Origin of the sequence: Sphingopyxis sp. (assembly GCF_965279725.1) — a bacterium.
Taxonomy (GTDB): Bacteria; Pseudomonadota; Alphaproteobacteria; order Sphingomonadales; family Sphingomonadaceae; genus Sphingopyxis.
In genome coordinates this window covers 564287-620102 of record NZ_CBDIIL010000002.1, presented here as the reverse complement: position 1 = coordinate 620102, position 55816 = coordinate 564287, and the positions used below count along the sequence as shown (strand labels likewise).

Here is a 55816-nt window from a genome sequence, read left to right as displayed (position 1 = left end):
TACAGCATCACCGGTTTTTCGGCGTCGGCAATCACCTCGCGCATGATGTGAATGCTCTCGGCTTCAAGCCGTTCCAGATGGGTCAATGTGCGCGACATCGGCGTGCAAGCTCCTTTACCTGTTGGCGACTCAACTGCCGCAGTCATGCCGTACTTGAACCTCCCATTTGGGAGGGTATATGGGGATGCATGCGCGTTGACGACGATGGCCTCTTGCAAGCGCTCCATAGCGGGATGTTCGAAACGCCCCTGTGGGGTGATTTTTTGAACCGGCTGCTCGCGAAAACGGGTGCCCGGTTCACGACATTGATCTTCCGCCCGGTCGATGAGGAAGCCGTGGTCGAACTCCACGCCGGAAAGCCGCCGATGGACGACGTGCGCAAGCTTTTCGTCGAAAGCAACCTGCGCGATCCCTTTCCCTATCATTTGATGCGCCCCGACCGCGCCTATTCGCTGGAGGAATTGCTCGATCCATCCGACCCCCGGCAACAAGCCTTTTATGAAAAGGCGATGCTGCCGCTGGGGCTGACCAATATGCGATCGATCCGGGTTACCGAACCCGGCGGTATCGATCTGTGGCTCGGTTGCTCGGGAGACCGGAGTATCGGATCGGCGGCGGGCGCGTTGCTCACCGCGCTGGCCCCGCATTTGCGGATCGCGCTGCGCAGCTATGCCACGCTGGAACGCGAACGCTTTCGTTCGGCAGTGACCGGACAGGCATTCGACCGTCTGAAGATGGGGTGGTTGTCGCTGGACGCGGAGTGCCGGATCATCGATGTGACCGACAATGTCGCACAATTGTTCCAATGGGGCATGCTGTTACGGCGGGGGCGATATGACCGACTTGTACCCGCGTCGCCCGCGATCGATCGCCAACTGACCGCGCTGCTCAAGAATTTTGCCGTCAACCGCGATGCGCGCCCGCAGGCGTTCAACCTCAGCAAGGATCCGTGGGTCGAAATGCTGGTCACGCCGGTGCAAAACCCGGCCTTCGCCGGCAGCAAAACGCCGGTAGCGATTGTCTATATCAGCGGCGATCGGCGGTCGCAGGCTGACCGATGCGATCAGCTGGTCGACCTGTTCGGATTGTTGCCGAGCGAGGCACGGCTGGCGTGGATGCTGGCCCAGGCGACCAGCATCACCGAGGCCGCAGAGGCGCTGGGCCTGACCGTCGAGACCGCCCGCAATTATTCCAAGAAAATCTATGCCAAAACCGGGGCGCGGGGCCATGCCGAATTGGTGCGGATCATCCTGACGAGCGTATTGGCGATCAGTTAACGACGTCGTTCCGCATACCAGCGTCCCCAATTCGTCACCCCAGGCTTGGCAGGTCCAGCCCTTTTTCGCGCGCGCAGTCGATCGCGATGTCGTAACCCGCGTCGGCGTGGCGCATGACGCCGGTGCCGGGGTCGTTCCACAGCACGCGCTCGATCCGCTTCGCCGCTTCGGGGGTGCCGTCGGCGACGATCACCATGCCGCTGTGCTGCGAATAGCCCATGCCGACCCCGCCGCCGTGGTGGAGCGACACCCAGGTCGCGCCGCTGGCGGTGTTGAGCAGAGCGTTGAGCAAAGGCCAGTCCGACACCGCATCCGACCCGTCGCGCATCGCTTCGGTCTCGCGGTTGGGGGAGGCGACCGAGCCTGAATCGAGGTGGTCGCGCCCGATGACGATGGGGGCTTTCAATTCGCCCGATGCGACCATTTCGTTGAACGCGAGGCCCAGCCGGTGGCGGTCGCCGAGCCCGACCCAGCAGATACGTGCGGGCAGCCCCTGAAACTGGATCTTCTCGCGCGCCATATCGAGCCAGTTGTGCAGATGTTTGTTGTCGGGCAGCAACTCCTTCACCTTGGCATCAGTTTTATAAATATCCTCGGGATCGCCGGACAGCGCCACCCAGCGGAAGGGGCCGACGCCGCGGCAGAACAGCGGGCGGACATAGGCGGGAACGAAGCCGGGGAAATCAAAGGCGTTCTCGACGCCTTCGTCCTTCGCCACCTGTCGGATATTGTTGCCATAATCGGTCGTGGCGACGCCCGCCGTCTGCATGTCGAGCATCGCCTGAACATGCACCGCCATTGACGCCTTCGCGGCCTTCGCGACCGCCGCGGGATCGCTCTCGCGCTTCGTAAACCACTCGTCGAGGGTCCAGCCCGCGGGGAGGTAGCCGTTGACGGGATCGTGCGCAGAGGTCTGATCAGTGAGCAGGTCGGGATGGATGCCGCGGCGGACCATCTCGGGCAATATCTCGGCGGCATTGCCGAGCAGGCCGACCGACACCGGCTTGCCCTCGGCGTGGCTCGCTTCGATCATCGCCAGCGCCTCGTCGATGCTTGATGCCTGCTTGTCGAGATAGCCGGTGCGCAGGCGCATTTCGATGCGGCTCGGCTGGCATTCGATCGCGAGGCACGAAGCCCCCGCCATCACCGCCGCGAGCGGCTGCGCGCCGCCCATCCCGCCAAGACCGGCGGTGAGCAGCCAGCGGCCTGCCAGACTGCCGCCATAATGCTGACGGCCCATCTCGACAAAGGTTTCGTAGGTGCCCTGCACGATGCCCTGGCTGCCGATATAGATCCAGCTGCCCGCGGTCATCTGACCGTACATCATCAGCCCTTTGCGATCGAGCTCGGAGAAATGCTCCCAGTTCGCCCATTGCGGCACCAGGTTCGAGTTGGCGAGCAACACGCGCGGGGCATCGGTGTGAGTACGAAAGACACCGACGGGCTTGCCCGACTGAATGAGCAAGGTTTCGTCGTCGTTGAGGCGCTTCAGCGTCTCGACGATCTTGTCATAGCTTTCCCAATCGCGCGCGGCGCGGCCGATGCCGCCATAGACGACCAGTTCGTGAGGTGCCTCGGCGACATCGGGGTGAAGGTTATTCATCAGCATCCGCATCGGCGCTTCGGTCAGCCAGCTTTTGGCGCTGATCTCGCTGCCCGTCGCAGGGCGAATCACGCGGCTGTTGTCGAGGCGGGTGGTCATTGTCTTCCTTTCGCAAAGTCGAGGGCGGCGGCGATGCTCTGGCGCAAAGTCGTCAGGATCGCGGGATCTGGGTCGATGGGGGTCGGCCAATTGGCCTCGGTAAACGTCGCGGGTTCGGTCATGTACCCACGCTGCGCGAGTTCCATCTGAATGGCGTGGACATCGTCGTCGGGGCGGCCATAGTGGCGGGTGGTCCAGCCGCCCTTGAAACGGCCATTGACGACGTGGCTTTTTCCGCTCGCCGCGCAAATATTCGCGATAATCGTTTCGAGTTCGGGCGCCGCGGTCGTGCCGCCATTGGTACCGATGTTGAACAGCGGCAGTTCGCCGTGGAACAGGCGCGGCACATGGCTGCGGATCGAATGGGCGTCATACAGGACAATCTTGCCATGCGCATCTTTCAGGCGGTCGAGTTCGGCCGTGAGCGTATCGTGATATGGTCGATGATAGGAATGAAGCCGCTGCATGATCTCGGCTTCATCGGGTTCGCCAAAACGATAGAGCAGTTCGCCGTCGAAGGTCGTCGTCGGACATAATTCGGTCGTCGCCTGCCCGGGATAGAGCGACGCACCCGACGGATCGCGGTTCATGTCGATGACGCTACGCGAAATGTCGGTCGCCACCAGTGTTGCGCCCATGTCGGCGGCGAAGGCGTAGAGCTCGGCAATCCACCAGTCGGTGTCGATCCGAGCATGCCAAGGCGAGACGAACTGGTCGTCGAGCCCGGCAAGGTTGGTGCCGCCGTGCGGAAAGGCGATGACCAGCGGCGCGTCGCCGCGCTGGACACGCAGCCACTCCATTAGCTCAGGCCCGGCAGGACTGCCGGAACCGCCGCGACCAGGCTGCCCGAACGGATCAACGCGGTCGCGGCCTCCAAGTCAGGATGGAAATGCCGGTCGTCTTCGAGCGTCGGCACCTCGGCGCGCAAATGCTTGTGCGCCGCTTCCAGCGCCTCGCTCGATGTCAGCGGCGCGTGGAAGTCGATGCCCTGACACGCGGCGAGCAGTTCGATCCCGATCACCGCGCTGACATTGTCGGCCATGTCGAGTAGGCGGCGCGCGCCATGCGCGGCCATCGACACATGATCCTCCTGATTGGCCGAGGTCGGGATCGAATCGACGCTGGCGGGATAGGCGCGCTGCTTGTTCTCGCTGACCAGCGCGGCGGCGGTGACTTGCGGGATCATAAAGCCCGAGTTGAGGCCGGGGCGCGGGGTCAGGAAGGCGGGCAGACCAGACAGCGCTGGATCGACCAGCATCGCAATGCGCCGCTCCGAAATCGATCCGATCTCGCACAGCGCCATCGCGATCATGTCGGCGGCAAAGGCGACGGGCTCGGCGTGGAAGTTGCCCCCCGACAGCGCCTCATCCGTGTCGGCAAAGATCAGCGGGTTGTCCGACACCCCGTTCGCCTCGACGCCCAGAGTGGTCGCGGCCTGACGCAGCAGGTCAAGGATGGCGCCCATCACCTGCGGCTGGCAGCGGAGGCAATAGGGGTCCTGCACCCGCGGATCGTCAATGGCATGCGAGGCGCGGATTGCCGATCCTGTCATCAGGTCGCGCAACGCGCCGCCGACCGCACGTTGTCCGGCATGGCCGCGCAGCGCATGGATGCGCGGGTCGAACGGCGCGTCGGAGCCTTTCGCGGCCTCAGTCGACAGCGCGCCGGTGATCAGCGCCGACTGGAACACCGTCTCGGCGCGGAACAGGCCGGCGAGCGCATTGGCGGTCGAAAATTGCGTGCCATTAAGCAGCGCGAGGCCTTCTTTTGGCCCGAGTTCGAGTGGGGCGAGTCCCGCCTGCGCGAGCGCCTCGGAGGCGGACAAGGTCTGGCCGCCAACTTCGATCACGCCGACCCCAATCATCGCTGCGGCCATGTGCGCGAGAGGCGCCAGGTCTCCGCTCGCGCCGACCGATCCCTGCGATGGAATGATTGGGGTCAAGCCTTTCGCCGACATCGCTTCGAGCATTGCGACCGTTTCGCGCCGCACCCCCGACGCGCCAACGCCGAAGCTCGCAAGCTTGAGCGCCATCATCAGGCGGACGACGGGGACGGGGGAGGGCGCGCCGGTGCCTGCGGCGTGGCTGAGTACGATGTTGCGCTGGAGCTTCGCCAGATCGTCGCTCGCTATCCGCACGCTCGCCAGCTTTCCAAAGCCGGTGTTGATGCCATAGACCGGATCGCCCTTGGCGACGATGCGCGCCACCGCCGCGGCGCTCGCTTCGATCGCGTCCCATGCGTCTGTGTTCAGTGCGGCGCTCGCGCCGTCGTAAATCGCACGCCAGTCAGCGAGCGCCATGGCGCCGGGGTTGATGATCATTGTCCGTCCTTGATGCGTTGGTGCAGCGGGTTGAAGCCGATGCGGTAAACCAGCTCGGCGGGGTCGATGACGTCCCAGATCGCGAGGTCGCACGCCTTGCCGACATCCAGCGTGCCGATCTCGTCGCCCAGCCCCAGCGCGGCGGCGGCATTGACCGTCACGCCGCGCAAGGCCTCGACCACCGTCAGCCCGAACAAGGTCGCGCCCATGTTGAGCATCAGGAGCAGCGACGTCGTCGGCGAGGTGCCGGGGTTGTTGTCGGTCGCCAGCGCGATCTTTACCCCGTGGCGACGCATCGCGGCGATCGGCGGCAATTTGGTTTCGCGCATGAAATAATAGGCACCGGGCAGCAGCACCGCGACCGTCCCGGCGGCCGCCATCGCGCAGACATCGTCCTCGGTGGCATATTCCAGATGGTCGGCCGACAGCGCCCCATGCCTCGCCGCAAGCGCGCTGCCGTGGAGCGCCGACAATTGTTCGGCGTGGAGCTTGACCGCGAGGCCGTGCGTTTGTGCCGCCTCGATCACCCGCGAGCATTGCGCAGGCGAAAAGCCGATGCCTTCGCAAAAGGCATCGACCGCGGTCGCGAGCGGCGCCGCGGCGGGGATCATCTCGCCCACGACTAGGTCGATATAGGCGTCGCTGTCGTGACGATATTCGGGTGGCAGCGCGTGCGCGCCCAGAAACGTCAGCTCGACGCGGACGGAGCGCCGTTCGCTCAGCGTCCGCGCGGCGCGCAGCATTTTCAGCTCGTCTTCGGTCGACAGACCATAGCCCGACTTGATCTCGATCGTCGTAACGCCCTCTGCGATCAGGGCGTCGAGACGGGGCAGGGCGCTGTCGACCAATTCGGTTTCGCTTGCCGCGCGGGTCGCGCGCATTGTCGATACGATACCGCCGCCCGCGCGCGCAATGTCCTCATAACTGGCGCCTTCGAGCCGCATCGCCCACTCGTTGGCGCGGTTGCCGCCGTGCACCAGATGGGTGTGGCAATCGATCAGCCCCGGCGTGATCAATCGCCCGCCGCAATCGGTTATTGCCGCCGCCGCCGCCGGCGCGCCGTTTGCGGGACCGGCATAGACAATCCGGCCGTCGCGCGCGGTGACGACGCCGCCGTCGATCAGCCCCAGACCAGCGTCGGTCATCGTCGCGAGTCGGGCATTGATCCAGCTATGCTCCATCTGGACAACATCTCTCGATTGCGTCATTATGTCTAGACATAATATGAGGGCTTGAGATGGCGACTTACTGGTTCGGGCGCGCGTGGATCGACGAGAGCTGGCAGCGCGATGTGCGGCTGACGGTCGAAAACGGGCGAATTTCTGCGCTTGAAACGGGTGTCGGCGCGGCGCCCGACGACGAACGCCACGCCGCCGCGCTGCCCGGCCTCTGCAACGTCCACAGTCACGGTTTCCAGCGCGGCATGGCCGGGCTTTCGGAGCGGCGTAGCCGGCCCGAGGACAATTTCTGGAGCTGGCGCGAGATCATGTACCGCTTCCTCGACCGGCTGACCCCCGACGATGTCGCGGCGATCACCGCGCAGGCTTATGCCGAAATGCTCGAAGGGGGTTTCACCCGCGTCGGCGAGTTTCACTATCTCCACCATGACCCCGCGGGCGCGGCCTATGCCGATCCGGCCGAAATGGCGGGCGCGATCGTTCAGGCCAGCGCCGCGACGGGGATCGGGCTGACGCTGCTGCCGGTCTTTTATGCCCATGGCAATTTCGGCGGCGCCCAACCGAGCGCCGGGCAGCGGCGTTTCCTGTCGGACATCGACGGGTTCGCGCAGCTGCTCGACGGCGCGCGGGCCAAGCTGGTCGGCGATGCCAACATCGGCATCGCACCGCACTCGCTGCGGGCGGTGGCGCCCAAGCAGCTGGCGGCGCTCCTTGCGATGTCGCCCACCGGCCCGGTCCATATCCACGCCGCCGAACAGGAAAAGGAAGTCGCCGACTGTGTGGCATGGAGCGGCGCGCGGCCGGTCGAATGGCTGCTCGACAATGCCGCGGTCGATGCGCGCTGGTGTCTGATCCACTCGACGCATCTCAGCGCGGTCGAAGTGCCGCGGCTCGCCGCCAGCGGCGCGATCGCCGGGCTCTGCCCGATCACCGAGGCGAACCTCGGCGACGGCATTTTTCCCGCGGTCGATTTTCTCGCGGCCGACGGCAGGTTCGGCATCGGCACCGACAGCAACATCCTGATCGACGTGGCGGGCGAATTGCGCGCGCTCGAATATTCGCAGCGTTTGGCGCACCGCGCCCGCGCCTTGCTGGCGGGCGAGACTTCGCCCTTCGTCGGCGCCCACCTCTATGCTCAGGCGCTGGCCGGCGGCGCGCAGGCGCTGGGTGTCGAGGCGGGCCTTGCGGTCGGCCAGCCCGCCGACATCGTCTCACTCGACCTTGATCATCCCAGTTTTGCGGGAACCGACGACGCGACGCTGCTCGACCGCTGGATTTTTGCAGGCGGGGCAGGGACGATCGACTGCGTCTGGCGCGCCGGGGTCAAGCGGGTCGAAGGCGGGCGCCACGTCGATCGCGCCGCAATCGCCGCCGCCTATCGCCAGAGTGTCGAGCGGATTGTCGCTTGATGCGCAGCGCGGCTAATCCGGCGCGCCGTATCCGCGAGGATATCGAGGGTCGCATCCATTCGGGCGAATGGAAACCGGGGACGCGCATCCCGATCGAACAGGATCTCGCGCTACATTATGGCTGCGCCCGCGCCACTGTCAGCAAGGCGCTGGGCGAACTGGTCGCGGCCGGACTGGTCGAACGGCGGCGCAAGGCGGGCTCGTTCGTCGCGCACCCGCCGGTACATTCGGCGGTGATGACCGTCCCCGATCTTGCCGAATTGATCGCGGCGCGCGGCGAAGCCTATCGCTGGGAAGCGCGCACGATCGTCCGCCGCCAAAATACCAATGATGCCGACACGCTCCAGATCGATGGAATCCATTTTGCTGCCGACGAACCCTTCGCGCTCGAGCGCCGCACAATCGAACTCGCCGAAGTCCCCGCAGCGGCCGACGCCGATTTCAACGTCGAGGCACCGGGAACCTGGCTGCTCGCGCATATCCCGTGGACCTCGGCGCGGCATGTCGTGCGCGCCGTCGGCGCCACCCGCACCGAAGCGACGGCGCTGGCGACCAGCAGCGGCGCCGCCTGCCTCCAGCTCGAACGCGACACCTGGCGCGGCGACCGGCCGGTCACCCACGTCCGCCAGCTTTTTCGGGGCGACCGCTTCGATCTGGTGGCGGAATTTCAGGCCGGCACCGGCAAGCGCGACGGCAATTGAAAATTGCACTCAACGCCGCTTGTCTTCACCACGCCACGCTGTTAGAGGCGCGCCTCGTTGCCGCTTTAGCTCAGTTGGTAGAGCACATCATTCGTAATGATGGGGTCACAGGTTCGAGTCCTGTAAGCGGCACCATCCCTTCCACAAGGCAAATGCGAGACATACGGCCGGAAGGCCTTCCACGTGGGAAACCAAATGGGTCCAGCTTGGGACGCTTTGGGCAGGGAAATGGGCTCGACCCACGCTATACCCCTATAAACTACAGCTAAGTGCTTCAACCGAGCGGAAATAGCTTTGATCCCAGTCGGCGCGCCGATGCTGTTGCGGCCAGCGCTGGTTTCAGGCTAACCCCTGAGCATGTTTGAACAGACCTTCAAGAATATCGACGACGTCCTGCGCAAAGAGGCGGGGTGTACGACGGAGCTCGATTATACCGAGCAAACCAGCTGGATATTGTTCCTCAAATATCTCGACGAGTTGGAGGGTGATCGCGAGATTGAGGCGGAACTGCGCGGCCAGCCCTATGCGCCGATCATCGACGCCGATCATCGCTGGAGCGTGTGGGCTGCACCCAAGGATGCGGCGGGCAAATTCGATCACAACGCCGCGCTGACCGGGCCGGACCTGGTCGACTATGTCGACAAGACCCTGTTCCCCTATCTGCAAGGTTTCAAACAGCGTGCGCCTGCGCCCGATACAATCGAGTACAAGATCGGCGAGATTTTCGGCGAGATCAAAAACCGGTTCGGCAGCGGATATTCCCTCCGCGACGCGCTGGAGCTGATCGATCAGCTATCGTTCCGCTCGCAGGATCAGAAGCATGAGCTGAGCCATCTTTACGAAGCCAAGATCAAGAATATGGGCAATGCCGGGCGCAATGGCGGCGAATATTACACCCCTCGCCCGCTGATCCGCGCGATGATCAAGGTGGTGAAGCCCCGAATTGGGGAAAAGATATATGACGGCGCGGTGGGATCGGCGGGGTTCCTGTGCGAAGCTTATGACTATCTCAAGCCCCTCGCCAAATCGACCGGTGACAATGACACGCTTCAGCGCCGCACCTTTTACGGCAAGGAGAAAAAGAGCCTCGCTTATGTGATCGCGATCATGAACATGATCCTGCACGGCATAGAGGCCCCCAACATCCTGCACACCAATACGCTGGGTGAGAATATCAACGATACTCAGGAAAAGGACCGCTATGATGTGATCCTTGCCAACCCGCCGTTCGGCGGCAAGGAGCGCCCGGAAATTCAGCAGAATTTCCCGATCAAGACGGGCGAAACCGCCTATCTGTTCCTGCAACATTTCATCAAGTCGTTGCGCGCGGGCGGGGCTGCCGCCGTCGTGATCAAGAATACCTTCCTGTCCAACACCGACAACGCCAGCGTGGCGCTGCGGCGCGAACTGCTGGAATCATGCCAACTGCACACCGTGCTGGATATGCCAGGCGGCACCTTCCAAGGCGCGGGCGTGAAAACCGTGGTGCTGTTCTTCGAAAAGGGCGAGCCGACCCGGAAGATCTGGTATTACCGGCTCGATCCGGGCCGCACGATGGGCAAGACCAGCGCGCTCAACGATGCCGACATGGCGGACTTTATCGAGAAGCAGGCCGGCTTCGCCGATGGGCCGAACAGCTGGAGCGTGGCGGCGGATGCGATTGACCCCGCCACCTGCGACCTGACCGTGCGCAACCCCAATGCTCCCGAAGCCGAACCGCTGCGCAGCCCGCAGTTGATACTGGACGAGATCGCCACGCTGGATGCCGAGAGTGCGGCAATTCTGACGCGGGTGAGGGAATTGCTGTGAGGTCAGCCACACTCGGCGCAGTCTGTGAGTTCAAGCCTGCGAAGCGGCTTGCAAAGGTCAATCTGTCGGAAACCGACCCCGTCTCATTCGTCCCGATGAATGCGTTGGGCATCCACAAAATGAATCTGGTTCCACACGAGCAACGCTCTCTGTCCGAGGTGATAGGTTCCTACACCTATTTCGCGGACGGCGACGTTCTACTCGCGAAGATCACGCCCTGCTTCGAGAACGGCAAGTTAGGCGTTGCACGAGGGCTGACCAATGGCGTGGGGTTTGGATCAAGCGAGTTTATAGTAATTCGACCAAGCCACGAAATACTTCCTGAATATCTTTATTATTTCCTCGAACGCGAAGAGGTGCGCCAAACCGGCGCGAAGGTCATGACTGGGGCGGTGGGACATAAACGTGTTCCACAAGAGTTCATTGAATCTCTAGAAATCACGTTACCATCCCTCGAAGAACAGCGGCGGATTGTGGCGGTGCTGGATGAGGCCTTCGCCGCCATCACCACCGCAACCGCCAACGCCGAAAAAAACCTCGCCAATGCGAGGGAGCTATTCGAGGCACTCCTGCGCGAGACGCTTGCGGATGCGGACGGTGAAGAAACCTCGCTCGGTGACGCAGCCAACATCAAAGTAGGTTTCGCCTTCAAGAGCAACGGCTACACAACCCAAGCCGATAGCATTCGTCTCGTGCGGGGCGACAACATCGTACAGGGCCGCTTTCGCTGGGATGATGTCAAACGGTGGCCCGGCGACAAAGCCGCTGAATACGCCGACTACAGCCTTGCAGTAGATGACGTGCTTCTTGCGATGGACCGCACTTGGGTCAAAGCTGGATTAAAATTTGCCGTAGTTGGCCCTGAGGATGTACCAAGTTTGCTCGTCCAGCGAGTTGCCCGGCTGCGGACCAAGAAGACTACATCGTCGGAATACATCGCCCTGCAAATCGCCTCTGCGGCTTTCATTGAATATGTGCTGGGAATCCAGACGGGCCTTGGAGTGCCCCACATCAGTGGTAAGCAGATTGCCGATTTCCGTTTCGTATTACCCGACCGCGCGAAACAGGATGAAATTGTACGCAGAACGAAGATGGCAAAGGAAAGCTGCGAAGGGTTGGCTCGCAGTTATGAGAGCAGGCTGCTGCAGCTTGCCGCTCTCAAGCAATCTCTCCTGCACCGCGCCTTCACCGGCGAACTGACGGTAGCGGTTGCGACGCAAAACACGTCAGTCGCCAATGACAATTTCGCCAAGCCGCAAGGCACAGCGCAAATTATCGCCTTTGCATATCGCCGCCACCAAATGCAGGGGCAACAGCAGACCTATGGTCGCGTTAAAGCTCAGAAATCCCTCCATCTGGTCGAAAGCATCGGCGGCATCGACCTTGGGCGTCAGCCAATGAAAGACGCGGCGGGGCCGAACGACTTCCCGCACATGCTCTGCGCCGAAGAATGGGCAGAAGCACAAGGCTTTTTCAAATTTGTGCCGCGCGCCAGCGGCAACGGCTATGATTTCAAGAAACTCGCCAATTATGACGCCTTATGGGCGGATACCGTTGCAGCAACCGAACGTGTTGCGACGGCGCTTGAAAAGGCAATTGATCCTATCGTGCCGATGGTATCGCTCGATGCCGAGGTCTTCGCCACTGTCCACGCGGCATGGAATAATTTGATCCGCGATGATGTCGCCATCACCGATGATACTATCGTCAAGGCTGCTCGAGACGACTGGCATTCGGCAAAGCTGAAAATCCCCGAACATAAATTCCGTGAAGCCATCCGCACAATCAAAGCCAAAGGCATGGAGCCGGACGGTCGGGCAAAATATGTTGGTGGACAGGTGAAGCTGATTTGAACGAAGCCGAAACCCGCGCCGAACTGATCGACCCCGCGCTCGCTGCCGCTGGCTGGGGCGTGGTGGACGGCAGCAAGACGCGGCGGGAAGTCATCGCTCCCGGCCGGTTAACTGGGTCTGGTAAGCGCAGCACAGCCAAGGCGGCAGACTATGTGCTGGTCTATCGCAACACCAAACTCGCCAGCGTCGAAGCCAAGGCGGCGACAAAGGACGTGGGCGAAGGTGTGGGACAGGCCAAGGACTATGCCGAACGCCTGCAAACTCGCTTTGCCTATGCCACCAATGGCGCGGCGATCTATCGCATCGATATGGCGACCGGCCGGGAAGGACTGGTGGACCTTTGGCCAACGCCGCAAGAGCTTTGGGATGCCACCTTCTCCGAGGCGAACGACTGGCGTGATCGCTTTGCCGCCGTGCCCTATGAAACCGGCGGGAAGTTCGATCCGCGCTATTACCAATATAACGCCATCGAAAAGACGCTGGCAGCTGTCGCGGCGGGCAAGGACCGAGTGCTGCTGACCCTCGCCACCGGCACCGGTAAGACCGCCGTCGCTTTCCAGATCGCGTGGAAGCTGTTTCAGGCGCGGTGGAACCTGAGTGACTGGAAGGCGGGGACGGTACCGACACGCCGCCCGCGCATCCTGTTCCTGGCCGACCGCAACATCCTAGCCGATCAGGCTTACAATAGCTTTTCCGCCTTCGATCCTGATGCGCTGGTGCGGATTACTCCGGCTGAGATTCGCAAGAAGGGTCGCGTGCCAAAGAATGGCAGTATTTTCTTCACAATTTTCCAGTCGGTGCTGTCCGACGGAGGAACCGAAGAGGAACCGGCCTTCAACTATCAGGACTATCCGCCCAACTTCTTCGATTGCATCATGATTGACGAATGCCACCGCGCAGGGGCCAAGGATGGCAGCGAATGGCGTGGGATTCTCGACTATTTCAAGGCAGCCGTCCAGATCGGCCTGACCGCCACCCCCAAGCGCAAGGACAATGTCGATACTTATGCCTATTTCGGCGAGCCGGTTTACACCTATTCGTTGAAAGAGGGGATCAATGACGGGTATCTGACCCCGTTTAAGGTGGTCGAACTGGGAACGACGATCGACGACTATGTATATACCCCCGATGACGTGGTCGAGGCGGGCGAGATTGCCGAGGGCAAACGCTATACCGAGGGTGACTTCAACCGCATCATCGAGATGGAGGCACGCGAGCGATACCGCGTCAAAATCTTCATGGAGCGGATCAACCAGCGCGAAAAGACGCTGGTTTTTTGTGCAACACAGAAACACGCCGCGACTGTCCGCGACCTGATCAATCAGGCCAAGACGAGCACCGACCCCAATTACTGCGTCCGCGTCACCGCCAATGACGGCGCGATGGGCGAGCAATGGCTACGCGTCTTTCAGGACAACGACAAGACGGTGCCGACGATACTGACCACGTCGCAAAAGCTGTCCACCGGCGTCGATGCGCGCAACATCCGCAACATCGTGCTGATGCGGCCGGTAACCAACATGATTGAGTTCAAGCAGATCATTGGACGCGGCACACGGCTGTTCGACGGCAAAGATTATTTCACGATCTACGATTTCGTGAAGGCTTATGAGTTGTTTAATGACCCTGAATGGGATGGCGAGCCGATGGAGCCGCCGACATCGGGCGAACCAAGAAAAAAGGGTGACGAACCGCCACCGCCCGATGAGCCGCCGTCGCACGGGCCGGATGAGCCGCCTTGGCTCCAAGCTAAACTCGTGATCAGGCTAGCCGACGGCAAGGAACGCACGTTCCAACATATGAGCGCGACAACGTTTTGGGACGCGTCGGGTAAGCCGATTTCCGCCGCGCAATTTGTTCAGAACCTGTTCGGCAAGCTGCCAGAATTGTTCCGCGATGAAGACGATCTCCGCCGCATCTGGGGGCAGCCGGACACCCGTGCGGCATTGGTCGCCGGATTGGCCGAACGCGGCTTTGATGGCGAGGCATTGGCCTCGGTTAGAAAAATGATCGACGCCGACGATTGCGACCTGTTCGACGTGCTCAACTACATCGCCCATACTAAAGCACCGATCAAGCGCGCCGAACGTGCGGCCGCGCACCGCACGAGCATCCTGTCACGCTATGACGCCAAGCAGCAGGCGTTCCTCGATTTTGTGCTGTCGCAGTATGTGGCCGAGGGCGAAGAGGAGCTTGGCACCGATAAGCTGCCCGATTTGCTCGACCTGAAATATGGCTCGCCGTCGGACGCGGTGCGGGAACTAGGAAGCGTTGCGGATATCCGTTCAACCTTCACCGGATTTCAGAAAGGCCTCTACGAGGCCTAATTCTAACACAATGAGGAATTCCATGGGTAAAGGGAGTTATCTGGGCGGCTCCACGGTCGGACGTGGCGATGTTAAAAAGGCCGCAGGAAAATCATCTCGTTTCTCATCAAAAATGATGGAAGCGTACAAATTGCGCACGATGACTGCCACCGAACGCAAAGCATACCAACGAAGAAAGCGTCAAAATGAGCAAGCGCTTGCTACGAGCCTAGAAGCGAGCAAGCCAGTGGTCATTACCAAACTGGATGTGCGATTGCTTCCTATGCTGAAGCCTGGCGACGTCTTGCCCGCAAGTGAACTCAAATCCATGACGAGGCTTGCAAAGGCCCGATCGTCGCTAGCAGGCATAAAGAAAAAAAGTTGAGGGTCTCTTCGAGGCTTGCTCGGCCAGCATCGCCTCTGGGTGCTGACGAAAGACGAATGCCGTTGACCGATTATCACGATCTACGACCCACAAAAGATTGCGTTTACTAGCAGAGAGTTTGACTTTGCGAATTGTGTCATGGAACTGCCGGAGGGCCACTGCAACCAGCGGCGTGTGGAATTACCTGCTCGCACTTGCCCCCGATGTCGCCATTTTGCAGGAAGTTTCGGGATTGCCCGAAGCTATCACTTCGACTTTCGCCGTCGAGACTGTGAGACCGATCACCAAAGACGGAAGAGGACAGCGCTTTTCGACTATCGTGTTGGTGAGAGGCGGGATTTCCCAGGCACGACCACTAACCTCTGGCGTGCCTTGGATCGCGACGCTGCTCGACCGGTTCGCCGGCAATCTTTCCCAAATGACAGTTCAAATCCCGGGGATCCCGCCTATCGATCTGATTGCTGTTTACAGTCCTGCTTGGCCCATAGACCGGGCGATTTGGGCCTCAGAAGAAAGTGACGGCGTTAAACTCGAACTCAATGCGGATTTGTGGGTCGCTGATCTTCTGCATGCGGCGTTGAAAGAACGGCCGCCATCCGCCGCCGAATGGCTCGTCGTCGCGGGCGACCTCAATCTTTGCGAGAGTTTTGACTGGGGGCGGAAGCCGCGCGGCAACCTGGAATACCTGACGCGATTGAACGCTCTCGGCTTAACAGATGCACTACGCTTCTCGCAAGGAGCGCTGACTCCGACGTTTAAGGGAGCGCGCAGCGCCATCGTCGCTAATCAACTCGATTACATCTTTTTGACCGAAACACTTTCATCAAGACTTCGATCTTGTGGCGTTGGAGCAATCGCGGACGTGATCGGCAAATTGAGTGACCATCTGCCCGTCATCGCCGACATTCGGGATTGAGGCTTAACACGCGGGTAGTATCGCCGCGATCGTGCCACTGCCCGTTCGCGCGGGAATAGCGGTATCTTATATGAAACGCTCTCAGCCCAAAGTTCGTCAGCCTTTCATATGAAGGATGTATGGCTCAATCCGAAGCACGTCCGCGATCCTGCCAAGCGAACGCACAGACGGTTTCGCGTACCGCTTTCTGGCTCGCTCACAAAGCTGTGCTCTATCCGCAACGAATTTCTCTTTGCTGCGACCGTGGCGAGCGGTACAAACGATAGAAAGGGGGAAATTTTGTCTGATTTGAACTTAAGTGATGCTGAGCAGCGCGCGCTTGTCGATGCCCATGGCGTAGAAGAGGAGTCGGTTGACGAAGATTTGGATCTGACCCACCCGTTTGATCCGAGCAAAATTCGCGTCACTACCGAGCCAAGAACGATCGACCTTCTTGTGCGCCGTATCAACCACGGCGAAATTGACCTTGCACCCGCATTTCAACGGCGAGCTCGGCTTTGGAAACTGCATAAAAAGGGGCAATTGATCGAGTCAATTTTACTGAGAATCCCGCTCCCAGTTTTTTATGTCTCAGCCACCGAAGACGATCTCTGGGCAGTGGTGGACGGCTTGCAGCGACTGACCACCATACACGATTTCATGTCAGACGCCTTCCCTCTGTCGGGGCTTGAATATTTAGAGCAACTCGACGGTATGACGTTTTCAAAGTTGCCGCGTCCTATGCAACGGCGCATCGAAGAAACCTCTCTTCTGATTAACATCATCCAGCCCGGAACGCCGGACGAGGTGATGATAAATATCTTCCGTCGCCTAAATACCGGCGGCCTACCACTTACGGGGCAGGAAATTCGAAACGCTTTGTACAAGGGCCAAGTCAGGGAGTTTCTTGCTGAAATGGTGGCAACACCAGAATTTATAAGTGCGACTGACGGTCGCGTGAGTGATGACCGCATGGACGCACAAGAATGTGTCCTAAGGTTTGCAGCGTTCTACACAAATGGCTGGAAAGCGTATGATCGCAATGATCTCGACGCATATCTTAGTGAGGCGATGCGCCAGCTCAATGCGTTGCCCGCCGCAGACCTCGCAGCCATCGGCACTCAATTTAAAGTCGCGATGCAGACTGCTTATCAAATTTTTGACAAAGACGCGTTTCGGAAGCGATACGATATTAACGCAGACCGGAAGCCGGTAAGTAAGGCTTTGTTCGAATCTTGGAGTGTAAGTTTAGCGGAGTTGACCGATGCAGAGCGGGAAAAGCTTATCTCGCAAAGAGCACTTCTGATCGATAAATTCATTGAAACGATGCGAGACGACAGGTTCTTCGAAGTTTCCATTTCTTCATCAACCGGTACTGTGCAGCGGGTTCACAAAAGATTTGGTGCGATTGAAGAAGTCATAGTTTCTGCTCTGGAATCGGAAGAAGTTAAAAATGCTTAAGAGCCTCCGTCTTGGCAATTTTAAATGCTTTGAGGATGAAACGTTTTCACTTGGGGCTTTGACAGTTCTGTCCGGTATAAATGGTGCCGGAAAAAGTAGTGTTGTCCAGGCTCTTTTGATCCTTCGTCAAGTATTGATGAAGGAAACTTTTATAGATCCCATCGTCAGCCTTTCAGGAGAGTTGGTAGATATTGGCCGAGCCAGCGATATTTTGTTCACAGACGCTGAAGAGGATCTGATCTTTATTGAGGTAAATTTAGAATCGTCAAAATTATCTTTGGCGTGGATGGTTAACACCGAAACCGGTGAAGCCTCTTGGGCAAATTTTGATGAGGTCAGAGAACGATTTGATGAATTTTCGCAGGATGCGTGCGGACTTTTCAATGGTGCCTCTGTAATCCACACAAAGGTGGGCGGGTTTAACTATTTGAATGCCGAGAGGCTCGGCCCGCGAAAAGCGCTGACGCTTGGCGATAATCACGCAAGGCTATTGGATGTCGGAAAACATGGAGAACATGTGTTCGACGGTCTTTTAAGACACGGCGTGACGACAATTCTGGCAAGTGGTGATGCGAGACGCAATGCTCGTGCGCAAGGCGACCGGCTGCGAGATCAAGTTGAGGCATGGCTTGAAGAGATTAGTCCCGGCGTCCAGTTATCCATCAGGGGTGTCCCAGAGGCAGATATAGCGATGGGCTCATTTACATTTGGCCGAGAAGGCGCGCTAAGATCCCCCGAATACCGCCCTACTAACGTTGGATTTGGTTTGAGTTACGTTCTCCCAGTTTTGGTTTCGCTCCTCTCAGCACCGAAAGGCGGACTGGTAGTTATAGAGAACCCGGAAGCGCACCTTCATCCGCGGGGCCAAACTATGATGGGCGACCTTTGCGCTCGCGCAGCCGCTGCCGGAGTGCAGGTTATCATTGAGACACATAGCGACCACGTTCTCGACGGAGTGAGGCTTGCAGTTCAGGCTGGCGTTCTCAGTCGTTTAGATGCCGTAATCCATTATCTCTCTCAGGAAAATGGTCGGTCCGTTCGAAGAAGTCCCGTCATCGACGATGATGGTAGATTGTCGGAATGGCCTGAGGGGTTTTTTGACCAGCACCGCAAAAATGCGGCCCAGCTCATTCGCCCAAAACGCAGTTAATATGTCACAGTACGTATTGAACGCCTCGTCACTTCGTCCAGACGAAACAGAACTGGCGGAAGGGAGATCCCTAACCGCGACATTGCTTCAAACGATTGCGGAGCTGGATTCGCAATTGGGAGGGCCTGCACGACCGTTAAAGCTGCCGCAACACGCGTGGGATTTGATACTGGCGAGGGGGGACCAAGGCGAAGAACTCTCGCTTGGCGACTATGCGTATGAATTTTACAGCAGCGCAGAAACGTATGATCTAGCGGTTTTCTTTGATGCCCTTTTACAGCACGCGCCTGCCGCCGACATGCTGGATGATGAAACCGTTGAGGCAATCTTGCGACTGACGCCAGATGCCCCAGCGGCCGGATTCGAAATGCTCTATGAAGCGATTTGCGCGGCAGACTGTGACGCAATGCAGTGCGCGGTTACAGGGGGAACTTTGCTAAGCCTCGATTTTCCATTTTGGGATTTCGATCGGGCCGCTGTTATGTGCCAAGGTTCGCAAGTAGAAATTGATCATGCCAGCCGCTTAGCTCATGTGGATGCGATCGTTGGTCGGAGACATGATGCCGTGCTAGCGAACCTCACCCAACAGAATTTCAACGTGCTCCGCGCGCAAGCTTTCCCAGCCCTTCTTTGGGGCCAAGACATACCGAAGCAAATTTCGGAATTTCCTACAGAATATCTGCAACTCGCATTCAAGCGCCTCGCGAAGCTGGATGGTATCGCGCGGGGGTGGCAAGACACGGCTACACAGCTGCCGGACTTTTCTGACATTGAGATCAAGCCAGAATCGGATTTAACAATGCAGAACTATGGTGCCGCTCGGCGATTCAGATCATCCGCAGGCCCCATTGTTACATATGAGCTTCACGCGAACATCGGAAGGGGAACGAGGATACATCTGTTGATAAACGAAGCTGATAGAACTATTGAAATAGGATATATCGGTACTCATTTGCCAACTTGGAAATTCAATTAAACTATTTTAAAAAGACTTTCGTCTGGGCACAGGTCATCGACGACATCTTTTTCCTCAGCAGCGGCGTTCATTCGGCATAATACGGGACAGACACCTAGGCCAACTGCCTCCTGTTAGTCGAGCAAATCGCCTAATCGACACTCGAGCGCTACCGCAACCCGATCAACCACCGCGATCGTTGGGTTTTTCACGTTGCGCTCAATTCCGCTAATGTAGGTGCGATCAAGCCCTGCCTCATCGGCGAGAGCTTCCTGCGACCAACCGCGCTCTTTGCGCAGCCGCTTCATGTTCACAGCCAATCGTTGCCTAACGTCCATCTTCCAGGGTGGGCCAGAATGTTGTCGATTGGACCACGGACGATGAATCTCATTTTTACTAGCCTTGGCCAATGCCGTCGGTAACGTGAACCGTCGGTGATGGCCTCATCACGCCCAAGATCGGGCATCACCAAGAGGAGCAAGCAATGAACCATCTCTTCAAAGTCGTCGTAATCGCCGCGTTACTTTCAGGATGCGGAACAGACCCTGTCGCAGATTCTGAGGACAAATCTGCTGCGGCAGCGGCGATCAAGGATACGCCGCCCATTGCCTACGGAAAATCAGGCGCTGCGTCGGACATGGAAGTTACGGTGATTTCCGTCGAGCAGAAGGAGTTGATCGGTCCGAAGGGTTTTGGCGATGAAGCGGCGCCGGGCGAGACCTTTGTCGTGGTCCGTTACACCGTAAAGAATTTGAGCAAGAAACCTCTCATGCGCCCCGACTTCCCCGGCGTCGAACTGATTGACGGCACCGACCAAGGCTATGCGGAAGACAGGCAGGCCGCCGTGCTTGAAGCGGCTCTGAACGACGATCTGCAAAGCTCAGGTGACCTGAATCCGAATATCAGCGCCAAGCTAACCTCGGTGTGGAAGGTCGATCGCACTTCTTTCGATCCGGCAGTCTGGCGTCTCAAAGTCTCCTTCGACGAAGGGTTCAGCGCGAAGCTGGATAAGGCCGCGAAGTGGCCGTTAGATTCCGACGGTGCGCCGCCGTTGTTGTTCAAGCTGAAATGAATGGCCGGACGATCGGGCTTCTCGCCGCAACCCACGTCGTCGCCCTTGGCGTCGGTTATGTCGCCGCGCCGAAGCAACTGCTGGACGGCGAGGTCAAACACACCGGGCTCTTCACCGTGGACACCACCAAAGTCCTCGTGACCACTGTCGAAAGCCTGCGGGAGGAAAGCAAACTGCTGGTCTTCACGTACAAGGGCACCGCCAAGGTACAGGCCGGTCACACCGTTCTCTGGCTCTTTGGCGGGGAGCAGGAACTGATCGTGCCTGCGGTCGTGACCTACCATCTCGACCTGTCCGATCTCAGCCTTGCCGACGTTCGGTACGATGAGAAGGCGAAGCTGGTGACGGTGAAGCTGCCCAAGGTCACGCTCGGGGAAATCGCGTTCCAGCCTGAAAACGCCACGACTATCAACGGCGGCGTCCTGACTTTCTCGGACGAACAGGTCGAGGCGCTTCGGAAGGCAAACTACAAAAATGCGCGGCGTGCAATGATCGCTCAAGCGCAACAACCGGGCTTGCTCAACGCGGCAAAGCGGCTGGCCCGGACCAACGTCGAAAGTTACTTCGCCATCCCGCTGCGCATCGCGGGCCTGCCCGACGTGAAGGTTGCGGCGACCTTCGACTAAACCAGAATATCATCATCAACCAACGGCCTCGGGAGAAATCTCGGGGCCTTTTTGCATTCAAGGAGATTAGACATGATTTCAATTCGCAGCACGGCCGATATGGCCCGAGCGCTGGCGTCACCGCTTGACGCCGATCTATTGCAGCTGCTGGCGCTGCGGCGCGACCAGTTGCTCGAACATGACGGGTACGATCTGGGCGAGCTCGCTCATTTCATCGTAGCCGAACCGAACGACACGATTGCAGCGGTCGAGGGGGTGATGGGGGTGCCGCTCGCCAAAAACCTTGTGGACGGCAGCAAGTATGGCGAGCCCGGCTTCACCTCCAATTTTGAATATGTGGAGTGCCACGGCGCTTGGTTCGAAGCGGTGACCATCGTCAGCGACGACGGCTTCGGCATCGTGCTGCTCGTTCCCGATCGGCCGGGCACAGACCCAGCCTTGCTTGGGCTGGTCCGCGACCACGCCTGACCCCAACCACCATCGCCAACAACCGCAAGCGTCCAGGCATGATCCCTCGGGCGCTTTTTCTTTGCCCGAAGGGAATTCTACCATGCTGCATTTTTACGATCGCGCCGGTTTCGCGTACGCGCTGACCCTCGACCTGGAGACAAACCTTAGTCGCCTTCTTGCCGAACGCATTGGGGCGCTAACCGAAGACCTGATCGATTTCACCGAATATCTCGTCGTCCAGCGGGGCGACACCGAAGCCGACATCATCCGACACATTGGGCTGTCACCGCTGATTGAACCGATGGACAACGTCCGGTTTGGAAAACCTGGCTTTCGCCCTCGCTGGGATTGGCTCGGCAAGCACGAGGGCTGGTACGAGTTGATTTTCACGTTCGGCAGCGCCTTTGCCTATGTACTTTTCATCGAGGATGACGGGCGCAAACAAACTGAGATTCTGGAAATGTGCAGGTGTTATGCTTGAGGTCTTGAAACCTCGTGTGCCACACCTATCTTGGTTCGCGCGCTGTCTATCGGCTCGCTTCGGCGACCTCTACTTTTGACAACACCTACGGCATTAGCCCCCAGCGCGAACCGATCCTTGATCGTTTGACTTCGAGCAACAGACTCGAATTTATAGGTGTTATACATGCATAAAGACCACATCGATTACGTGCGGGAGCGCTTGGCTGCCGCATCGGGTGCTATGGAATTTGAACCCGACATAATGATGGACTTGAGCCAGATTGAATTTGGCTCACTTCCCGTCGTATTGGCCGCCCTGATCGGTCGCGGAAACCGAGACAAGAATAACATTCGGGGTTTCCTGGATTATCGAAATTGCCCTTACGAATGGGAAATCATCGAGTTTGTTCTCGATCATTTCGAAGGTAAAAATCCAACATTGTGCCTTTGGTCGGTCGACAAGGCCGGGGTTTACAATCTGATTGCTAAGCCGTGGTCCAAATATGACTGATGCCGTGTGCACGCCGCGCGGCGCAGGGCCGAAAAGCTGATTTCTGAAAAACTGCCCCGTCGTCGACCGGTCTCCCCCGGTCGGCGGCGGCTTTTGCGTTGCTCGCGGTGGCTCTGACCAAGTCCGAACTTTGCGGGTGAAGACATCTCTACGCCGACATGGCGACGCGGTCAGACTTAATTCTGATGGAGATATGTATGAGCGATCCCAGTGCCAAACCGGCACCATCCCTCAAAAAGAAAAATCCCCTGCTCAAATTTACGCTGAAGGGGCAAGCCGCCAAACTCGAAGAGATGGCCATCGAACAGAAGCCGTTACTCGGCTCATTCTGCCTGACCGGGCAGGGGACGGTGTTATGCGCACCGCCTAACGCAGGTAAAACTCTGATCACATTGGCCATGCTGATCGAAGCCATCGAGGCCGAACGCATAGCTGGCAGCGATGTCTTCTATGTGGATGCTGACGACACGACCCAAGGCGTCGCCGACAAGGTCCGCGTCCTGGATGAATATGGCGTCCACATCGTGGCCGAAGGCTATCAGGGCTTTAAGGCACGCCTGCTGACGGCGGCAATCGAAGAGATGATTTTGGAGGGCACCGCTCGGGGCAAGTTTCTGATCCTCGACACCTTCAAGAAATTCACACAGCCGATGAGCAAAAGCGAAACCAGCGGCTTCACCGAAGTCATTCGCCGGTTCGTGCTCGCAGGCGGAACGCTGCTATGTCTTGCGCACACCAACAAGCATACCGACGCGAACGGCAAGAATGTGTTCGCTGGCGTCAGCGACATCATCGATGACTTGGACTGCGCTTATGTAATCGACGTCCAAGACGGCCGGGACGGAAAGCGCCTTGTCCAACTGACAAATAAGAAACGGCGCGGGAACGTGCCCGACAAGCTTACGTACGCCTACTCGCCGGAACCCGAACTCTCCTACATAGAGCGCCTGACGTCTGTCCACGAAACCGACGGCTATGACGGCGGAGCCGACGACGTCCTCGACTATAAAACGCAAGACAATGAAATTCTCCAGGCGTTGGCCTTATCGATCCAGCATGGCGGTGAGCGCGGGAAAATGGAAATTGTCCGTAGCGTCGCGGACCACGATAAAGTCTCTAAGCGCCGCGTCCTTAAGCTGCTCGAGAAGTATGTCGGGGAGGACACCGACAAACACTTCTGGCGTTATGTGGTGCGTGCTCGCGGCATTCACGTGTTCGAGTTGATCCGGCCGATCGACAACCTCACTGCCACGCTGTCCTCGCCGGGGTGGACGGGGTGAACGGCAGAATTCAGCTCTCAGCTTTCCGCGTGTGTGCCGCTTGCCGCCACGCTGGGCAAGCGCCATCGAATTGCTAACCCTTCCTTCGACTTAGCTGACGAGCATCGACCACGTTCGCCCGCCGAGCAGCATTCGGTTTAGCCTGTATCTGGATCAATCCGAGGTTGCATTCACGATACCGGCGCCTGTGCGTCAACGATCATCATCATCACGACGATCTGCGACATCTCGGCGGCGCGGCGCCCACCTCGCCTTCGGCGCTTCCCACACGGCCAATTTCCCAAAGGCCACAGCACAAACTCGGCCGTCTGGCCACCTCACCCCTCACCGCGACCCTGCGGCGCTCTTAACGCGCCCGGCGATCGCCATTCGCAAGGACAAAATCATATGCCAGTCGTAAAACTCGACAACAGCTTCTGCCTCAACGCTCGGTGCGAACCCGGCAAAGGCAAGACCGTCTATCGCGACACCGTAACCACGGGGTTCGCATTTGAAGTGCGAAGCTCCGGCGGCGCGACTTATTACTTCATCTATTCCGACGTTCACGGCAAGCTGCAGACGACTAAGATCGCCCGCTTCGGCGACATCACCTTCGACCAAGCCAGAAAGGTCGCCAAGCAGCGGCTGTCGCAAGTCACCCTGGGCGGCGACCCGGCCGCGAAGAAGAAAGAGGTGAAAAGCATTCCGACCTATGCGGATTTAGCGGCGCAGCACCTAGATCACGCGAAGACCTACCAACGCTGCCCCAGCAACACTGAATCGGTGTTGCGAATCCATCTCATCCCTCGGTGGGGAAAATACCGGCTGCACGAGATAACGACGCAGGCGATCTCTAAATGGTTTGCGGACAAGATCGCCGAAGGATTGGCACCCGCGACCATCGAGAAGATCCGCGTCATCTTCAGCCGATCGTTCGAGCTCGGCAGACAGTGGAACATTGCGGGCGCCGATCCGAACCCGGTTCGCAATGTCCCGCGCCGACGCTTCAAGAACGCTCGTACCAAGTACCTGTCGGCGGCGGAAGCAAAACGGCTGCTGGCCGAAGCGGAAAAATCCCGCAATCCGCAGCTGAAGAATATCATCAGCTTGCTGCTGCTGACCGGCGCACGGAAGACCGAACTTTTGACGGCGCAATGGCAGCACATAGACCTCGAACGGAAATCTTGGCACATCCCGACGACAAAAGACCGGGGTGCCGCGCTACGTGCCTCTGTCGCAAGCTGCGATCGACATCATCGAAGCGTTGCCGAGGTGGGACGGATGTCCGTGGCTGCTGCCCAATCCCGCCAAGCGGAAGCCCTATGCCGACTTGAAGCGGCCATGGGATACGGCACGGGACGCGGCCGGGTTGGCCGATTTGCATATCCATGACCTGCGCCATTCCGCTGCGTCGTTCATGATCAACGCAGGGATCGACCTTTATGCCGTCGGTTGTATCCTGGGCCATGCCGATCACCAATCGACCATGCGGTATAGCCATCTCGCCAACGAAACGCTGATGGCGGCGGTCGAGGCGGGTGCAAAACAAATGCACATCTAACTCCTACCCCCCATCCATGTGCTGGCCCAACGGCTGGTGCGTGGATGGGGAAAGGGCTTCGGCCCATTTTTTTCGGCGCGATGTCGTCGGAAAACACATCTGTCGCTGGTATCGACCGGCACTACGAAAGATAACATTATGAGCACGAATTTCTCGGCTGCCCCCAAAAGGGCGTCGGCCGCAAACATCAAAATTCGCCCGGCGCTAGCTGCCTCGAAATCAGAAACTGCTGCCATGTTCGATCGTTTGAGCGCTCTTCTTCGCAACATCGCGCTGAGCACCAACAAGAACGATCAGGTCAACACGCTAATCGCCGCCTGCATCGCCGAAGGCAAAGTCACGAAAAAGGAGATCATCGGCATTGCGGTTCATTTCGGTTTTAATCGCTATCACGTCGCCAAAATGCTGGAACATGGGATAGGCTATGATCCGACCAGCGGCCACTGGCGTCGCAATCAGGACGGCAGTTTCAGTCTTTTCGAATAGCTCTTAACGCCCCCGTTTCGCTGCTGTTCGCACCGGCATGGGAACGGGGGTGACGATCCCGCCGCTCGGACGTTTCCAAATTTCCCTTTTGCACAAGCGCACGGCCGCTCGGACAACCCCAACGCACCGCACCTTCATCGCGACCCTACGCCGCTCTCCGCGCGCTAGGCTAACGCGCGCCCACAAGGATCAATTTCATCACCGTCGTTAAACGCGATAATTTCATAGGTTACTCGATCGGGTCGGTAGCAGCCATCGCGAGTGCGACTTTCAACGTGACTAGCGCGTCCATCCCCGCGACATGCAGGCCTTTGCGCTCGATGCCGAACTCAGCCGCCAGATGCACAAGGCGGCGTGGATTGCCGCTCTCCGTGTTTATGATCCGAGCCCAAGCGCCCGTGTCGACGACGGGCAAGATTTGCACGCTGGGCAATGGACAGCCCCATTGCTTCATTTTCAATCGGTCGTTCTGAAGCGCGTGGCCCACCAACAGGTCTGCGCTTGCCATTATATTGCGCAGCCAAGCCTTTGCGGCATCATCAGCCATGCGAATTGTTTGGCCCATTCCGGAATGGACGTCCTGAACCTCTGACCCGGATGTTTTGAACCGTAATCACCCCGTCGCACCAAGTCGCAATGCCCAGTTCCGTCACGCGATTGGGGAGGCTGGTATTCCCACTCAGCGTCAAAACAGACGATGCGTTGCTGTTGGGCCAAGGCATGCCGCATTTGCGCCCACTGCCGCGTCTGCCAAACCTTCAATGCCACGCGGGGAGCGCGCGTGCGCGGGACACTCGTCGCCGTTTGACGATCGGCTGTCGTTTTTTCGGCTGACCGATCTCCATCCATGCTCGTATGCCCACCCTCTTGTTCGTGCGCTTCATCTGGCATCCGTGTCTCCGCGCCCAGTAAAAGGGCCGTGTCGTGGTGATTTGCACGATAGGGCTCTATTTTCCATTACGTTTCAAACGGGTCCGCATCGGGTCACTTTTGCGAAGCTGATTGAGCCAAAGTGCGTCCGAAAGGAAAGCGCCGAATCCGGAACTCGCCTGCGTTTAGGAATCGGTTGGGTGCCTCAAAAACGGCAGGCCTTTTCCGGCCGGAACCCCAGGTTTTTCTAAGGCTGCGCGCGCCACTGATTTGTGTTCGTAATGATGGGGTCACAGGTTCGAGTCCTGTAAGCGGCACCACGATTTCCCCGACCTTCTGCATCCCACCGCCGCATGGCCCCCGCTGCCCGCTGCACAAGCCATTTGCTTATGCTGTGTTGCGGCTATAATACGGCGGATAAGCATGACCTGGTTTCGCAAACCCGACACCCCCGATCCAGCGCCCGTGGCGCCGCCGGGCGCGCCTGTTTTGGGCGGGCCAATAGCTGTTGTCGCCGAATCGCGGCGGCGCAAATGGCTGCGGCGCCTGTCGCGCGGCTTTGCGATCTTCTGTATTCTCTTCATCCTGCTGGTCGGATGGCTCGCACTGACCGCCCCCCTGTCGAAATCGCTCGAGCCGATCGTGCCGCCGCAAATCACCCTGCTCGCATCCGACGGGACACCGATCGCGCGGTCGGGGGCGATCGTCGATGCGCCAGTGAAGGCGAGCGCGCTGCCCAAACATGTCACCGGCGCGTTTCTGGCGATCGAGGACCGGCGCTTTTACAGCCATTGGGGGGTCGATCCGCGCAGCATCGCGCGCGCCGTATGGAGCAATGTCACCGGCGGCGCGACGCAGGGCGGCAGCACGATCACCCAGCAACTGGCCAAATTCACCTTCCTGACCCCGAAACGCACCCTCGGCCGCAAGGCGCGCGAGGCGCTGATCGCGTTTTGGCTCGAAGCCTGGCTGTCGAAGGACGAAATTCTCGAACGCTATCTGTCCAACGCTTATTTCGGTGACAATACCTATGGCCTGCGCGCCGCGTCGCTGCACTATTTCTATCGCCAGCCCGAAAAGCTGACCCCGGCGCAGGCGGCGATGCTCGCGGGGCTGGTGCAAGCGCCGTCGCGCCTCGCCCCGACCAAAAATCCTGACCTTGCGGCGAAACGCATGAAGCTGGTGGTGAATGCGATGGCCGACGAGGGCTATATCAGCGCCGCCGAGGCCAAGGGGCTTCGCGCTCCGCGCATTGACGTGCGCTCGCGCAATACCTTGCCGACGGGGACCTATTTCGCCGACTGGGCGCTGCCCGAGGCCCGCAAGCTGAGCGATGTCGGCTATTCGCGTCAGACGATCAAGACGACGCTCGACGCCCGGTTACAGGCGGTGGCGCGGCGGGTGACAAATCGCGCGGGGGTCGGCAAGGCGCAGCTCGCGCTGGTCGCGATGCGCCCCAATGGCGAGGTCGTGGCGATGGTCGGCGGCCGCGATTATGCGGCATCGCCGTTCAACCGGGTCACGCAGGCGCGGCGCCAGCCGGGCTCGACCTTCAAATTGTTCGTCTATCTTGCTGCGCTGCGGGCGGGGTGGGAACCGGATGACGTGATCGACAACCAGCCGATCGAAACCGGTTCCTATCGCCCCAAAAATTCGGGCGGCGCCTATTCGAAAACGATCACGCTGGAGGATGCGTTCGCGACGTCGAGCAATGTCGCGGCGGTGCGGTTACTGCGCGAAGTGGGCGACGACAAGGTCATCGACATGGCGCGCGACCTGGGCGTCACCGCGCCGATGACCAAAGGCGACCCCAGCCTCGCGCTCGGGACGTCGAGCATGACGTTGCTCGAACTGACTGCGGCCTATGCGGCGGTGGCCGCGAACAGCTACCCGGTCGTCCCTCACGCCTTTCAGGGAGAGGAAAAGGGTTGGTTCGAAAACTTCATCTCGGGGCCGAGCCGCTTCGGGTCCGGCGTGCATGACGCGATCGAACAGATGCTGCGCGCCGCGGTCAATCGCGGCACCGGCCGCGCCGCACGGCTGCCGCAGGCGAATTTCGGCAAGACCGGAACCAGCCAGGACAATCGCGACGCGTTGTTCGTGGGTTACGCCAACGGTCTTGTCGTCGGGGTGTGGATCGGCAACGATGATAATTCGCCGCTACAGGGTGTTTCGGGCGGCGGGTTGCCAGCCCGGATCTGGCGCGATTTCATGACTCAGGCATCGGGCCGGGAAAAGGCACCGCCGCGACCGGCCAACCCGCGCGGGCCGGTCGAACCGCAGGACGTTCCCGACATCGACGCGATCCCGATCGGCGACAAGAGCAGCGTCGGTATCGAAGGCGGCAACGCGGTGATCTCGACCGAAATCAACGGCAGCCGGATCGATTTGCGGGTGCCGATCACAAATGAGGCGCCGCCGGAGCCTGCGCCCGCGCCTCCTTGAGATACTGAGCGAGCCCGGTCGGCCACCGCTACAAGAACAGCGCTGTGCTCCCGCGCAGGCGGGAGCCCGTCACCGGGCCGCGCCAGTTGGAACCGACCGATGATGGATCCCCGCCTTCGCGGGAAACAAGAATTTTATCGAACATCGCGTAAGACGCGATCAGTCCGCCAGCAATTCAAAGCCGCCGGTCGCCATCGTTATGCCGTTGACGATGATCTCGACGTCGTGGCGACCCGGATGATGACGGCGGGTACTGAAATCGCGGATCGTCTGGCTAATGCGAAGGGCGACGGTCTCGCCCGCAGCAAGATCGAACGTCTTCCATTTGAACACCTTCGCCGCGGTTTTGCCGCCAGCGCGGGCGTAATGGATACGATAATCGACGACCAGCCGCTGATCGCCGGTGGAGCCCGACGCTATGTCGGCGGCGATCGCGATCCGTTCGCCGAGGCACACGGTCGGCGGTTCGATGGCGAAACCGCGCACCGCAACGTCGGCGCCATGCGCAACGCCGATCAGGGCCAGCGCGCGCGGATCGCCCTGCTTTATCAAGGTGCGTAGCGCATGGCGGACGATCCACGCCGTTCTGCTATCGTCCTGCGACCATTGGGCCAGACGACCTAGCAGCCAGTCGGGGCGATCCTTGGCAATATCGTTCAGATGATTGGCAACCGATTTGCGAACATAGAGGCTAGGGTCAGCCTTCAGCGCTTCGAGGATCGGCGCCGCCAGGGTCAGATCGGCCTTCAGTGCGGGGACGCGCGCCGCCCACGGCAGTCGCGGCCGACAGCCTTCGCTCGCCAGGCGGCGGACATGCTCGTCGTCGCTCCCGGCCCACTCCGACATCTTGGCCAGGGCGCGATCGGGCGCGTGCGCCAGAAAGGGGCGGACCGCGAACTCGGCGGTGCCAAAGCGCGTCAGCGTAGCGAGGGCGTCCATCGACCGGTCAAAATCGTCCAGCCCGAAGCGTGCGACATATTCGGTCACCGCGACTGCCTGAAAGCCATGCGTCAGTTGCGATGCCATCGGCTGAAGGATGTCCAGTGCCGCCGGATAACCTGCGGGCAGCGCGACATGCAGCGCATCGGCAATATGCCGCACCCGCTCCATGATCGACAGCGCCTCAAGCCCGTCCGAGGCGGCGCGCAAAAATGCCGATCGATCAAAGCGCGGTGACGACGCGGCGCCCGCGTCGGCGATCGTCGTCAACGCCTGCGGACCAAGGATGTCTTTCAGCAGGGCAGGGGTGGCGGCGCTATCCGGAATCGGCGTGGTCCCTCAGCGGCGCTCGACCAGCCCGCCGCCCAGCGCGACATACAGCGTTACCAGATTGTCGGCCTGGGCGCGGCGCGTTTCGATCAACGTTTGTTCGGCGGCGAACAGATTGCGTTCGGCGTCAAGTACTTCGAGATAGGTCGAAACCCCCTCGCGATACCGCTTGCGCGCCAAGTCGGCGATCTGGCGCTGGGCCAGCGTGCCGCGCTCCTGCGCCTCGACCTGCTCGGCCAGATAGCGGCGCCCGGCGAGCGCGTCGGCGACTTCGCGGAATGCGCCCTGCACGGTGCGCTCATAGGTTGCGACCGCGATATTCCCGCGCGCTTCGGCGACGGTCAGATTGCCCTTGTTGCGCCCGAAATCGAAGATCGGCAGACTGATCGACGGGCCAAAGCTCCAGCCAAAGCCGTTATTACTGAACAGATTATCGAGCGAACCCGAAGCGAAGCCGAGGTTGCCCGTCAGCGAAATCGACGGGAAGAAAGCAGCGCGCGCCGCGCCGATATTGGCCCGTGCGGCGCGCAGCCGTTCCTCGGCCGCCAAGACGTCGGGGCGGGCGACGAGCAGATCGGACGGCAGGCCGGCGGTCAGCGTCGGCGACTGCGTTTGCGCGACAAGGGGCAGCGCAGCGGGCAGCGGCTCGGCCACCGGTCCGCCGGTCAGCACGTTGAGGAAATTATCGGCCTGCGCCTTGATCAGCTTCAGGCTGGCAAGCTGGGTTTCGGCCTGCGTCAGCAACGTTTCCGACTGGCGGTAATCGAGCGCCGATGTCACCCCGGCGTCGAGCCGCCGCTTGGCGATGCGCAGCCCTTCCTTGCGGCTGGCGACGGTGGCTTCGGCCAGCGCGATCTGCTCGGTGGCGCCGCGCGAGGCGAAATAGGTCGACGCGACATCGCGGACCAGCGTCAGGCGGAACGCGCGTTCCGCCTGCTCGGTGGCGAGATATTGGCTGCGGGCGCTTTCGGACAGATTTTTCACCCGGCCCCAGAAATCGAGCTCGAACGACGTTACCCCCACCCCGACCGAATAGCGGCTGGTCGTGTCGGTCCCGGTGCCGGTCAGCGATGGCCCGCGGCTGCGCGCCGCATCGGCGCTGGCGCCCACCGTCGGCAGGCGATCGGCGTCCTGGATCCGGTACAGCCCGCGCGCTTCCGCGATCTGCGCAACCGCGACGGCCAGGTCGCGGTTGCGCAGGGTCGCCTGGGCGATCAGCGCCTCAAGCTGCGGGTCGGCAAAAAAGTCCTGCCATGCGACGTCGGTCGCGCGCTGGCCCAGCGTCACATCGCCCGCAAAATCCTGCGGATAATCGGGCGCGGTGGGTAGCGCCGGGCGCTCGTGCGGCGGCGCCATATTGACGCAGCCGGCAAGCGTGGTCGCCGCAACCAGCGCGATCAGCTTACGCATGTCCGGGCTCCTCATGATGGCCTTTTTCGGTCGGGGCAGGGGGCCGCTTGCGGCTGATCCATTTTCGCACTGACAGATAAAAGAGCGGGATAAAGAAGATGCCCAGCAAAGTCGCCGCGATCATCCCGCCCATCACGCCAGACCCGACCGCGATGCGGCTGGCCGCGCCAGCCCCGCTCGCGATGACCAGCGGCACCATGCCCAGGATGAACGCCAGGCTGGTCATGATGATCGGGCGCAGCCGCAGCTTCACCGCTTCCATCACTGCGTCGAGCGTCGACTTGCCTTCGGCCTCTTGCTCGATCGCAAATTCGACGATCAGGATCGCATTTTTCGCCGACAAGCCGATGATCGTGATCAACCCGACGTTGAAATAGATGTCGGCGGAGAGCCCTCGGAACATCGAGAACACCACCGCGCCCAGAACGCCCAGTGGCACCACCAGCAGCACCGAAACCGGCACCGACCAGCTTTCATACAGCGCCGCCAGCAACAGGAAGACGACGACGAGTGACAGGCCCAGCAACATGCCGATCTGGCCCGACGACTGCTTTTCCTCATAGGAGATGCCGGTCCATTCGAACGCGAAGCCGGCGGGCAACGTCTGCGCCAGCCGCTCCATTTCAGCCATCGCTTCACCCGTCGACTGGCCGGGCGACGGTTCGCCCGAAATCGTCATCGCAGGATAACCGTTATAGCGCTGCAACTGCGGCGCCTCGGCCGACCATGCGGCTTTGCTGAACGATCCGAACGGCACCATGCCGCCATTGGCGCTGCGCACGCGCAGGTCGAGCACGTCCTGCGGGGTCATTCGGCTGGCCGCGTCAGCCTGAAGCAGCACGCGCAGCACGCGGCCTTCACGGGTGAAGTCGTTGGCGTAAGCGCTGCCGAAACTGATCGCGAGCGTCGCATTAACGTCGCCGATCGACAGGCCGAGCGCGCGCGCCTGGACGCGGTCGATGTCGACCTTCAGCACCGGCGCATCCTCCTGACCTTCGGGGCGGACATTGGCGAGCAGTTTGCTCTGCATCGCGCCGCCCAGCATCTGGTTGCGCGCCGCGACCAGCGCCTCGCGCCCGTTGGCGCCGCGGTCCTGCAGCTTGAAGGTAAAGCCGCTCGACGTCCCCAGCTCCGGGATCGACGGCGGGCTCAGCGAGAAAGCGAACGCCTCCTTGATCCCCATCAACGTCCCCATCGCCCTGCCGGCGATCGCATCGGCACTGTCGCCGTCGCCGGTGCGTTCGTCCCAAGGCTTGAGCGGCGTGAACATGATGGCGTTCGCCTGACCCTGCCCGAAAAAGCTGAACCCGTTGACGAGCACGATATTCGCGACTTGCGGCTGTTCGGCAAAAAAGGCTTTGACCTGCTTCGTCGCTTCGGCGGTTCGCTGCGACGTCGCACCCGGCGGCGCCTGGACGACGGTGATCAGATAGCCCTGATCTTCCTGCGGCAGGAACGATCCGGGCAAGCGCGTGAACAGCAAGCCGGTCACCAGCACCATTGCGGCAAACACCCCCAGCCAGCGCAGCGGCGACGCCAGCATCTTGCCGACCCCGCCCTGATAACGATCGGTGGTGCGGCCGAACCAGCCGTTGAAGCGGGCAAAAAAGCGATCGAAGAAGGCGCCGATCTTGCCCTTGCGCGCCGTGTCGTCGTGCGGCTTCAGCAGCGTCGCGCACAGCGCCGGGGTCAGCGTCAGCGCGAGCAGCGCCGAAAACGCGATCGAAATCGCCAGCGTCATCGAAAACTGGCGATAAATACCGCCCGTCGATCCGGGGAAGAACGCCATGGGGATGAACACTGCGATCAGCACCAGCGTGATGCCGATGATCGCGCTGGTGATCTGCGCCATCGCCTTCACCGTCGCCTCATAGGGCGACAGATGCTCTTCGTTCATGATCCGCTCGACATTTTCGATCACGACGATCGCATCGTCGACGAGGATGCCGATCGCCAGCACCATGCCGAACAGGGTCAGCACGTTGATCGAAAACCCGAACATCCACAGGCCCAGGCACGCGCCCGCCAGCGCGATCGGCACGACCACGGTCGGGATCACCGTCGCGCGCCAGTTCTGCAGGAACAGGAACATGACGAGGAAGACGAGGACCATCGCTTCGACCAGCGTGATGACGACCTCTTCGATCGACAGCTGGATGAACGGCGTCGTGTCATAGGGGATCGACCAGGTGATGTCGGGCGGAAAGCCCTTCGCCAGCTCGGCCATCTGGGCGCGGACACCCTCGGCGGTTGCGAGCGCGTTGGCGCCGGGGGTCAGCTGAACCGCGAGGCCCGCCATCGGCTTGCCGTTCAGCTCCGACGAAAAGAGGTAGCTTGCGGACCCCAGCTCGACGCGCCCGACATCGGCCAGCGTCACCGCCGACCCATCGGGATTGGCGCGCAGGATGATGCTCTCGAACTGCTCGGGCTTGGTAAAGCGGCCCTGCGTGGTGATCACCGCGTTGAGCTGTGCACCCTTGGCGAGTGGCTGGTCGCCCAGCTGGCCGCCCGGGGTCTGGCTGTTCTGTTCCTGCACCGCCCCCAGCGCTTCGGCTGCCGACAGGTTATACGACGCCAGCTTTTGCGGATCGAGCCAGATCCGCATCGCATATTCAGGCGCGAACGCCTGCACATTACCGACGCCATTTACGCGGCGCAGCTCGTCGAGCACACGCGTGTTGGCGAAATTGTTGATCTCCATGGGGTCGGTGTTGCCGCTCTTCGACGTGACCGCGACGATCAGCAGGAATCCCGAATTGGCTTCGGTCACCGAAATCCCCTGACGCCGGACATCCTCGGGCAGGCGCTGTTCGACGCGGCGCAGGCGGTTCTGCACCTCCATCTGCGCATTGTCGATGTCGGTCCCGGCCTCAAAGGTCAGGTTGATCGATGCGGTGCCGTTCGATTCGCTGGTCGAGGCCATGTAGAGGAAGCCCTCGACCCCGTTCAGTTCTTGTTCGATCACCTGCGTGACATTTTGTTCGAGCGTCTTGGCGTCGGCGCCCGGATAGGTGACGCCGATCGTCAGCGATGGCGGCGCAACCGATGGATATTGTTCGATCGGCAGGCTGCGCAGCGCGATGATGCCCGACAGCAGAATGCCGATGGCGATGACCCACGAAAAAATGGGCCGGTCGATGAAAAAGCGGGGGGTCATATCAGATCAGCGCTTTGCCGGGTGCGTCGACGCCGCACCCTTGGGTGGCGCAATCCGTACCGGCTGGCCCGGCTGGACCTTTTGCAATCCGTCGACGATGACCCGGTCGCCGGGGCGCAGTCCGTCGAGGATCGCCCACTGGCCGGCAATCATCGTACCCAGCTTTACGGGGCGGGGGGTCGCGATATTCTTGGCGTCGAGCACCATCACGCTGGCGGCGTCCCCGGTCAGTTTGACCGCCCGCTGCGGGATCAGCATCCCGTCGGCGCGGTTGCCGGCAAAGATGCGAGCGCGGACGAATTGGCCGGGCAGCAGCGCAGAGGCCGGATTGGGGAATTCGGCGCGCAACGCCGCGGTCCCCGTCGCCTCGTCGATCGACAGGTCAAGGAAGTCGAGGTGGCCGACCACCGGATAGGCGCTGCCATCCTCCAGGATCAGCTGGACTTCGACGCGCTCGAGCTGCGGGGCGCTGACCTTGCCCGATCCCATGTCGCGGCGCGTCGCCAGCAGGTCCGAACTCGACTGGCCGAAATTGACGTAAACGCGGTCGATCTGTTCGATCGTGGTCAGCAGCGTACCCTGCGCCGCGCTGACCAGCGCGCCTTCGGTGACCTCGGCGCGGCGGGCGCGGCCCGAAATCGGTGCGGTGACCGACGCATAACCCAGGTTCAGCCGCGCCGATTCCAGATTGGCCTGCGCCGCCTGCACATCCGCTTCGGCGGTGCGCTGCGCGGCGACGGCGGCGTCATATTCCTGCTTGCCGATCGCCTGATCGGCGAGCAGCGGCTGGTAGCGTGCGACGACCTGCCGCGCATTCGCCGCGGTCGCCTGCGCGCGGGCCAGCTGCGCGCGCGCTGCGTTGGATGTCGCGTTCAACTGGCGCGGGTCGATGCGGAACAAGGATGTTCCGGCGCGGACAAAGCTGCCCTCGTCGAACAATCGCCGTTCGACGATGCCGTCGACGCGGGCGCGGACTTCGGAGGTCCGATACGCCTGCACGCGGCCCGGCAGCTCGATGACGTTCGGCACTGCTTGTGACCGCACCGTCACGATATTGACCTCGGGCGGCGGCGGGGCAGGGGGCGCTTCGGACGCGCAGGCGGTGAGCAACAAGGCCAACGCGGCGACGCTGACGCTGGCAAAGGAACGAGCGCGACTCATAAGAACCCCTGAATAATGCTGTATTATGAAGCGTGGATGGCACAATAAACGCCTTGCACAAATCGCCATGTAATTTACATTACAGAAAAGCACAAGGGAGAGAATCGCGGATGGTACCGTCCGACTTGCTGGAATGCCCGATGGAGCCCCTGTCGCTGCGCGAACGTCGCCGCGATGCGATCCTTGACGCCGCCGAAGCGCTGTTCCTCGAACAGGGTTATGAACGCACGGGTCTCGCGGAAATCGTCAAACGGTCGGGTGGATCGCTCGCGACGCTCTATGACCTGTTCGGCAATAAACAGGGGTTGCTCCACGCGATTGCTTCGCGCTGGGGCAATGAAGCCCGCTGCCAGCCGACCGAATGTATGGCTATGGCGGATATTTCGAACGTCGAATTGCTCAGGGGCTACGCGCATCGGCAATGCGACCGGATGCGTTCGCCGCGCGCCGTTGCCTTGATGCGGATGCTGATTTCGGAAAGTTTGCGCGACCGCGACTTCGCGCTGCAAATCTATCGTGACCTGCACATCCCGGCGATCGAGGAATTATCGACGCTGTTCGCTGAATGGGCGGCGGCGGGCGAAGCCGAAATCGACGATCCCGACGCGGCGGCGAAACTGTTGCTCAGCATCGTGATCGGGGACTCCATGCTCCACACGCTCGCGGGGCTCGAGGACGAATGGCTCGACAACGACCAGCTCGACTGGCGCCTCCAGCCGTTTTTGTCGCATTTCAAAATCGGTTAGCGGCATCGGCGCCGCGCTTCTGTTGACATGATTGTCAATAACTGAAAACCTGCTTCCTTCGGCATCTGGAGCATCCTATTTTGGCCAGTATCGTCCCGTCCACGGCCGGTCTGCCCGATCAAGTGCCGGCGTTGCGCCCGCGCACGGTCGCCGCCTACGCCGCAACTGCGGGGCCAACGGTGATCCTGGGCCTGCCGTTCAGCGTCTATCTGCCGCCCTATATTGCCGAGGGCGGGGTGATTTCGGTGGCGCTGGTCGGGCTGCTGTTTTCGCTCACCACCATCTGGGACGGCGTCGTCGATCCTTTGATCGGGACTATGGTCGACCGCGTCCGCACCGGGCTTGGCGCGCACCGGCGCTGGATGCTGCTTGCGCTGGTGCCGCTGGCGCTGCTTTTGCTCGCGCTGGTGACCGTCGGCGATCGGCTGCCCTTCGCCGCACTGTTCCTGATGATGGTGTTCTTTTACTCCAGCTACAGCCTGTACGAAGTTGCGCAATTGTCGTGGGGCGCGGCACTGGTGCGCACCCCGCGCGACAGTGCACTGCTGTACGGGGTGCGCGACTGGTTCGCGAAGGTCGCGCTGATCCTAGCGTTTGCGGCGCCCGCGGCCGCGCAAATCCTGATCCCCGGGGTCAGTCTGCAAGGCCGCATCATGGCCTATGCCAGCCTGTTCATGCTGATGGTGCCGATTGCGCTCTACGCGATCCGCCTCGTCCCCCCGCGCGCCGTGATCGCCGAACCCGGCATCGGCTGGCGGCACGAGATCCGCGTTTCGCTGGCGTTCCCGCCGTTGATGCTGCTGCTCGGCGTGCAGTTCCTCAACAGCTTTGCCTTTGGTTCGCTGACGTCGCTGTTCGTTTTCTTCGCCGCCACCGTGCTCGATCTCGACGGGCAAAGCGCGATATTGCTGTTCGCCAGCTTCGTCGGCGGGGCCATCGCCTCGCCGGTCTGGACATGGCTCGCGCGGCGTTACGGCAAGCCTCCGATGATGATCATGATGGGGCTGCTGATCTCGGGCCTGCTGATCGCGACCTTGTTCCAACAGCCGGAGGGGATCGCGCAGGCGGCGGGCTTTTCGATCCTGCTCGGCACCGGCTTTGTCGGGCTACTTTTTACTTACTCGATGCTCGCCGACATCATCCCGGGCGATGCCGCGCGCTGCGGCCGCAATCGCTCGGCGTTCCTTTTTGCGCTGCTCAACCTGATGCAGAAATTCGGCGTCGCCGCAGCGATTGCGGTCAGCTACCTACTCCTCGACCTCGTCGGGTTCGACCCCCAAAATGGTGATGCAGCGGCGCGCGAGCTACATCTGCTGTTTGCGCTGCAACCGACGGTCAGCTGGATTGTGATGGTCGGGCTGCTGCTGCTGATGCAGCGGGCGCTGACGCGCGAAACCGACCCCGCACTTGCAATCGCTTCGCCGCGCCAGTAAAGGCCGCTGTCATTCGGACAGATGCGCCGTTTTCGTTCCGCCTTTCGCCGGCATGCTCGGGGAGGGTGGGCGGACTATTGCCCAAAAGCGCGCTTGACGCGGGGGGCATGGCAACCCATCTGGCCCGAAGTATTAGTTTGTAGGACAGGACGATCGACATGGCGAAAACCAGCCCGGCTGAGTTCATCAATCAGGTGCGCGCCGAAGCCAAGAAAATCGTCTGGCCTACGGGACGCGAGACGGTGCAGACGACGATCATGGTGCTGATTATGACGACGATCCTGTCGCTGTTCTTTCTGGGCGTCGATACGGTTTTCAACGCGATCGTCAGCTGGCTGACGTCGCTCGCGCGCTAAACGCCGCAAATTTCAGGGACAGGACACGGACACACATGGCGCGCTGGTACATCATTCACGCCTATTCGGGTTTCGAGAACAAGGTGCGCGATTCGGTGCTTTCCGAAGCCGAACGCATGGGTTTGACCGACTTTGTCGAAGCGGTCGAAGTGCCGATCGAGACCGTCACCGAGGTGAAGCGCGGCAAGAAGGTTCAGGCTGAACGCAAGTTTTTCCCCGGCTATGTCCTCGCCAAGCTGACGATGACCGATGATGTTTATCACTTGGTCAAGAACACCCCGAAGGTCACCGGCTTCTTGGGTTCGATGGGCAAGCCGCAGGCGATCAGCGAAGCCGAAGCCGCGCGCATCCTGAACAGCAAGGAAGAGGCTGCGGCCCGTCCGAAGCAGGAAATCCGTGTCGATTACGAAATCGGCGATCAGGTCAAGGTGCTCGACGGTCCCTTCGCCAGCTTCAACGGGCTGGTCGAGGAACTCGATTTCGAAAAGGCGCGCGTCAAGGTGTCGGTGTCGATCTTTGGTCGCGCTACCCCGGTCGAGCTCGACTTCGAACAGGTCGAACGCTTCAAATAACCATCAAGAGGGCAGGCTGACATCGTGACCGAGCTGTCCTCCACAGAGGTTGAGGCGCGGATCGCGCGGGCGCGCGCGATCAACGAAAGCACCGACGCGACCAAAGTCGTCGGCGCGGTGGCGCGGCTGTTCGACCTGATCCCCGCCGACGAACCCGACGAATTCACCTTTCCCGCACTCGCGACCACCGCACGCGATCGGATTTTCGGCGGTCAGGTGATTGCACAGGCGATGGTCGCCGCGGCGCGCACCGTCGATCCTGACAAACAGGTCCATTCGCTCCACGCCTATTTTCTGCGCGGCGGCGACGAGACCAAGCCGCTGCATTTTCGCGTCCACCGCGATTTCGACGGGCGCAGCTTCGCCAATCGCCGCGTCGTCGTGCGCCAGGACGGCAAGGTGATCTTCAACCTCACCGCATCGTTCCAGCTGCCGACCCCCGGCCTGTCGCATCAGGTGCCGATGCCCGACCTGCTGCCGCCCGAGGAATGCCGCGACTTCCTGGAAACGATCGCCGCCGATCCGAACATCTCGGATCAGGCTTTTGCGCATATGGCGCGGCGCCGCCCCTTCGAACTGCGCAACCATCGCCCGCCCGCATCGGCCAAGGCGACGCAGCATTATCAGTGGTTCCGCGCCGCTGCCCCGGTCGGCGACGACCCGCTCGTCCACCGTGCTTTCCTGGCGTTTGCGTCGGACATGGGATTATTATCGTCGGCGATGCTGCCGCACGGGCTGAACTGGTCGACTCCGGGGCTGTTCTCGACCAGCCTCGACCATGCGATGTGGTTTCACAATGACGTTCGCGTCGACGAATGGTTCGTGTTCGTGATGGACAGCGACTGGACCGGCGGCAGCCGCGGGATCAACCGCGGATCGATCTATCGCCAGGACGGCACGCTGATCGCCTCGGCGGTGCAGGAAGGGCTGCTGCGCTACCACCCGCCCGCCTGAGCGCGGTACAAGGCTTGTTTTTCCCGCCAATTCGGGCTAACGGCGCCGCTTCGCGTCAGATACGGGCGTGATTCCGCGCGGGAGGAGGGGGTGATGCCCTTCTGTTCGACCGCTTATTTTGAGCCTCGGATCAAATCCGGGGCGAGAGAAAGATAGGAGGCCATCATGGCTAAGAAGATCAGCGGCTATATCAAGCTGCAAGTTCCGGCAGGGACCGCAAACCCTTCGCCGCCGCTCGGGCCGGCACTCGGCCAGCGCGGCGTCAACATCATGGAATTCTGCAAGGCGTTCAACGCCGCAACCGATTCCATGGACAAGGGCACGCCGACCCCGACCATCATCACCGTGTTTGCCGACAAGAGCTTTTCGTTCGTTACGAAAACGCCGCCGGCAACCTATCTGATCAAGAAGGCCGCAAACCTGAAGTCGGGTTCGAAAGAGCCGGGCAAGATCAGCGGCGGCAAGATCGCCCGCTCGAAACTGACCGAAATCGCCGAGATCAAGATGAAGGATCTCAACGCGAACGATCTGGAACAAGCGACGAAGATCATCGAGGGCAGCGCGCGCTCGATGGGCCTCGAAGTGACGGAGGGCTGATCCGATGGCAAAGCTGACCAAGAAACTCAAAGCCCTTGAGGGCAAGGTGGACAGCCTCAAGCTGCACACCGTCGACGAAGCGCTCAAGACCGTGCGCGAGCTGGCCTCGGCCAAGTTCGACGAAACGCTCGAAGTCGCGCTGAACCTGGGTGTCGATCCGCGCCACGCCGACCAGATGGTCCGCGGCGTCGTGACGCTCCCCGCCGGGACCGGCAAGGACGTCAAGGTCGCCGTGTTCGCGCGCGGCGACAATGCCGACAAGGCGCTGGCCGCTGGCGCCGACAAGGTCGGTGCCGAAGACCTGATGGAAGACATGCTCGCGGGCAACCTCGACTATGGCCGCGTCATCGCGACGCCGGACATGATGGGCATCGTCGGCCGTCTGGGTAAGACGCTGGGTCCGAAGGGCCTGATGCCGAACCCGAAGCTGGGCACCGTGACCCCGAACGTCGCCGAAGCCGTGAAGGCCGCCAAGGGCGGTCAGATCGAATTCCGCGTCGAAAAGGCCGGGATCATCCACGCTGGCCTCGGCAAGCTGTCGTTCGGCGAAGAAAAGCTCCGCCAGAACTTCGACGCTTTTGTCGACGCGATCGTCAAGGCCAAGCCGGCCGGTGCGAAGGGCAAATATGTCCGCAAGATCGCCCTGTCGTCGTCGATGGGCCCGGGCGTCAAGGTCGATACGGCCGACGTCACCGGCGCCTGATTGGCACCACATGATTTAGCGAAGGGCCGGGGGAAACTCCGGCCCTTTTCTTATGGGCGATGTCGGCTTTGGGGTGGGAAGCTGCCCTCATATCTTCGTCACCCCGGACTTGATCCGGGGTCCATGCGGCCTTGCACCGCCTATACTGAGAGGGCGGATGGATCCCGGATCAAGTCCGGGATGACGACAATATAGGTCAGCAATTGGTCGATAGCGGTCATTCCCTGAGCCCCCGCATCGCCGCGCCCGCCGCAAACGGCCCGATCATCGTCAGCAGCAAACTCGTCGCGCTAAGCAATTTCATCGCCCCGCGTCCCGACGGATCGAGCATCCCCGCCCCAAAGATCAGCAACGGCACCGCCAGCGGCAGCACCAGCAGCCCGCCAATCGCGCTCCCGCCCTTCAGCCCCGCGGTCAGCGCCGCGCTCAGCACCGCCAGCGACGCGAGCGCCGGGATCGCAATTGCGATCCCCGTCGCCAGCACCTCCACCCGCGCCGCGTCCTGCGCCAGCAACGCTGCCGCCGGGAGCAAGGCGATCATCAACGGCAACCCGAACGCAATCGCATGTGCCAAAATCTTCACCGCCGCGATCACCTCGTCGGCGATGCCGCGCACCGCGAGTTGGTCGAGCACGCCGGCATCGCGGTCGGGCCGCACCAGCCGGTCGATCGGCAGCAACGCCGCGAGCAGCGCCGCAACCCATACCATCCCGCCGCCCGCGCGCCGCAGCAGCGGTGCATCCGGCCCGACCGCAAAAGGAAAGGCGGTGGCGACGAGCAGGAAGAACAGCACCGGCAACCACAGGGCGCCGCTGCCCCACGCGCGCTGCAGGTCGCGCCAGAACAGGGCGAGAAGGGTGGTCATGCCGCGCCATCCCACTTCGTCATTGCCAGCGAAGCGAAGCAATCTCCAGCCATCGTCCATGCGCAAGTTTGATAGCTGGAGACTGCTGCGTCGCTCCGCTCCTCGCAATGACGGGCATTAACGACCGTCACGCCAACGCCCCCATGTCCAGCTCCGCCAGATCATCAATCCCCAGCGCAAAATGCGACGCCAGCAACACCGCCCCGCCGTTCGCACGATGCTTCGCTATCGCGGCGACCAGCCGCGCCTGTGCCGCATCGTCCATCCCGTTGGCGGGCTCGTCGAGCATCCAGATCGGCGCTCCGCCAGCAATCACGCGAACCATCGCGGCGCGCTTGCGCTGGCCGGTCGACAACATCGAAACCGGCACGTCGGCGAGCGGCGTCAGCGCCATGTCCTCCATCGCGCGGTCGACGCTGTGGCCATCGACGGTGTCGATCCTCGCCCAGAAATCGAGCGCGCGGCGCAGCGGCAGCTCGGCGTCAAGCGCCGATGCCTCGTCGATCAACGCGCAGCGCCCAAGGCGTTCGACCGTCCCCGCCGCGGCGCGCAACAACCCCGCCGCCAGCCGGATCAGGCTCGACTTGCCCGCGCCATTGGGACCACGCAGCCATAGCGCGTCGCCGGGCCTTAATGCGAACGACAGATTTTCGAACAACAGCCGGTCGCCGCGGATACACGCCACGCCATCGAGCCGCAAAAGCTCGCTCACGCCATATCCTCAAGCGCGTGCATATCATCGTCCGAAAAGCCGAAATGATGTCCGATCTCGTGGATCAGCACATGCCGCACCAACCGGTCGAGCCGCTCACCGGTTTCGATCCATTCGACCAGGATCGGGACGCGATACAGGGTGACGCGGTCGGGCATGCCGCCGCTCTGATCGATGCTGCGCTCAGTCAGCGGGCGCCCTTCATACAGGCCGGTCAGGTCATAGGGATGCTCGATGTCGAGCGATTTTAGGATCTCGTCGTCGGCAAATTCTTCGATCGCGATCACCACGCCCTGAATATGCGGCAGAAACACAGCGGGCATGGTGTCGAGCGCGACCTCGGCCATCGCGAACATCGCATCGGCATCGGGGGCGGTTCCGGTCCATCCGGCTGGCAGGGCAGGCTTGTCGCTCATCGCGCCCTTCCTTATGGCGGCGGCACGGCCTTTACCAGCGGGAGAAGATTCATGGTCCAGAAACTCGACGAAGACGCCCGCACCGCTTTGCTCGCCCGGTTCCCGCAATGGACCCACGAACCGACCCGCGACGCGATCACCCGCCAACTCAAATTCGCCGATTTCGCGCAGGCGTTCGGCTTCATGGCCAGCGTGGCGATCATCGCGGAAAAGATGGATCACCACCCCGAATGGTCGAACGTCTATAACCGCGTCGACATCTTGCTCACGACACACGACGCCGATGGACTGTCGGAGCGCGATGCGAAGCTGGCCGAGGCGATCGAACGGCTGCTTTAGGGGCATGCTCCGTTTTGACCGACCGCATCAGGTGCTGGCCATCGGGGTCGCTGGTTTGGCGGGGTTTGTCGACGCGATCGGCTTTGTCGAATCGGCCGGTTTTTTCGTGTCGTTCATGACGGGTAACTCGACCCGACTGGCCGTCGGCTTGGCGGGGGAGCAGCACGCGGCACTGATCGCCGGCACGATCATCACGGTCTTTGTCGTCGGGGTCGTTGCGGGGTCGCTGATTGGCGCGCGCGCCGGATCGCGGCGGACGCCCGCGGTTCTGGTCAGTGTCACGATATTGCTGGGGATCGCGGCAATATTGCGGTTGGAGGGCACCGGCTGGGACGCGCTTCTGTTCCTCGCCCTCGCAATGGGTGCCGCCAACGCGGCGATGGCTGGTCGCGACGGGTCGGTCGTCGGCGTGACCTATATGACCGGCACATTGGTGCAAATGGGCCAGAAAATCGCCAATGCACTGCGCGGAGAGGGCGATCGCCGATGGCTGCACCACTTCGGCCTGTGGGCGGGACTGGTCGGTGGCGCGCTAATCGGTGCGCGAACAGTGATCTGGTCGCCGGTATTGGCCTATGTTTTCGCCGTCACACTGGCCGCTACGCTTGCTTTTCGCGCGGGCTGGATTGCGCGGCAAGCGGCATAAAGCGACCATGCTCTGGTCTTGCCTTCGCGCGTGATCCGTTCCAAACGACCGCAATAAAGTAATAATGGGGAGCCAACGACATGACCGACAGCCTGTTCCGCCGCAAAGCCATTGTTCCGGAACAGCGGGAAGGTCAAAATGCGCTCGCCCGCACGCTCGGCTGGCCGCATCTGATCGCGCTCGGCGTCGGCGCGATCGTCGGCACCGGCATCCTCACGCTCATCGGTGTCGGCGCCGACAAGGCGGGCCCGGCGGTCATCCTCTCCTTCGGCATCGCCGGTCTGATCTGCGCCTGCGCGGCGCTGGCCTATGCCGAAATGGCGACGATGATCCCTGCATCGGGCAGCGCCTATACCTACTCCTATGTCGTGATCGGCGAACTCATCGCGTGGGTTGTCGGGTGGAGCCTCATTCTCGAATATTCGCTGGTGGTCAGCGCGGTCGCGGTCGGCTGGTCGGGCTATGCCGCACCCCTGCTGGAGGCATGGGCGGGCGCGCCGATGGCGTTGATGCAAGGGCCCGAACTCGGCGGCATCGTGAACCTGCCGGCGATCGCGATCATCGCGGTCGTCGCCGGGCTGCTGCTCGTCGGGACGCGCGAAAGCGCGACGCTCAATGCAATCCTCGTGCTGGTAAAGATCGTCGCGTTGATCGTGTTCGTCGCGGTCGCGCTGCCCGCATTCAACGCTGCCAATCTCGAACCCTTCAGCCCCTTCGGCTTTGCCAAGCACATGGGTCCTGATGGGGTCGAGCGGGGGGTGATGGCCGCGGCGGCGATCATCTTCTTTGCCTTTTATGGCTTTGACGCCATTGCCACCGCCGCCGAGGAAACAAAGAACCCCGACCGCGATCTGAAGATCGGCATCGTCGGATCGATGATTGCCTGCGTCGTCATCTATATCGCGGTGGCGGTCGCTGCGGTCGGCGCGATCGCCTATACCCGCTTTGCCAACAGCCCCGAACCGCTGGCGCTGATCCTGCGCGAACTGGGCAGTCCGCTCGCCGCGCAATATCTCGCCGTGTCGGCGATCATCGCGCTTCCGACCGTCATCCTCGCCTTCTTCTATGGCCAGAGTCGCATCTTCTTTACAATGGCGCGCGACGGGTTGCTGCCGACGAGCCTCGCCAGACTGTCGTCGCGCGGCACCCCGGTGCGGATCACCATCTTTACCGCGCTGGTCGTCGCGGTGCTCGCGGGCTTCATTCCGCTCGGTGAGCTGGCGGCGCTCGCCAATGCGGGGACGCTCGCGGCGTTCATTGCGGTGTCGCTGTGCATGCTGATCATGCGTGTTCGGGCGCCCGATGCGCCGCGTACCTTCCGTGCGCCGTTACCTTGGGTGGTCGGGCTCGGCGCGATCGGCGGCTGCCTCTATCTGTTCTACAGCCTGCCGGCGAAGACGCAGCTGTGGTTCCTGGTGTGGAACGTCCTCGGGCTGGGGGTCTATTTCCTCTACGCCCGGCGGAATGCGGTGGTTGGCTGATTGAATTCCTCCCCATCGCTGCGCGACAGGGAGGATAGCGTTGCTCAGTCGAACAACTCGCTCAAGAAACTCTTCTTGTAATTCTTCTTGTATGGCTTGCCATAATGCCGGTCGTCATGGTCGCGATATTGCGGCTGCTGTTGATAGGGTTGTTGTTGCGGCGGCGGCGGTGCCGACGCTTGCGGCGCCGGGGCGCTCGCCGCTTCGCTGCGCTCGATGATCTTGTCGAGTTCGCCGCGATCGAGCCAGACGCCGCGGCATTGCGGGCAATAGTCGATCTCGATCCCCTGACGCTCCGACATCGTCAGATTTACGCGGCAGGTCGGGCAAAGCAGCCCTTGGGCGTCGGTCACAGATATTCCTTTCCTTGGGTGGATGTCAGAGCGCCTAACGCGCTTCGCGCGGCAGGCGTTCCTTCATTATGATCCAGGCTGCCAGTCGAAGGGCAAGGGCGCTTCGCGAAAGGCGAAGCGGTCGAGGTGACGCGCAACCGCGCCCTGCAATCCTTCGAGCTGACCAGCGACGCTGGCGTCGATGCGGACCGACAGGGCGTCGGTTGCGGCATCGAAGGTCACCAGCCCGTCGCCGGGCCAGTCGGCACCGCGCGCGTCCTTGGGAAAGGTCACGGTGCCGTGGTCGGCGGTAAACTCGACGGCCAGGTTATGCTGCCAATGCTTGCACAATTGCTGGAGATATTTGCTCGCATGGGCGGTGGGGACCGTCGCGGTGCTGCTGACCGTCATCAAAGCCGCTCGATCTTTTGTGCGGCCTCGTCGATCAGCGCGACGATGTCGTGCAGCGCCGCCTTGTCGAGGTCGCGGTCGCGCAGCCGGTCCATCAGCACCTGGCGCAGATTGCCCATCGCGCGGCGGACCGACGCCGAATCCGTCCGCTGCGTCTCTTCGCCGACCGCGGTCAGGCGTTCGATCGCCGCATCGACAACTTCGGCGTTGGCTTCCAGTTCCGCGCGGCCGGCGTCGGTGATCGCGAACAGTTTTTTGGCGCCCTCGCTCTGCTGCGCTTCGATCTGGCCCATGTCGTCGAGCAGGGTCAGCGTCGGATAGATGACCCCGGGACTCGGCGCATAGGCGCCGCCGGTCAGTTCTTCGATCTGGCGGATCAGGTCATAGCCGTGGCGCGGCTCGTCGGCGATCAGTTTAAGCAGCACGAGCCGCAGCTCGCCGCTATCGAACATCCGGCGCCGCTCGCCGCGCTCGCCCCGGCCACCGCCGCCGCGTCGGCCACTTCCGCCAAAGCCGTGCACGAATCCGTGGCCAAAGCCACGTCCGCCACCGCGATGCATCGCATGCCGCCCGCCGCATTCGCGGCCTTCCATTTTCGCATAAAAAATCATGTTCATTCCTTTGAGTGATTCTCAATGCATCTAAGATATATCTTAAATCGAACTTTGCAAGTGCTCGACGGCACATTACGTGGCACCTTTGCCAACATCCGCCGCCCGCCTTGACTTCCGGCCGTTTCCGGCTAATAGCCGCCCCGTGTTGCCAAAGCTCCGGCTGCGGCAATTCCGTCCGAGACAGTTGGTGCAGGGGATTTGCCCTGCTTAATTTCCAGCCGAGACGGGGAACAGTCTTTTTCGGTCGCCCGCCTGCTTGTTCAGGCGACGCGTCTTGACCGACCCCTTCGGACATCGTTGCGCAAAAGCGGGTGAGCCTCGGCTCGCGTCCGGTTTTGCGTGTGTTAGCCGCCCGGCGGCGCCTGCGTTTCGGCGTCTGCGCATCCGGGCACAGAGTGGAGTATAGGCATGGATCGTACGGAAAAGGCCGAAGCCGTATCCTCGCTGAACGCTACGCTGGCATCAGCTGCCTCGGTTGTGGTCGTCCGCAACCTCGGCATGACCGTCGCTCAGTCGACGGTGCTGCGCCAGCAAATGCGCGATGCAGGAGCCGACTTTCGCGTCACGAAGAACCGTCTTGCCAAAATCGCGCTCGATGGCACGTCCTACGCCGGGATCAGCGACCTGCTGACCGGTCCCACGGCCCTCGCAACCTCGACCGATCCGGTCGCGGCGGCGAAGATCGCCGTGGAATTTGCCAAGACCAACGACAAGCTTGAGATCGTTGGTGGCGGCATGGGCGACGTGGTCCTCGACGTGAATGGCGTCAAAGCGCTGGCTTCGCTTCCCTCGCTCGACCAGCTTCGTGCCACGATCATCGGTCTGGTACAGGCTCCGGCCACCAAGGTTGCGCAGATTGCCGCAGCCCCGGCTGGCCAGTTGGCGCGGGTTTTTGGCGCATATGCCGCCAAAGAAGCAGCGTAATTTCGAACTGAACTGAAACTTGTGCCGGGCACGTCCCGGTTTTGATGGAGAATGAACATGGCTGATCTTGCAAAGATCGTTGAAGAACTGTCGGCACTGACCGTCCTCGAAGCGGCTGACCTGTCGAAGCTGCTCGAAGAAAAGTGGGGCGTTTCGGCTGCCGCTGCTGTTGCTGCTGCTCCCGCCGCTGCGGCTGCTGGTCCGGCTGCTGAAGAGCAGACCGAATTCGACGTCATCCTGACGGGTGACGGCGGCAACAAGATCAACGTGATTAAGGAAGTCCGTGCGATCACCGGCCTGGGTCTTGGCGAAGCCAAGGCACTCGTCGAAGGTGCGCCGAAGGCCATCAAGGAAGGCGTGAACAAGGCAGAAGCTGAAGAGCTGAAGGCCAAGATCCTCGCCGCTGGCGGCACCGTCGAACTGAAGTAATCAGTTTGCGAATTCGGTCGGCTGATCCGACCGGCTTCTGACATAAGAAAAGGGCGGCGCCGCGAGGCACCGCCCTTTTTTATGCGGCGAGGGGACCGCCGCAGCGTTTTGGGTTAGCCGTTGGAATAGCCCGGACGGCGGAAGGTGGGGGTCGTGCGGGGACGGGTGGGTTCAACCCGGCGCACTTCCTGTTGCTGGACCACCGGGGTGGGGCGTTGAGCAATTTCCCAGGCGCTGACCGGAGTGCGCGTCACGTCCTTTTGCTGTCCAAGCGTTTCGCCGTAAGCAACGCGTTCCTGACGATCAAGGAAGCGCGCGCGCTTCAGGCGCTTGTTGAGCGTGACGAACGGATTGTCGTCGGTGGGGCCAGCCATCGCCATCGCTTCGTGACGCCCCATGCTGCCACTCGGCGCCGCAGTGAACGCGGGGGTGGTGCGGCGGGGTGCAACCGGTGCCTCCTCACGCGGAGCATATGCGGGCGAAACCCATGCGTCGGCAGTCGTCGTGCGTGCTGCAGCAACGGGCTCATACGAGTAAGCAGGCGTTTCTTCGGACACTTCGCTGTTGCTGCGACGACGGCGCGCAAAGGCTAGCCCAGCACCACCAACGATCAGAAGCGCAGCGGCACCCCCGGCAATTTCCCAAGGAAATTCACCACTGGTCGCGGTCACCGTTTCGGCAGGCTGCGGGGCCGCTGCGACAACCGGTTCAAGCGGCGTCATGGTCGATGCCGACGCGGACGCTACGGGTTCGATAGGCGCCGGATCAGCGATCGGCGTGGCCGCGGCGGCGACCGGTGATGCAACCGACGCCTTAACTGCGGCGGGCGCCCGCTGTGCGGTACGCTCGGCGCGGGCAGGGGTAGCGGCTGCCCGTTCGGCGGCGTTGGGCGTCGACGCCGTTTCCTGCGGTGCGATATCCAGCGGGACGCGGATAACTGGCGCTGCGACCGGCGCCTGCGCGGCTTGGGGCGCTGCTACCGGAGCCGGGGTGCTCGGTTCGGCAACGACCGGCGGGGCCGGTTCGGCCACCGGCGGCGTCATCGTGATGGTAGGCGTTTCCTGCGCAAAAGCGCTGGGGGTGGACAGAACCAGGAACGCGGCAATCGCGCTCATGGCGGGGCGGGAAAGGGCAATGTTCTTTGTCATAGTAAAGCCTGAACGAACTGCCGACGAAAAGCGCTGCGCCGACCACGGCGTTTCCGCGACGAGCCGTGTGCGCCGGGCGGCGCAGCGAAGAATCCGGCGCGGTTCGTCGTCACGCGCCATCTGGTTTGCGGTCGGGCGATCTGCGCGGCCGTTGGGTCAGATTTGCTTCAAAGTAACGCATTTCCAGCCGTTGCGCGCGAAAATGACATTGATTTTGCGCTTCCGTGTCACCTGCGTCACCAATTCGTCATCGCCGCGCAATCTCGATGTGGTCAACGCCGCAGCATGAAAACGACCGACCTGGCGCCGACCCGGCTACCGAACCGCCTGCGTGACACGCAACGGCTGCTCTTCATCGCCAAACATGCCCGCTGGACCGGTGGGCTGCACCCCGACGATGGCAATCACGCGCTCTATCATCGCGAAATGCGCGTGACGCTCGAAGGACTCGGGATCGAACTGCTGATCGCGGACAGCTATGCCGCGCTGTTCGATCGGCCGGCTGCCGATTTCGTGTTTCCACTGCTCAATCGCGGCGGCTTCTTCAATTCCGAAATGCTGCTCCCCTTGCTCTGCAACCAGCATGGCCTCCCGTATGTCGGCGCGTCGCCGATCGTCCGCGGCCTGTCCGATGACAAGCATCTGACCAAGTTGGAAGCCGCGGCGCGCGGCGTACCGACTGCGCCTTGGGCGCTGTTCCGGCGTGGCACGCCCGTCGATATGTCGCGCTGCCCGCCCGCGCGGCGCTGGGTCATCAAGCCAAACAACAGCTCGGCGTCGTGGGGCGTGCGTGATGCGCATGACCGCATCGAGCTGGCGCAATCGATCGCCGAAATCCACGCGCTCGATCACGACGCGCTCGTCGAACCCTTTATCGACGGCAGCGATATTGAGGTACCGGTGATCACGCTGAGCGGCGAACCGGCGATGCTCCCGATGATGATCTTCGAACAACTCGACCCGACCCAGCTACGCACCTATCAGGAAAAGCGCGATCTCGTCGGCAATTTGGGATATTGCATCAAGCGGTTCGACGATCCCGCCATCACCGCGCAAATCATTAAATATACCAAGCGGATGGCCGATATTTTCCGCCCGTTCGACTATGGTCGGTTCGAATTTCGCGTCGATCACACGACCGGCGACGTCCGGCTGCTCGAGGTCAACCTCAACTGCAATCTGTGGTCGGAGAAGCTCTTTTCGCGCTCGGCTGTCGCGGCAGGCTTCACCCAAACGACGCTCATCGAAACGATCGTGGCGGAAAGCATGCTTCGCCAGATCGCGCCAGTGATCGCGCGGCGCGACGCGGCATGAGCAGGTCGATCCTGATCCTCGCGGGACGGCGCCCCGGTGCGGTCGATGCGCTGGCCAAAGCGCATGGGGTTACCGACAAATGCCTTGTTCCCGTCGCCGGGCGCCCGATGATCGCGCATGTGCTGGAAAGCGCAGCGGACAGCAAAGCGGAGCGGGTGCTGGTATCGACGCACCATGCTGCCTTGCTGAAAAATCTGGGCGACCCCGTCGTCGATCTGCTGGGCGACCGATTGGTGATCATTCCGGCCGCCGACAATCTGGCCGATTCGGTGTTGCTGGCTGCTGGCGCCGCCCGCTTTCCGCTGTTGATCACGACCGCCGACAATTGTTTGCTCACGCCCGAAACGATCGCCGAAATCGGTGCCGAAGCTCAGCGACTGGGTATCGACGCGGGCGTCGCGCTCGCCCGGCGGGCGGATGTACTGGCGATCCATCCTGAAGGACAGCGGCGCTTTTACGAATTTTCTGACGTCGCGGTGTCGAACTGCAACGCCTATTGGATCGGCCACCCCGGCGCACTGAAGGCGGCGGAGACGTTTCGCGGTGGCGGCCAGTTCGTCAAAAAGCCGTTCCGGGTGATACAGGCCTTTGGCTTGATCAACCTTATTCGCTCCCGGTTCGGACTCGGGCCGATCCATCACATCTTTGGTCGCATTTCGCGCCGTCTGAAAATCGACATCGCCCCGCTGCTGATCAGCAACGGGGCGACGGCGATCGATGTCGACAATGAAAGATCGCTGCGGGTGACCGAGGCGCTGCTGGCGCGCCGGGGATCCGTCAGTCGGCGATCCAGTTCCCGTGGAACCCCGGCGGAACGCGGTGCGGCAGATGAACGGCCGCTTGCGGTGGCCCCGTAAAGTCATCGGCATTCAGGATGACCAGTTCGGTCGTCTCCTGGTTCATGTCGACAACCAGCCCGATCAACCAACCGTCATCTTCGGCACCATCGGCACTGCGCGGCACAAAGACGAATTCGCCGGGGTGCCGGGCAGGGCCGAAATCGTGGATGTCGGTCCTTCCCACTGCCAGGTCGTGCTTGAACAGCTTTGTTTCCGCGAGTTCCCATTCGGCCGATTCTCCATCCGGAATCGCGATGCTGTAGGCGTAGCGATAGGGTTTGGTCGTTAGCCGTTCGTCATAACGCGGGAATTCCTGTGCATGATCGTGGAGCACCGTGCGCACCGTCGTTCCGGCCACCGGGTCGATCGTCCAGCGTTCCAGGCGTGACTTCTGGCTGTCCGGACCGCGTTTCGATTCCGCGAACATCGTCTCGTGCGCGACGACATCGACGATCACCTTGCCGTCCGCGGTTTCAAAGGCGTTGGCAGGGTGGAAGACGTAGCAGGGTTCGACAGGCACCCAGATGATGCTGTCGCCGCCGCCTTTCCTGGGGAGGAGGCCGACCCGCGCCGGATGGGCATCGTTCCACGCATAAGGAAAGCGATAGCCGGCTAGGAGCATTTTCATCGAGAAGGTGACGGGCAGATCAAAGACGAGGACGTGGTTTTGGGTGATCGCGCAGTCGTGGATCGACGGTCCGTCGCAGACCGCAATCGCTTCCTCGCGGATGACGTGCGCGTTCTTGTCGAGAACGACGTGCCAGACCTTGTTCGGTTCGTCGCCGCGATAGGTGATCGCGTGGATCTCGCCAGTATAGGGGTCATGGTGCGGGTGCGCGGTGTAGGCTCCAACTAGCGTCGCGTCGAAAGGGTTGTGGGCGATGGTACCGAGTTCGTAATCGAGTTCGACCGGCTTGCCGCCCGCTTCGACGATCGCAAAAGTGCGACCAGCGAGGCCAACGACGTTGGTGTTCGGCGCATCATTGTTACCATTGCGCGGTCCGGGGGGCAGTTCCTCGCCAAGAACCGCGCAGGCTTCGCTGCCCCGGACCCAGCGGTTGCGATACCAGTCGGCCTTGCCGCCTTCGATGCGGATACCGTGAACCATGCCGGCGCCGGAGAACCAATGATAGCTGGCTGGGTCGGGCGCAACGGCGGGGTTCGGACCGTTGCGCAGGTAACGGCCGGTCAGAGCGGCGGGAATTTCGCCTTCGATGCGCAGTTCCTCCAGCGTCAGTTCCTCGGTCATCGGTTTGTGGATACCGGTGAGGAAGGGGTGCGCATCGGTGGGGCGGGGAAGGCGTTTGCGGTTAAAGTCGGCGACCTTGCCGATGCCTTTGGTGACCGCGCTGCGGATGAGGGTTTCGACGTTGCTTGCCATGGGGATGCTCCTTACGGATGTTGGCGAAGGTGCCGCGTAGCGTGGGGTTGCGCTGGCGACTCGGAATGTTTACGGTGACAACATGATCGATGAAGATAACAGTGTCAACATAAAAAGCGACGGCGCGAAGGCGGTGGGTGCTTATCACCATGGCGACCTGCGCGCGGCGGTGATCGCCGCGGGGCTGAAACGGCTGGAAGCGGGCGACGACGGCGAGCTGGGGCTGCGGGCGCTGGCGCGCGACGTCGGGGTCAGCGCCACCGCGCTTTATCGCCATTTTCCGGATAAAGAGGCGCTGCTCGACGCGCTCGCCGACGAAGGGTTGCGGCGGCTGGGCGCGAGGCAGGCACAGGCGTGGCTGAAGGCCGGGGGCGGACGCAATGGGTTCAAGGCGACGGGGACGACCTATGTCCGTTTTGCCCATGACGAACCGGCGCTGTTCCGTCTGAGTTTCACGCGGCAGATGTCGGCGCGCCATGCGAATGTTGGCGGTGACGGCGGCGAAGTTGCCTATAATCTGCTACGGGCAGGGGTCGGCGAAGCGTTGCCGGGCGCCGAAAATCCCGATACGGCGGCTTTGCACGCTTGGGCGCTCGTCCACGGGCTGGCAATGTTGATCCTGGACCGGCGCCTGACGTGGGACGAAGCGATGGTCGACGAGGTCGTCGGTTTGACCTTTGGCGGGATCGATTGAGCGCCGTCGCGAACTGATCGGGCGGTAAAGAGGGGGAGGAGGCCATATGTTAGCGGTTTCTTTCTCTCTTTTCGGTTAGTTGGGCCGATGACCCGGTCAATGTCCCCCCGAGTCGAGGCGGTTTTCTGGTTCCTGCTGACCGCTACGGGCTATTTCCTGCTGGCAAGCCTGTCGCTTCACGCGACCAAGGGCGCGGATAATATTGCCGCCATCTGGCCGCCGAGCGGCTATTTCCTGGCGCTGCTGTTGTTGATGCCGGTCCGAGCGCGGATTGCCGCCTTCGCCGCAATGGCGTTGGCGAGTGTCGGCGCGAACATGGCCGAAGGAATCCAGGCTACGGCGGCGATGGCGTACACCGTCGCCAACGCCGCCGAGGCGGCCATCGCGCTGTGGCTGGTGCGGCGCCATGAGCCGAACGAAATGTCTTTCATGGTGCCGCGTGCGGTCGGTCGCTTTTGTATCGCGGCGCTGACCGCCAGCGCGGTGAGTGCCGTCATCGCCACGGTGTTGACGGGCAAAGGTTTTGATTTCCTGTTGTCGTGGATGACGACCGTGGCGCTGGGGATGCTGATCGTCACCCCGCCGATCGTGATGCTGGCGCGGATGGTCGGTTCGAACGCGCTGCATAACACATCGACGGCGATGAAAATCGAAGCCATCGCGCTGCTGACCGTGGCGGCCTTCCTAACCGGCGCCTGCTTCTCGCAGTCCGAATTTCCGGTCACGTTCCTGCCCTGCGTCGCATTGATCATTGCCTCTTATCGGTTGGGGCCGTTCGGCGCGGCAGCGGGGATGTTGATCGTCGCGATCATTGCGTCGCTGCTGACCGGGCAGGGCTTTGGTCCGATCGCGGCGATGCACGAAAGCCAGAAGGTCGAGGTGCTATTCCTGCAATTCTATTTGGTGACGATGTTGTTCATCGCGCTGCCGCTCGCGGCGCTGCTGGTGGTGCAGCGGCGGCTGGCCAAGCGACTGGAGCAAAGCAACCGCTGGCTGTTGCAGGCAGAGGCAGCGGCGCTGGTCGGCCATTGGCGCGTCGATCTGGTGCGCTGGACGATCCAGTGGTCGGACCAGACCTATCGCGTTCACGGGCTGGAACCCGGGATACCGGTCGACGTCGATTACAGTGTCGCCCAATATTTGCCCGAGGACCGGGTGGCGGTGCAGAAGGTTTTGACCGACGCCGTTCGGTCGGGGGAGCCCTTTGTATTCCAGGGCCGCATCATGCGCGCCGACGGCGAAATCCGGCACGTCAAATCGCACGGATCGATCGAAATGGGGCGCCGCGGCAAAGCGATCGGGATATTCGGAACCGTCCAGGACGTCACCGAAACGGTCGAAAATGCCCGGGTGCTGGAGGCGGCGCGCAGCGCGGCGGAGCGGATTGCCAACACCGACTTGCTGACCGGGCTGCCGAACCGCCGCCATACGCTGGCGTTTATGGATCAGGCGTTGCGGCGTGCCGAACAGGATGGCGCACCGTTGGCTGTCGCCATTTTTGATATCGACCATTTCAAACAGATCAACGACGTGCACGGCCATGCTGTCGGCGACGAGGTGATCCGGTGGGTCGGTCAACGCGCCAAAGCGTCGCTGCGCGACGATGATATGGTGGGCCGGTATGGCGGCGAGGAATTTGTGTGCATCCTGCAGGGGCGCAGCGCGATGTCGGCGGAACTGGTCGCCGAGCGCGTGCGCAAGGCGGTCCAGGTTGATGCCGAGGGCAGTGATTTGCCGAACACCACGGTCAGCATCGGCTTGGCGATCTAT

Annotated in this window: 56 protein-coding genes, 1 tRNA gene and 1 pseudogene (2 of these 58 cut by a window edge); 39 read left to right on the top strand and 19 right to left on the bottom strand. The window is 61.5% G+C overall.

The window, feature by feature from the left end:
- Positions 1-146, bottom strand: the beginning of a protein-coding gene (gene cysD, locus ACQY6T_RS07500) for a sulfate adenylyltransferase subunit CysD (protein ID WP_428629966.1). Its footprint begins 808 nt before the window's first position; 146 of the gene's 954 nt are visible here — the first part of the coding sequence; its start codon is at positions 144-146; its stop codon lies off the left edge, out of view.
- A gap of 42 nt (positions 147-188) precedes the next feature.
- Here cysD and ACQY6T_RS07495 point away from each other — a divergent pair, with 42 nt between their 5' ends.
- Positions 189-1277, top strand: coding sequence for a helix-turn-helix transcriptional regulator (locus tag ACQY6T_RS07495; RefSeq protein ID WP_428629965.1), 1089 nt, complete (start codon positions 189-191; stop codon positions 1275-1277).
- A 34-nt stretch (positions 1278-1311) separates the two neighbouring features.
- On the opposite strand, the gene hutU is transcribed toward ACQY6T_RS07495, so the two are convergent.
- The 4 genes from hutU to hutI are packed head-to-tail and all read right to left on the bottom strand — an operon-like array spanning position 1312 to position 6507.
- Entirely contained in the window at positions 1312-2979 is a 1668-nt protein-coding gene (hutU, locus tag ACQY6T_RS07490; RefSeq protein WP_428629963.1) for a urocanate hydratase, read from the bottom strand.
- Entirely contained in the window at positions 2976-3779 is an 804-nt protein-coding gene (hutG, locus tag ACQY6T_RS07485) for an N-formylglutamate deformylase (RefSeq protein WP_428629962.1), read from the bottom strand. Before hutG ends, hutU begins: the two co-directional genes overlap by 4 nt.
- Complete coding sequence (gene hutH / locus ACQY6T_RS07480) at positions 3779-5299, bottom strand: histidine ammonia-lyase (protein WP_428629961.1); 1521 nt, start codon at positions 5297-5299, stop codon at positions 3779-3781. Before hutH ends, hutG begins: the two co-directional genes overlap by 1 nt.
- Positions 5296-6507 carry an imidazolonepropionase gene (gene hutI / locus ACQY6T_RS07475; RefSeq protein WP_428629960.1) on the bottom strand — a complete coding sequence of 404 codons (1212 nt, stop codon included), beginning with the start codon at positions 6505-6507 and terminating at the stop codon, positions 5296-5298. The genes hutH and hutI overlap by 4 nt, the downstream gene beginning before the upstream one ends.
- Before the next feature lie 29 nt (positions 6508-6536).
- On the opposite strand from hutI, the gene ACQY6T_RS07470 reads away from it, so the two are divergent.
- From ACQY6T_RS07470 to ACQY6T_RS07420, 11 genes are all read left to right on the top strand, one after another.
- The gene (locus ACQY6T_RS07470) at positions 6537-7886 is read left to right on the top strand and encodes a formimidoylglutamate deiminase (RefSeq protein ID WP_428629958.1); all 1350 of its coding nucleotides are present in this window, start codon (positions 6537-6539) and stop codon (positions 7884-7886) included.
- Positions 7886-8587, top strand: a complete 702-nt coding sequence (locus ACQY6T_RS07465; protein ID WP_428629957.1) for a UTRA domain-containing protein — start codon at positions 7886-7888, stop codon at positions 8585-8587. Before ACQY6T_RS07470 ends, ACQY6T_RS07465 begins: the two co-directional genes overlap by 1 nt.
- Positions 8588-8646: 59 nt before the next feature.
- Positions 8647-8722, top strand: a tRNA-Thr gene (locus ACQY6T_RS07460).
- 222 nt (positions 8723-8944) lie between these two features.
- Complete coding sequence (locus tag ACQY6T_RS07455; RefSeq protein WP_428629955.1) at positions 8945-10396, top strand: N-6 DNA methylase; 1452 nt, start codon at positions 8945-8947, stop codon at positions 10394-10396.
- Positions 10393-12249: a restriction endonuclease subunit S gene (locus tag ACQY6T_RS07450; protein WP_428629953.1), complete on the top strand. Its 1857-nt coding sequence runs from the start codon at positions 10393-10395 to the stop codon at positions 12247-12249. Before ACQY6T_RS07455 ends, ACQY6T_RS07450 begins: the two co-directional genes overlap by 4 nt.
- Entirely contained in the window at positions 12246-14576 is a 2331-nt protein-coding gene (hsdR, locus tag ACQY6T_RS07445) for an EcoAI/FtnUII family type I restriction enzme subunit R (protein ID WP_428629951.1), read from the top strand. Before ACQY6T_RS07450 ends, hsdR begins: the two co-directional genes overlap by 4 nt.
- A 22-nt stretch (positions 14577-14598) precedes the next feature.
- On the top strand, positions 14599-14940 hold the full coding sequence (locus tag ACQY6T_RS07440; protein ID WP_428629949.1) for a hypothetical protein: 342 nt from the start codon (positions 14599-14601) through the stop codon (positions 14938-14940).
- A gap of 133 nt (positions 14941-15073) precedes the next feature.
- On the top strand, positions 15074-15856 hold the full coding sequence (locus ACQY6T_RS07435; RefSeq protein ID WP_428629947.1) for an endonuclease/exonuclease/phosphatase family protein: 783 nt from the start codon (positions 15074-15076) through the stop codon (positions 15854-15856).
- 108 nt (positions 15857-15964) lie between these two features.
- Positions 15965-17296 (top strand): DUF262 domain-containing protein, encoded by a 1332-nt coding sequence (locus tag ACQY6T_RS07430; RefSeq protein ID WP_428629946.1) that lies wholly within the window; start codon positions 15965-15967, stop codon positions 17294-17296.
- Positions 17289-18446 (top strand): DUF3696 domain-containing protein, encoded by a 1158-nt coding sequence (locus tag ACQY6T_RS07425; RefSeq protein ID WP_428629944.1) that lies wholly within the window; start codon positions 17289-17291, stop codon positions 18444-18446. The genes ACQY6T_RS07430 and ACQY6T_RS07425 overlap by 8 nt, the downstream gene beginning before the upstream one ends.
- Entirely contained in the window at positions 18394-19422 is a 1029-nt protein-coding gene (locus tag ACQY6T_RS07420) for a hypothetical protein (protein WP_428629942.1), read from the top strand. Before ACQY6T_RS07425 ends, ACQY6T_RS07420 begins: the two co-directional genes overlap by 53 nt.
- A 113-nt stretch (positions 19423-19535) precedes the next feature.
- Here the strand turns inward: ACQY6T_RS07420 and ACQY6T_RS07415 are convergent, their stop codons facing one another.
- Positions 19536-19715, bottom strand: a complete 180-nt coding sequence (locus ACQY6T_RS07415) for a helix-turn-helix domain-containing protein (protein ID WP_428630396.1) — start codon at positions 19713-19715, stop codon at positions 19536-19538.
- A gap of 170 nt (positions 19716-19885) precedes the next feature.
- On the opposite strand from ACQY6T_RS07415, the gene ACQY6T_RS07410 reads away from it, so the two are divergent.
- The 9 genes and pseudogenes from ACQY6T_RS07410 (at position 19886) to ACQY6T_RS07370 (ending at position 25828) form a co-directional block, all read left to right on the top strand.
- Positions 19886-20473: a hypothetical protein gene (locus tag ACQY6T_RS07410; RefSeq protein ID WP_428629940.1), complete on the top strand. Its 588-nt coding sequence runs from the start codon at positions 19886-19888 to the stop codon at positions 20471-20473.
- Entirely contained in the window at positions 20470-21099 is a 630-nt protein-coding gene (locus ACQY6T_RS07405; protein ID WP_428629939.1) for a DUF4230 domain-containing protein, read from the top strand. The genes ACQY6T_RS07410 and ACQY6T_RS07405 overlap by 4 nt, the downstream gene beginning before the upstream one ends.
- A 72-nt stretch (positions 21100-21171) precedes the next feature.
- Positions 21172-21567 (top strand): hypothetical protein, encoded by a 396-nt coding sequence (locus tag ACQY6T_RS07400; RefSeq protein WP_428629937.1) that lies wholly within the window; start codon positions 21172-21174, stop codon positions 21565-21567.
- A gap of 82 nt (positions 21568-21649) precedes the next feature.
- Positions 21650-22030: a hypothetical protein gene (locus ACQY6T_RS07395; RefSeq protein WP_428629935.1), complete on the top strand. Its 381-nt coding sequence runs from the start codon at positions 21650-21652 to the stop codon at positions 22028-22030.
- Between the two features lie 165 nt (positions 22031-22195).
- Positions 22196-22522: a hypothetical protein gene (locus ACQY6T_RS07390; RefSeq protein ID WP_428629933.1), complete on the top strand. Its 327-nt coding sequence runs from the start codon at positions 22196-22198 to the stop codon at positions 22520-22522.
- A 197-nt stretch (positions 22523-22719) separates the two neighbouring features.
- Positions 22720-23802, top strand: coding sequence for an AAA family ATPase (locus tag ACQY6T_RS07385; RefSeq protein ID WP_428629931.1), 1083 nt, complete (start codon positions 22720-22722; stop codon positions 23800-23802).
- A gap of 387 nt (positions 23803-24189) precedes the next feature.
- Positions 24190-24981 (top strand): annotated as a pseudogene (locus ACQY6T_RS07380) (tyrosine-type recombinase/integrase); the annotation flags it as partial.
- 13 nt (positions 24982-24994) lie between these two features.
- Positions 24995-25342, top strand: coding sequence for a site-specific integrase (locus tag ACQY6T_RS07375; protein WP_428629929.1), 348 nt, complete (start codon positions 24995-24997; stop codon positions 25340-25342).
- 138 nt (positions 25343-25480) lie between these two features.
- Positions 25481-25828 carry a hypothetical protein gene (locus tag ACQY6T_RS07370; RefSeq protein ID WP_428629927.1) on the top strand — a complete coding sequence of 116 codons (348 nt, stop codon included), beginning with the start codon at positions 25481-25483 and terminating at the stop codon, positions 25826-25828.
- A 229-nt stretch (positions 25829-26057) separates the two neighbouring features.
- Here ACQY6T_RS07370 and ACQY6T_RS07365 read toward each other — a convergent pair whose 3' ends face one another.
- Complete coding sequence (locus ACQY6T_RS07365) at positions 26058-26336, bottom strand: hypothetical protein (protein WP_428629925.1); 279 nt, start codon at positions 26334-26336, stop codon at positions 26058-26060.
- A 785-nt stretch (positions 26337-27121) separates the two neighbouring features.
- Between ACQY6T_RS07365 and ACQY6T_RS07360 the strand changes: the two genes are divergently transcribed.
- A complete protein-coding gene (locus tag ACQY6T_RS07360) occupies positions 27122-29143 on the top strand; it encodes a transglycosylase domain-containing protein (protein ID WP_428629924.1) in 2022 nt (673 codons plus the stop codon).
- 159 nt (positions 29144-29302) lie between these two features.
- Here the strand turns inward: ACQY6T_RS07360 and ACQY6T_RS07355 are convergent, their stop codons facing one another.
- From ACQY6T_RS07355 to ACQY6T_RS07340, 4 genes are all read right to left on the bottom strand, one after another.
- Positions 29303-30352: a DNA alkylation repair protein gene (locus ACQY6T_RS07355; protein ID WP_428629922.1), complete on the bottom strand. Its 1050-nt coding sequence runs from the start codon at positions 30350-30352 to the stop codon at positions 29303-29305.
- 69 nt (positions 30353-30421) lie between these two features.
- The gene (locus tag ACQY6T_RS07350) at positions 30422-31822 is read right to left on the bottom strand and encodes an efflux transporter outer membrane subunit (RefSeq protein ID WP_428629921.1); all 1401 of its coding nucleotides are present in this window, start codon (positions 31820-31822) and stop codon (positions 30422-30424) included.
- Positions 31815-34979, bottom strand: coding sequence for a multidrug efflux RND transporter permease subunit (locus ACQY6T_RS07345; RefSeq protein WP_428629919.1), 3165 nt, complete (start codon positions 34977-34979; stop codon positions 31815-31817). The genes ACQY6T_RS07350 and ACQY6T_RS07345 overlap by 8 nt, the downstream gene beginning before the upstream one ends.
- A gap of 6 nt (positions 34980-34985) precedes the next feature.
- Complete coding sequence (locus tag ACQY6T_RS07340) at positions 34986-36140, bottom strand: efflux RND transporter periplasmic adaptor subunit (protein ID WP_428629918.1); 1155 nt, start codon at positions 36138-36140, stop codon at positions 34986-34988.
- A 110-nt stretch (positions 36141-36250) separates the two neighbouring features.
- Here ACQY6T_RS07340 and ACQY6T_RS07335 point away from each other — a divergent pair, with 110 nt between their 5' ends.
- From ACQY6T_RS07335 to rplA, 7 genes are all read left to right on the top strand, one after another.
- Positions 36251-36886 (top strand): TetR/AcrR family transcriptional regulator, encoded by a 636-nt coding sequence (locus ACQY6T_RS07335; RefSeq protein ID WP_428629916.1) that lies wholly within the window; start codon positions 36251-36253, stop codon positions 36884-36886.
- Positions 36887-36966: 80 nt separating this feature from the next.
- Positions 36967-38319 (top strand): MFS transporter, encoded by a 1353-nt coding sequence (locus ACQY6T_RS07330; RefSeq protein WP_428629914.1) that lies wholly within the window; start codon positions 36967-36969, stop codon positions 38317-38319.
- 158 nt (positions 38320-38477) lie between these two features.
- On the top strand, positions 38478-38675 hold the full coding sequence (gene secE, locus ACQY6T_RS07325) for a preprotein translocase subunit SecE (RefSeq protein WP_293703497.1): 198 nt from the start codon (positions 38478-38480) through the stop codon (positions 38673-38675).
- 35 nt (positions 38676-38710) lie between these two features.
- Positions 38711-39247: a transcription termination/antitermination protein NusG gene (gene nusG, locus ACQY6T_RS07320; protein WP_428629912.1), complete on the top strand. Its 537-nt coding sequence runs from the start codon at positions 38711-38713 to the stop codon at positions 39245-39247.
- Between the two features lie 24 nt (positions 39248-39271).
- Entirely contained in the window at positions 39272-40201 is a 930-nt protein-coding gene (locus tag ACQY6T_RS07315) for an acyl-CoA thioesterase (protein WP_428629910.1), read from the top strand.
- A 165-nt stretch (positions 40202-40366) separates the two neighbouring features.
- Positions 40367-40798: a 50S ribosomal protein L11 gene (rplK, locus tag ACQY6T_RS07310; RefSeq protein WP_428629908.1), complete on the top strand. Its 432-nt coding sequence runs from the start codon at positions 40367-40369 to the stop codon at positions 40796-40798.
- Positions 40799-40802: 4 nt separating this feature from the next.
- Positions 40803-41501 carry a 50S ribosomal protein L1 gene (rplA, locus tag ACQY6T_RS07305; protein WP_428629906.1) on the top strand — a complete coding sequence of 233 codons (699 nt, stop codon included), beginning with the start codon at positions 40803-40805 and terminating at the stop codon, positions 41499-41501.
- Positions 41502-41718: 217 nt separating this feature from the next.
- Here the strand turns inward: rplA and ACQY6T_RS07300 are convergent, their stop codons facing one another.
- The 3 genes from ACQY6T_RS07300 to ACQY6T_RS07290 all read right to left on the bottom strand — a co-directional run bounded on the left by ACQY6T_RS07300 (position 41719) and on the right by ACQY6T_RS07290 (position 43494).
- Positions 41719-42366 (bottom strand): heme exporter protein CcmB, encoded by a 648-nt coding sequence (locus ACQY6T_RS07300; RefSeq protein ID WP_428629905.1) that lies wholly within the window; start codon positions 42364-42366, stop codon positions 41719-41721.
- Positions 42367-42493: 127 nt separating this feature from the next.
- Entirely contained in the window at positions 42494-43078 is a 585-nt protein-coding gene (gene ccmA, locus ACQY6T_RS07295; protein ID WP_428629903.1) for a heme ABC exporter ATP-binding protein CcmA, read from the bottom strand.
- Complete coding sequence (locus tag ACQY6T_RS07290) at positions 43075-43494, bottom strand: metallopeptidase family protein (protein WP_428629902.1); 420 nt, start codon at positions 43492-43494, stop codon at positions 43075-43077. The genes ccmA and ACQY6T_RS07290 overlap by 4 nt, the downstream gene beginning before the upstream one ends.
- A gap of 51 nt (positions 43495-43545) precedes the next feature.
- Between ACQY6T_RS07290 and ACQY6T_RS07285 the strand changes: the two genes are divergently transcribed.
- The 3 genes from ACQY6T_RS07285 to ACQY6T_RS07275 all read left to right on the top strand — a co-directional run bounded on the left by ACQY6T_RS07285 (position 43546) and on the right by ACQY6T_RS07275 (position 45960).
- A complete protein-coding gene (locus tag ACQY6T_RS07285; protein ID WP_428629900.1) occupies positions 43546-43833 on the top strand; it encodes a 4a-hydroxytetrahydrobiopterin dehydratase in 288 nt (95 codons plus the stop codon).
- Between the two features lie 4 nt (positions 43834-43837).
- Positions 43838-44479 (top strand): YoaK family protein, encoded by a 642-nt coding sequence (locus ACQY6T_RS07280; protein ID WP_428629898.1) that lies wholly within the window; start codon positions 43838-43840, stop codon positions 44477-44479.
- 80 nt (positions 44480-44559) lie between these two features.
- Positions 44560-45960 carry an amino acid permease gene (locus ACQY6T_RS07275; protein ID WP_428629896.1) on the top strand — a complete coding sequence of 467 codons (1401 nt, stop codon included), beginning with the start codon at positions 44560-44562 and terminating at the stop codon, positions 45958-45960.
- A gap of 44 nt (positions 45961-46004) precedes the next feature.
- Here the strand turns inward: ACQY6T_RS07275 and ACQY6T_RS07270 are convergent, their stop codons facing one another.
- From ACQY6T_RS07270 to ACQY6T_RS07260, 3 genes are all read right to left on the bottom strand, one after another.
- Positions 46005-46262, bottom strand: coding sequence for a zf-TFIIB domain-containing protein (locus ACQY6T_RS07270; protein ID WP_428630395.1), 258 nt, complete (start codon positions 46260-46262; stop codon positions 46005-46007).
- 117 nt (positions 46263-46379) lie between these two features.
- Positions 46380-46703, bottom strand: a complete 324-nt coding sequence (locus tag ACQY6T_RS07265; RefSeq protein WP_428629894.1) for a DUF2218 domain-containing protein — start codon at positions 46701-46703, stop codon at positions 46380-46382.
- The gene (locus ACQY6T_RS07260) at positions 46703-47314 is read right to left on the bottom strand and encodes a PadR family transcriptional regulator (RefSeq protein ID WP_428629892.1); all 612 of its coding nucleotides are present in this window, start codon (positions 47312-47314) and stop codon (positions 46703-46705) included. The genes ACQY6T_RS07265 and ACQY6T_RS07260 overlap by 1 nt, the downstream gene beginning before the upstream one ends.
- A gap of 411 nt (positions 47315-47725) precedes the next feature.
- On the opposite strand from ACQY6T_RS07260, the gene rplJ reads away from it, so the two are divergent.
- Both rplJ and rplL read left to right on the top strand, forming a co-directional pair.
- Positions 47726-48241 (top strand): 50S ribosomal protein L10, encoded by a 516-nt coding sequence (gene rplJ / locus ACQY6T_RS07255; protein WP_428629890.1) that lies wholly within the window; start codon positions 47726-47728, stop codon positions 48239-48241.
- A gap of 57 nt (positions 48242-48298) precedes the next feature.
- The gene (gene rplL, locus ACQY6T_RS07250) at positions 48299-48670 is read left to right on the top strand and encodes a 50S ribosomal protein L7/L12 (protein WP_037516187.1); all 372 of its coding nucleotides are present in this window, start codon (positions 48299-48301) and stop codon (positions 48668-48670) included.
- Between the two features lie 113 nt (positions 48671-48783).
- On the opposite strand, the gene ACQY6T_RS07245 is transcribed toward rplL, so the two are convergent.
- Positions 48784-49785: a hypothetical protein gene (locus ACQY6T_RS07245; RefSeq protein ID WP_428629888.1), complete on the bottom strand. Its 1002-nt coding sequence runs from the start codon at positions 49783-49785 to the stop codon at positions 48784-48786.
- Between ACQY6T_RS07245 and ACQY6T_RS07240 the strand changes: the two genes are divergently transcribed.
- From ACQY6T_RS07240 to ACQY6T_RS07230, 3 genes are read left to right on the top strand one after another with little or no spacing between them, the layout of a single operon-like run.
- The gene (locus ACQY6T_RS07240) at positions 49784-50107 is read left to right on the top strand and encodes a hypothetical protein (protein ID WP_428629886.1); all 324 of its coding nucleotides are present in this window, start codon (positions 49784-49786) and stop codon (positions 50105-50107) included. The two genes, ACQY6T_RS07245 and ACQY6T_RS07240, sit on opposite strands and share 2 nt — an antisense overlap.
- Entirely contained in the window at positions 50104-51132 is a 1029-nt protein-coding gene (locus ACQY6T_RS07235) for a D-alanine--D-alanine ligase family protein (protein ID WP_428629885.1), read from the top strand. The genes ACQY6T_RS07240 and ACQY6T_RS07235 overlap by 4 nt, the downstream gene beginning before the upstream one ends.
- On the top strand, positions 51129-51989 hold the full coding sequence (locus ACQY6T_RS07230; RefSeq protein ID WP_428629883.1) for an NTP transferase domain-containing protein: 861 nt from the start codon (positions 51129-51131) through the stop codon (positions 51987-51989). Before ACQY6T_RS07235 ends, ACQY6T_RS07230 begins: the two co-directional genes overlap by 4 nt.
- On the opposite strand, the gene ACQY6T_RS07225 is transcribed toward ACQY6T_RS07230, so the two are convergent.
- Entirely contained in the window at positions 51910-53352 is a 1443-nt protein-coding gene (locus ACQY6T_RS07225) for a carotenoid oxygenase family protein (protein ID WP_428629881.1), read from the bottom strand. The two genes, ACQY6T_RS07230 and ACQY6T_RS07225, sit on opposite strands and share 80 nt — an antisense overlap.
- 82 nt (positions 53353-53434) lie before the next feature.
- Between ACQY6T_RS07225 and ACQY6T_RS07220 the strand changes: the two genes are divergently transcribed.
- Positions 53435-54046, top strand: coding sequence for a TetR/AcrR family transcriptional regulator (locus ACQY6T_RS07220; protein WP_428629880.1), 612 nt, complete (start codon positions 53435-53437; stop codon positions 54044-54046).
- A gap of 99 nt (positions 54047-54145) precedes the next feature.
- Positions 54146-55816: the 5' portion of a diguanylate cyclase gene (locus ACQY6T_RS07215; protein WP_428629878.1), read on the top strand. 99 nt of this gene lie beyond the right edge of the window; 1671 of the gene's 1770 nt are visible here — the first part of the coding sequence; its start codon is at positions 54146-54148; the stop codon falls past the right edge of the window.

What these genes read in the sequence shown, in the direction of transcription:
- ACQY6T_RS07405 (WP_428629939.1), top strand. Translation starts at nt 20,470, where the DNA reads ATGAATGGCCGGACGATCGGGCTTCTCGCCGCAACCCACGTCGTCGCC.
- ACQY6T_RS07345 (WP_428629919.1), bottom strand. Translation starts at nt 34,979, where the DNA reads ATGACCCCCCGCTTTTTCATCGACCGGCCCATTTTTTCGTGGGTCATC.
- ACQY6T_RS07470 (WP_428629958.1), top strand. Translation starts at nt 6,537, where the DNA reads ATGGCGACTTACTGGTTCGGGCGCGCGTGGATCGACGAGAGCTGGCAG.
- ACQY6T_RS07430 (WP_428629946.1), top strand. Translation starts at nt 15,965, where the DNA reads ATGAAGGATGTATGGCTCAATCCGAAGCACGTCCGCGATCCTGCCAAG.
- rplA (WP_428629906.1), top strand. Translation starts at nt 40,803, where the DNA reads ATGGCAAAGCTGACCAAGAAACTCAAAGCCCTTGAGGGCAAGGTGGAC.
- ACQY6T_RS07440 (WP_428629949.1), top strand. Translation starts at nt 14,599, where the DNA reads ATGGGTAAAGGGAGTTATCTGGGCGGCTCCACGGTCGGACGTGGCGAT.
- ACQY6T_RS07270 (WP_428630395.1), bottom strand. Translation starts at nt 46,262, where the DNA reads ATGTCGGAGCGTCAGGGGATCGAGATCGACTATTGCCCGCAATGCCGC.
- rplJ (WP_428629890.1), top strand. Translation starts at nt 47,726, where the DNA reads ATGGATCGTACGGAAAAGGCCGAAGCCGTATCCTCGCTGAACGCTACG.
- ACQY6T_RS07400 (WP_428629937.1), top strand. Translation starts at nt 21,172, where the DNA reads ATGATTTCAATTCGCAGCACGGCCGATATGGCCCGAGCGCTGGCGTCA.
- ACQY6T_RS07370 (WP_428629927.1), top strand. Translation starts at nt 25,481, where the DNA reads ATGAGCACGAATTTCTCGGCTGCCCCCAAAAGGGCGTCGGCCGCAAAC.
- ACQY6T_RS07365 (WP_428629925.1), bottom strand. Translation starts at nt 26,336, where the DNA reads ATGGCAAGCGCAGACCTGTTGGTGGGCCACGCGCTTCAGAACGACCGA.
- ACQY6T_RS07240 (WP_428629886.1), top strand. Translation starts at nt 49,784, where the DNA reads ATGGCGGGGCGGGAAAGGGCAATGTTCTTTGTCATAGTAAAGCCTGAA.
- ACQY6T_RS07390 (WP_428629933.1), top strand. Translation starts at nt 22,196, where the DNA reads ATGCATAAAGACCACATCGATTACGTGCGGGAGCGCTTGGCTGCCGCA.
- ACQY6T_RS07385 (WP_428629931.1), top strand. Translation starts at nt 22,720, where the DNA reads ATGAGCGATCCCAGTGCCAAACCGGCACCATCCCTCAAAAAGAAAAAT.
- ACQY6T_RS07300 (WP_428629905.1), bottom strand. Translation starts at nt 42,366, where the DNA reads ATGACCACCCTTCTCGCCCTGTTCTGGCGCGACCTGCAGCGCGCGTGG.
- ACQY6T_RS07335 (WP_428629916.1), top strand. Translation starts at nt 36,251, where the DNA reads ATGGTACCGTCCGACTTGCTGGAATGCCCGATGGAGCCCCTGTCGCTG.
- ACQY6T_RS07395 (WP_428629935.1), top strand. Translation starts at nt 21,650, where the DNA reads ATGCTGCATTTTTACGATCGCGCCGGTTTCGCGTACGCGCTGACCCTC.
- ACQY6T_RS07260 (WP_428629892.1), bottom strand. Translation starts at nt 47,314, where the DNA reads ATGATTTTTTATGCGAAAATGGAAGGCCGCGAATGCGGCGGGCGGCAT.
- ACQY6T_RS07220 (WP_428629880.1), top strand. Translation starts at nt 53,435, where the DNA reads ATGATCGATGAAGATAACAGTGTCAACATAAAAAGCGACGGCGCGAAG.
- ACQY6T_RS07265 (WP_428629894.1), bottom strand. Translation starts at nt 46,703, where the DNA reads ATGACGGTCAGCAGCACCGCGACGGTCCCCACCGCCCATGCGAGCAAA.
- hutU (WP_428629963.1), bottom strand. Translation starts at nt 2,979, where the DNA reads ATGACCACCCGCCTCGACAACAGCCGCGTGATTCGCCCTGCGACGGGC.
- ACQY6T_RS07495 (WP_428629965.1), top strand. Translation starts at nt 189, where the DNA reads ATGCGCGTTGACGACGATGGCCTCTTGCAAGCGCTCCATAGCGGGATG.
- ACQY6T_RS07410 (WP_428629940.1), top strand. Translation starts at nt 19,886, where the DNA reads ATGAACCATCTCTTCAAAGTCGTCGTAATCGCCGCGTTACTTTCAGGA.
- ACQY6T_RS07225 (WP_428629881.1), bottom strand. Translation starts at nt 53,352, where the DNA reads ATGGCAAGCAACGTCGAAACCCTCATCCGCAGCGCGGTCACCAAAGGC.
- nusG (WP_428629912.1), top strand. Translation starts at nt 38,711, where the DNA reads ATGGCGCGCTGGTACATCATTCACGCCTATTCGGGTTTCGAGAACAAG.
- ACQY6T_RS07425 (WP_428629944.1), top strand. Translation starts at nt 17,289, where the DNA reads ATGCTTAAGAGCCTCCGTCTTGGCAATTTTAAATGCTTTGAGGATGAA.
- hutI (WP_428629960.1), bottom strand. Translation starts at nt 6,507, where the DNA reads ATGACGCAATCGAGAGATGTTGTCCAGATGGAGCATAGCTGGATCAAT.
- ACQY6T_RS07290 (WP_428629902.1), bottom strand. Translation starts at nt 43,494, where the DNA reads ATGAGCGACAAGCCTGCCCTGCCAGCCGGATGGACCGGAACCGCCCCC.
- hutG (WP_428629962.1), bottom strand. Translation starts at nt 3,779, where the DNA reads ATGGAGTGGCTGCGTGTCCAGCGCGGCGACGCGCCGCTGGTCATCGCC.
- ACQY6T_RS07340 (WP_428629918.1), bottom strand. Translation starts at nt 36,140, where the DNA reads ATGAGTCGCGCTCGTTCCTTTGCCAGCGTCAGCGTCGCCGCGTTGGCC.
- rplL (WP_037516187.1), top strand. Translation starts at nt 48,299, where the DNA reads ATGGCTGATCTTGCAAAGATCGTTGAAGAACTGTCGGCACTGACCGTC.
- ACQY6T_RS07455 (WP_428629955.1), top strand. Translation starts at nt 8,945, where the DNA reads ATGTTTGAACAGACCTTCAAGAATATCGACGACGTCCTGCGCAAAGAG.
- rplK (WP_428629908.1), top strand. Translation starts at nt 40,367, where the DNA reads ATGGCTAAGAAGATCAGCGGCTATATCAAGCTGCAAGTTCCGGCAGGG.
- ACQY6T_RS07465 (WP_428629957.1), top strand. Translation starts at nt 7,886, where the DNA reads ATGCGCAGCGCGGCTAATCCGGCGCGCCGTATCCGCGAGGATATCGAG.
- ACQY6T_RS07235 (WP_428629885.1), top strand. Translation starts at nt 50,104, where the DNA reads ATGAAAACGACCGACCTGGCGCCGACCCGGCTACCGAACCGCCTGCGT.
- hutH (WP_428629961.1), bottom strand. Translation starts at nt 5,299, where the DNA reads ATGATCATCAACCCCGGCGCCATGGCGCTCGCTGACTGGCGTGCGATT.
- ACQY6T_RS07360 (WP_428629924.1), top strand. Translation starts at nt 27,122, where the DNA reads ATGACCTGGTTTCGCAAACCCGACACCCCCGATCCAGCGCCCGTGGCG.
- ACQY6T_RS07245 (WP_428629888.1), bottom strand. Translation starts at nt 49,785, where the DNA reads ATGAGCGCGATTGCCGCGTTCCTGGTTCTGTCCACCCCCAGCGCTTTT.
- ACQY6T_RS07350 (WP_428629921.1), bottom strand. Translation starts at nt 31,822, where the DNA reads ATGCGTAAGCTGATCGCGCTGGTTGCGGCGACCACGCTTGCCGGCTGC.
- ACQY6T_RS07285 (WP_428629900.1), top strand. Translation starts at nt 43,546, where the DNA reads ATGGTCCAGAAACTCGACGAAGACGCCCGCACCGCTTTGCTCGCCCGG.
- ACQY6T_RS07230 (WP_428629883.1), top strand. Translation starts at nt 51,129, where the DNA reads ATGAGCAGGTCGATCCTGATCCTCGCGGGACGGCGCCCCGGTGCGGTC.
- ACQY6T_RS07275 (WP_428629896.1), top strand. Translation starts at nt 44,560, where the DNA reads ATGACCGACAGCCTGTTCCGCCGCAAAGCCATTGTTCCGGAACAGCGG.
- ACQY6T_RS07280 (WP_428629898.1), top strand. Translation starts at nt 43,838, where the DNA reads ATGCTCCGTTTTGACCGACCGCATCAGGTGCTGGCCATCGGGGTCGCT.
- secE (WP_293703497.1), top strand. Translation starts at nt 38,478, where the DNA reads ATGGCGAAAACCAGCCCGGCTGAGTTCATCAATCAGGTGCGCGCCGAA.